At 48.1% G+C, this 57,671-nt stretch carries 48 protein-coding genes and 2 pseudogenes; 20 read left to right on the top strand and 30 right to left on the bottom strand.

The features are described from left to right. Positions 1-363: 363 nt before the first annotated feature. The gene (locus QUB63_RS25960) at positions 364-1,230 is read right to left on the bottom strand and encodes a DUF928 domain-containing protein (RefSeq protein ID WP_332948240.1); all 867 of its coding nucleotides are present in this window, start codon (positions 1,228-1,230) and stop codon (positions 364-366) included. A 425-nt stretch (positions 1,231-1,655) separates the two neighbouring features. Between QUB63_RS25960 and QUB63_RS25955 the strand changes: the two genes are divergently transcribed. After that, positions 1,656-3,341: a transglutaminase domain-containing protein gene (locus tag QUB63_RS25955; RefSeq protein ID WP_332948239.1), complete on the top strand. Its 1,686-nt coding sequence runs from the start codon at positions 1,656-1,658 to the stop codon at positions 3,339-3,341. 127 nt (positions 3,342-3,468) lie between these two features. After that, the gene (locus QUB63_RS25950) at positions 3,469-3,609 is read left to right on the top strand and encodes a hypothetical protein (protein ID WP_332948238.1); all 141 of its coding nucleotides are present in this window, start codon (positions 3,469-3,471) and stop codon (positions 3,607-3,609) included. A 246-nt stretch (positions 3,610-3,855) separates the two neighbouring features. Here the strand turns inward: QUB63_RS25950 and QUB63_RS25945 are convergent, their stop codons facing one another. The 3 genes from QUB63_RS25945 to QUB63_RS25935 all read right to left on the bottom strand — a co-directional run bounded on the left by QUB63_RS25945 (position 3,856) and on the right by QUB63_RS25935 (position 6,421). Next, the gene (locus QUB63_RS25945) at positions 3,856-4,899 is read right to left on the bottom strand and encodes an aldo/keto reductase (RefSeq protein WP_442921836.1); all 1,044 of its coding nucleotides are present in this window, start codon (positions 4,897-4,899) and stop codon (positions 3,856-3,858) included. A gap of 293 nt (positions 4,900-5,192) precedes the next feature. Then, the gene (locus QUB63_RS25940) at positions 5,193-6,086 is read right to left on the bottom strand and encodes an alpha/beta fold hydrolase (protein WP_332948237.1); all 894 of its coding nucleotides are present in this window, start codon (positions 6,084-6,086) and stop codon (positions 5,193-5,195) included. A 98-nt stretch (positions 6,087-6,184) separates the two neighbouring features. Beyond that, positions 6,185-6,421: a hypothetical protein gene (locus QUB63_RS25935; protein ID WP_332948236.1), complete on the bottom strand. Its 237-nt coding sequence runs from the start codon at positions 6,419-6,421 to the stop codon at positions 6,185-6,187. 361 nt (positions 6,422-6,782) lie between these two features. On the opposite strand from QUB63_RS25935, the gene QUB63_RS25930 reads away from it, so the two are divergent. After that, complete coding sequence (locus QUB63_RS25930; RefSeq protein WP_332948234.1) at positions 6,783-7,262, top strand: ATP-binding protein; 480 nt, start codon at positions 6,783-6,785, stop codon at positions 7,260-7,262. A 532-nt stretch (positions 7,263-7,794) separates the two neighbouring features. On the opposite strand, the gene QUB63_RS25925 is transcribed toward QUB63_RS25930, so the two are convergent. Further along, positions 7,795-8,070 carry a DUF6439 family protein gene (locus QUB63_RS25925; RefSeq protein ID WP_332948232.1) on the bottom strand — a complete coding sequence of 92 codons (276 nt, stop codon included), beginning with the start codon at positions 8,068-8,070 and terminating at the stop codon, positions 7,795-7,797. Between the two features lie 114 nt (positions 8,071-8,184). On the opposite strand from QUB63_RS25925, the gene QUB63_RS25920 reads away from it, so the two are divergent. The 3 genes from QUB63_RS25920 (at position 8,185) to QUB63_RS25910 (ending at position 11,170) form a co-directional block, all read left to right on the top strand. Then, a complete protein-coding gene (locus QUB63_RS25920; protein ID WP_332948231.1) occupies positions 8,185-8,550 on the top strand; it encodes a DUF2203 domain-containing protein in 366 nt (121 codons plus the stop codon). Positions 8,551-8,794: 244 nt separating this feature from the next. Continuing rightward, positions 8,795-10,186, top strand: coding sequence for an asparagine--tRNA ligase (gene asnS / locus QUB63_RS25915; RefSeq protein ID WP_332948230.1), 1,392 nt, complete (start codon positions 8,795-8,797; stop codon positions 10,184-10,186). 216 nt (positions 10,187-10,402) lie between these two features. Further along, a complete protein-coding gene (locus QUB63_RS25910) occupies positions 10,403-11,170 on the top strand; it encodes a Uma2 family endonuclease (protein ID WP_332948229.1) in 768 nt (255 codons plus the stop codon). Between the two features lie 59 nt (positions 11,171-11,229). Here the strand turns inward: QUB63_RS25910 and QUB63_RS25905 are convergent, their stop codons facing one another. The 3 genes from QUB63_RS25905 to QUB63_RS25895 form a co-directional block, all read right to left on the bottom strand. Then, positions 11,230-12,519 (bottom strand): S41 family peptidase, encoded by a 1,290-nt coding sequence (locus QUB63_RS25905; RefSeq protein ID WP_332948228.1) that lies wholly within the window; start codon positions 12,517-12,519, stop codon positions 11,230-11,232. A 254-nt stretch (positions 12,520-12,773) separates the two neighbouring features. Continuing rightward, complete coding sequence (locus QUB63_RS25900; protein ID WP_332948227.1) at positions 12,774-14,255, bottom strand: M16 family metallopeptidase; 1,482 nt, start codon at positions 14,253-14,255, stop codon at positions 12,774-12,776. 353 nt (positions 14,256-14,608) lie between these two features. After that, positions 14,609-16,204, bottom strand: coding sequence for a M16 family metallopeptidase (locus tag QUB63_RS25895; RefSeq protein ID WP_332948225.1), 1,596 nt, complete (start codon positions 16,202-16,204; stop codon positions 14,609-14,611). A gap of 289 nt (positions 16,205-16,493) precedes the next feature. Here QUB63_RS25895 and QUB63_RS25890 point away from each other — a divergent pair, with 289 nt between their 5' ends. Further along, a complete protein-coding gene (locus tag QUB63_RS25890; RefSeq protein ID WP_332948224.1) occupies positions 16,494-17,111 on the top strand; it encodes a TetR/AcrR family transcriptional regulator in 618 nt (205 codons plus the stop codon). 132 nt (positions 17,112-17,243) lie between these two features. Here QUB63_RS25890 and QUB63_RS25885 read toward each other — a convergent pair whose 3' ends face one another. Then, positions 17,244-17,606 carry a hypothetical protein gene (locus tag QUB63_RS25885; RefSeq protein ID WP_332948223.1) on the bottom strand — a complete coding sequence of 121 codons (363 nt, stop codon included), beginning with the start codon at positions 17,604-17,606 and terminating at the stop codon, positions 17,244-17,246. Between the two features lie 75 nt (positions 17,607-17,681). Between QUB63_RS25885 and QUB63_RS25880 the strand changes: the two are divergent. Continuing rightward, positions 17,682-17,906 (top strand): annotated as a pseudogene (locus tag QUB63_RS25880) (TetR/AcrR family transcriptional regulator); the annotation flags it as partial. 24 nt (positions 17,907-17,930) lie between these two features. Next, positions 17,931-18,452, top strand: coding sequence for a GNAT family N-acetyltransferase (locus QUB63_RS25875; protein ID WP_332948221.1), 522 nt, complete (start codon positions 17,931-17,933; stop codon positions 18,450-18,452). A gap of 8 nt (positions 18,453-18,460) precedes the next feature. On the opposite strand, the gene QUB63_RS25870 is transcribed toward QUB63_RS25875, so the two are convergent. Then, positions 18,461-18,823, bottom strand: a complete 363-nt coding sequence (locus QUB63_RS25870) for a hypothetical protein (RefSeq protein WP_332948220.1) — start codon at positions 18,821-18,823, stop codon at positions 18,461-18,463. A gap of 120 nt (positions 18,824-18,943) precedes the next feature. Here QUB63_RS25870 and QUB63_RS25865 point away from each other — a divergent pair, with 120 nt between their 5' ends. After that, positions 18,944-19,732, top strand: coding sequence for a cobalamin biosynthesis protein (locus tag QUB63_RS25865; RefSeq protein WP_332948219.1), 789 nt, complete (start codon positions 18,944-18,946; stop codon positions 19,730-19,732). A gap of 4 nt (positions 19,733-19,736) precedes the next feature. Here the strand turns inward: QUB63_RS25865 and QUB63_RS25860 are convergent, their stop codons facing one another. Next, positions 19,737-20,108: a phage holin family protein gene (locus QUB63_RS25860; protein WP_332948218.1), complete on the bottom strand. Its 372-nt coding sequence runs from the start codon at positions 20,106-20,108 to the stop codon at positions 19,737-19,739. A 109-nt stretch (positions 20,109-20,217) separates the two neighbouring features. On the opposite strand from QUB63_RS25860, the gene QUB63_RS25855 reads away from it, so the two are divergent. Next, positions 20,218-20,715, top strand: a complete 498-nt coding sequence (locus QUB63_RS25855; RefSeq protein ID WP_332948217.1) for a pentapeptide repeat-containing protein — start codon at positions 20,218-20,220, stop codon at positions 20,713-20,715. A 188-nt stretch (positions 20,716-20,903) separates the two neighbouring features. Here QUB63_RS25855 and QUB63_RS25850 read toward each other — a convergent pair whose 3' ends face one another. Further along, a complete protein-coding gene (locus tag QUB63_RS25850) occupies positions 20,904-23,102 on the bottom strand; it encodes a lytic transglycosylase domain-containing protein (protein WP_332948216.1) in 2,199 nt (732 codons plus the stop codon). A 191-nt stretch (positions 23,103-23,293) separates the two neighbouring features. On the opposite strand from QUB63_RS25850, the gene QUB63_RS25845 reads away from it, so the two are divergent. Both QUB63_RS25845 and QUB63_RS25840 read left to right on the top strand, forming a co-directional pair. Beyond that, the gene (locus QUB63_RS25845; RefSeq protein ID WP_332948215.1) at positions 23,294-24,772 is read left to right on the top strand and encodes a leucyl aminopeptidase; all 1,479 of its coding nucleotides are present in this window, start codon (positions 23,294-23,296) and stop codon (positions 24,770-24,772) included. Positions 24,773-25,321: 549 nt separating this feature from the next. After that, positions 25,322-27,559 carry a PAS domain-containing sensor histidine kinase gene (locus tag QUB63_RS25840; protein WP_332948214.1) on the top strand — a complete coding sequence of 746 codons (2,238 nt, stop codon included), beginning with the start codon at positions 25,322-25,324 and terminating at the stop codon, positions 27,557-27,559. Positions 27,560-27,812: 253 nt separating this feature from the next. Here QUB63_RS25840 and QUB63_RS25835 read toward each other — a convergent pair whose 3' ends face one another. The 11 genes from QUB63_RS25835 to QUB63_RS25785 form a co-directional block, all read right to left on the bottom strand. Then, positions 27,813-28,604 carry a DUF4058 family protein gene (locus tag QUB63_RS25835; RefSeq protein WP_332948213.1) on the bottom strand — a complete coding sequence of 264 codons (792 nt, stop codon included), beginning with the start codon at positions 28,602-28,604 and terminating at the stop codon, positions 27,813-27,815. A 199-nt stretch (positions 28,605-28,803) separates the two neighbouring features. After that, entirely contained in the window at positions 28,804-29,643 is an 840-nt protein-coding gene (locus tag QUB63_RS25830) for a M56 family metallopeptidase (protein WP_332948212.1), read from the bottom strand. Further along, entirely contained in the window at positions 29,643-30,065 is a 423-nt protein-coding gene (locus QUB63_RS25825; protein ID WP_332948211.1) for a BlaI/MecI/CopY family transcriptional regulator, read from the bottom strand. The genes QUB63_RS25830 and QUB63_RS25825 overlap by 1 nt, the downstream gene beginning before the upstream one ends. A gap of 361 nt (positions 30,066-30,426) precedes the next feature. Next, positions 30,427-31,440 carry a cytochrome d ubiquinol oxidase subunit II gene (gene cydB / locus QUB63_RS25820; protein ID WP_332948210.1) on the bottom strand — a complete coding sequence of 338 codons (1,014 nt, stop codon included), beginning with the start codon at positions 31,438-31,440 and terminating at the stop codon, positions 30,427-30,429. Between the two features lie 8 nt (positions 31,441-31,448). After that, on the bottom strand, positions 31,449-32,891 hold the full coding sequence (locus tag QUB63_RS25815; RefSeq protein WP_332948209.1) for a cytochrome ubiquinol oxidase subunit I: 1,443 nt from the start codon (positions 32,889-32,891) through the stop codon (positions 31,449-31,451). 277 nt (positions 32,892-33,168) lie between these two features. After that, positions 33,169-33,642, bottom strand: coding sequence for a hypothetical protein (locus QUB63_RS25810; protein WP_332948208.1), 474 nt, complete (start codon positions 33,640-33,642; stop codon positions 33,169-33,171). Continuing rightward, a complete protein-coding gene (locus tag QUB63_RS25805) occupies positions 33,617-34,822 on the bottom strand; it encodes an urease accessory protein UreH domain-containing protein (protein WP_332948207.1) in 1,206 nt (401 codons plus the stop codon). The genes QUB63_RS25810 and QUB63_RS25805 overlap by 26 nt, the downstream gene beginning before the upstream one ends. 178 nt (positions 34,823-35,000) lie before the next feature. Further along, positions 35,001-35,600, bottom strand: coding sequence for a hypothetical protein (locus tag QUB63_RS25800; protein WP_332948206.1), 600 nt, complete (start codon positions 35,598-35,600; stop codon positions 35,001-35,003). Between the two features lie 175 nt (positions 35,601-35,775). Continuing rightward, positions 35,776-36,837, bottom strand: a complete 1,062-nt coding sequence (locus tag QUB63_RS25795; protein WP_332948205.1) for an LOG family protein — start codon at positions 36,835-36,837, stop codon at positions 35,776-35,778. Positions 36,838-37,027: 190 nt separating this feature from the next. After that, positions 37,028-37,351, bottom strand: coding sequence for a thioredoxin (gene trxA / locus QUB63_RS25790; RefSeq protein WP_006631199.1), 324 nt, complete (start codon positions 37,349-37,351; stop codon positions 37,028-37,030). A 746-nt stretch (positions 37,352-38,097) separates the two neighbouring features. Further along, a complete protein-coding gene (locus tag QUB63_RS25785) occupies positions 38,098-39,261 on the bottom strand; it encodes a GuaB3 family IMP dehydrogenase-related protein (protein WP_332948204.1) in 1,164 nt (387 codons plus the stop codon). A 112-nt stretch (positions 39,262-39,373) separates the two neighbouring features. Between QUB63_RS25785 and QUB63_RS25780 the strand changes: the two genes are divergently transcribed. Next, a complete protein-coding gene (locus QUB63_RS25780) occupies positions 39,374-40,579 on the top strand; it encodes a lipid-A-disaccharide synthase-related protein (RefSeq protein WP_332948203.1) in 1,206 nt (401 codons plus the stop codon). A gap of 267 nt (positions 40,580-40,846) precedes the next feature. On the opposite strand, the gene QUB63_RS25775 is transcribed toward QUB63_RS25780, so the two are convergent. The 6 genes from QUB63_RS25775 to QUB63_RS25750 all read right to left on the bottom strand — a co-directional run bounded on the left by QUB63_RS25775 (position 40,847) and on the right by QUB63_RS25750 (position 43,844). Next, positions 40,847-41,626: a polysaccharide deacetylase family protein gene (locus tag QUB63_RS25775; protein ID WP_332948202.1), complete on the bottom strand. Its 780-nt coding sequence runs from the start codon at positions 41,624-41,626 to the stop codon at positions 40,847-40,849. Between the two features lie 299 nt (positions 41,627-41,925). Beyond that, a complete protein-coding gene (locus QUB63_RS25770; protein WP_332948201.1) occupies positions 41,926-42,114 on the bottom strand; it encodes an NfeD family protein in 189 nt (62 codons plus the stop codon). A gap of 317 nt (positions 42,115-42,431) precedes the next feature. Further along, positions 42,432-42,830, bottom strand: coding sequence for an NfeD family protein (locus tag QUB63_RS25765; protein WP_332948200.1), 399 nt, complete (start codon positions 42,828-42,830; stop codon positions 42,432-42,434). Between the two features lie 328 nt (positions 42,831-43,158). Beyond that, complete coding sequence (locus tag QUB63_RS25760; protein WP_332948199.1) at positions 43,159-43,341, bottom strand: NfeD family protein; 183 nt, start codon at positions 43,339-43,341, stop codon at positions 43,159-43,161. An 84-nt stretch (positions 43,342-43,425) separates the two neighbouring features. Further along, the gene (locus QUB63_RS25755) at positions 43,426-43,608 is read right to left on the bottom strand and encodes an NfeD family protein (protein WP_332948198.1); all 183 of its coding nucleotides are present in this window, start codon (positions 43,606-43,608) and stop codon (positions 43,426-43,428) included. A 29-nt stretch (positions 43,609-43,637) separates the two neighbouring features. Further along, a complete protein-coding gene (locus tag QUB63_RS25750; RefSeq protein WP_332948197.1) occupies positions 43,638-43,844 on the bottom strand; it encodes an NfeD family protein in 207 nt (68 codons plus the stop codon). 214 nt (positions 43,845-44,058) lie between these two features. On the opposite strand from QUB63_RS25750, the gene QUB63_RS25745 reads away from it, so the two are divergent. The 3 genes from QUB63_RS25745 (at position 44,059) to rodA (ending at position 48,628) form a co-directional block, all read left to right on the top strand. Further along, entirely contained in the window at positions 44,059-46,479 is a 2,421-nt protein-coding gene (locus QUB63_RS25745; protein WP_332948196.1) for a tetratricopeptide repeat protein, read from the top strand. 54 nt (positions 46,480-46,533) lie between these two features. Beyond that, positions 46,534-46,881, top strand: a complete 348-nt coding sequence (locus QUB63_RS25740) for a VOC family protein (RefSeq protein ID WP_332948195.1) — start codon at positions 46,534-46,536, stop codon at positions 46,879-46,881. A gap of 487 nt (positions 46,882-47,368) precedes the next feature. Beyond that, the gene (gene rodA / locus QUB63_RS25735; protein ID WP_332948194.1) at positions 47,369-48,628 is read left to right on the top strand and encodes a rod shape-determining protein RodA; all 1,260 of its coding nucleotides are present in this window, start codon (positions 47,369-47,371) and stop codon (positions 48,626-48,628) included. A 276-nt stretch (positions 48,629-48,904) separates the two neighbouring features. Here rodA and QUB63_RS25730 read toward each other — a convergent pair whose 3' ends face one another. Continuing rightward, positions 48,905-50,263 (bottom strand): proton extrusion protein PcxA, encoded by a 1,359-nt coding sequence (locus tag QUB63_RS25730; RefSeq protein WP_332948193.1) that lies wholly within the window; start codon positions 50,261-50,263, stop codon positions 48,905-48,907. Between the two features lie 53 nt (positions 50,264-50,316). Here QUB63_RS25730 and QUB63_RS25725 point away from each other — a divergent pair, with 53 nt between their 5' ends. The 3 genes and pseudogenes from QUB63_RS25725 to QUB63_RS25715 all read left to right on the top strand — a co-directional run. Beyond that, positions 50,317-52,521 carry a recombinase family protein gene (locus QUB63_RS25725; protein ID WP_332948191.1) on the top strand — a complete coding sequence of 735 codons (2,205 nt, stop codon included), beginning with the start codon at positions 50,317-50,319 and terminating at the stop codon, positions 52,519-52,521. A 356-nt stretch (positions 52,522-52,877) separates the two neighbouring features. Then, positions 52,878-56,147 (top strand): Ig-like domain-containing protein, encoded by a 3,270-nt coding sequence (locus QUB63_RS25720; protein ID WP_332948190.1) that lies wholly within the window; start codon positions 52,878-52,880, stop codon positions 56,145-56,147. A 34-nt stretch (positions 56,148-56,181) separates the two neighbouring features. Beyond that, positions 56,182-57,671: pseudogene (locus tag QUB63_RS25715) on the top strand (calcium-binding protein); the annotation flags it as partial.

Genomic DNA, 57,671 nt, shown 5'->3' with positions numbered 1-57,671 from the left:
CACAAAAATTTTAATGTATTTATGACGATCGACCAAAAAAACCGGAACAGCCAAAAACCCGGTGGCGATAGCAAATACCGCGCCACCGGGTTTGTAGTATGCCGTGCAAAAGTCATACCATTTGAGATTTGAGATTTGGCAATGACTCGCCCAAAAACGGGTACCGTGCCCCGAACGCTCATCAGTGTAGATCCTAAAATTTTAGACTTCTGTTCGGGCTCCGGTGATTCACGGCGCTGCAAGTAAATCTAAAATCTAAAATCTAAAATCTAAAATCTAAAATCTAAAATCGACTGACTTATGACTACCAGGGTTGAGATCGCGGGCCTACCGCTGCATTCTTTTTTTGAAACTGGTATCGAATTATTTTTTTGTGATTGGTGTTAAATCACTGGGGACTAATGGTTGTTGGGCGATTTTGCCGAGTTCGACTGAGCTCAACACTTCTGACCACTTGAGCGCTAAACTGGCATCGCTGGGAGACTCCACGCGCAATTGAGCTAGAGTTGCCAGGTACTCGTACCAGAGACCTTGTTGGGCGAAGATGCTGAGCCTCGCGCGAGGATCGGGCGATCGGTCCAACTCTGTTTTCACGGTTGGGGCGACTGCGGTGCGGTTGATCCACCCGGAAACGAGAACCTCATCTCTATAGTTTTTTGGGTTGCATTTGATAGTAAAGTACCATTGATAGTTTTTGCCAACTTCCAGGGCTGGCGAGTTGCCGTCGGAGCCGAGGCTGACACTAACGATACCAGCACGGCTCGTTACCATCCGAAAACTTTTTTTGTATACTGTTTTGTCCCTTTCGTCTGCTAGCTCAAACTGAACTGTTTTGTCGATCGCTACGGGAACGTAGTAAAAAAATGTCGGCTTTGCTGATATGGTTTGCCCCATAGTTGATTGGGGAATCAAGGCAGTTAAAGGATTTGTGGCAGTGCATTCTAAGCCGCGGGTTCCTCCCCCTTCCCGCCTTCCGGGTACTCCCTGCTCCGGCGGTTGAAAGCTATTCCACGCGACTCCCAATTGCTGGCTGTTCGGTCTGCTTCCCCTTGGTTCAGGGGGTTGAACTGTTTGCCAGTTGAGGGGTAGCTGCGGTTGTGAGCGGCGGTGGACGCTGTTTGCGGGGCTGTTGAGAGCAAGAGCTGGTAGGAAGAAACTACCAACGGCAACTGCCTCTAAAGACAGAATTAAAGAAAGGGCACCGATGTTTAGAGCCGACTTCCAAGCCATGACGAACCTGCCTTCTGATGAACCTAGGAACTCGATCGCACAATTTTATTCTACCCAAGGTTTTGATGGATATAGTAATCTGTTGTACTTAATTTATATCTTCAGGCAGATACGATTAGTTTGGCTGCTCTGACCAATATGGAATTCTGTGTCGCGTTTTTCAGTGGTAGCTTAGTAGTTATACTTACTTGCATTCACGGCAGCAGGTTGGGCATGGAGCTTGTTAAACCCAACTCAGACAAAGACTAATATTCGGGGTTTTTTAGCTCTGGCAAGAGGCTACAACGCCTCTTTTCGTAAAAAAACCCGGTTGATGCGTCAGTCCTGGATATCAGGAACCTCGGCAATTTTGCCGGTGAACCTCAAGCGATCGGCTACAAGTGACAAATCAGGTTTTCTGTACAATACCGGCAAAAAAATTTAGCATGAATCTCGATTCACCTGTTCTCTCGGACAAACAGCCTTCGGGGCTGCGGATGGTAAGACCGATCGGGGTCTTGGCACTGCACGGCATTGCTTTTTTAGGAAATAGGTTGTTCGCTGTCGATCGCGCCGAAGGGCTGCTATTGGAGATCGATCGAGAAACGGACAACACTACTGTTTTGAATCCCAATCAAACGGCTAAGTTTGCGGGTGCAACCGGGCTGGCGATTTGGGAAGATACTCTCTGGTTTGCGCGGGATGAGGATATTTGTTGCTGTCCGGGCGCAATTCGGGACGGGGCGATGGGTGAACTAAAACCGGAACATTTTGTTTCGCTTTCTTATCCTGCTGACGGAATTGCAGTTTGGAAATCTACGCTTTACGTGACTTGCCAGAGATTGGGCTCTATTCTAGTTTTTGACGTGAAAACGGGTCGGAAAATTACTCAGTTTTGCGCTCCCGGTATTGGGGTAGAAAATATCACTGTCCGGGATGAAGAACTTTGGGTTTGCGACAAGACTGAGCAAACTGTTTACTGTTTGGAGCGGGCAACTGGGGAAATTAAATTTAGCGTTTTGACTCCCTTTGAGGATCCTTCGGGTTTGGCTTTTCACAAGGATTCCCAGACGGGGGAAGAGGTTTTGTATGCGGCTTATGCCGGGGATGAACTTTACATCCGGGATGACCCGAATTCGGAAGATCCTTTTCAGTTGACGAAGCGCGATCGCACTTTTATTCACCCTTTGTATTTTCACTACAATGAAGCCGAGCGCTACGCTCTGTCAAACGGTTTTTTGATGGAAATGTCTTATGTGGAGGAACTGTCTCCTCTCGATGAGGTAGAAATCGAAAATTTGGAGTGGCGGATTGCTTTGCCTTCGGAAACTCACCGGCAAAAGGTCAGGAAAATTACGCCGATCGGAATGCCTTTTACTGAGGAAATTCTAGACGGGGAACGGGTGGCGGTGTTTAAGTTCGATCGCCTGCGGGCGGGGGAACGCCGAATTTTTGGCTGGAAGGCTTTGCTAGAAGTTCGATCGATTAAGTATCAGTTGTCGCCTCGGGATGTCGAAAAGATTCCGAAGCTGTCGCCGGAGTTTGCAGCTAAGTATTTGGTGGATAATGACAATTTGGCGATGGATACGGAGATCGTGCGATCGGCTGCGGTGGCCTCCATTGGCACGGAAACTAATATTCTGAGGCAGTTACTGAGCATTCGCAATTTTGTTTACGACCAACTTTCTTACGGCATCAGGCCTCACATTGACACTCCCGATATTGTACTGCGCCGCGGCATCGGTTCTTGCGGCGAGTACGTGGGGCTGTTGTTGGCTTTGGCAAGGTTGAACCGGATTGCTTGCCGCACCATCGGGCGGTACAAGTGTCCGGCTTTTGCAGACAGAAAAGGTTTGCCCCTGGAACCGGATTTCAATCACGTTTGGCTGGAGTTTTACATTCCGGGTTTTGGCTGGGTGCCGATGGAATCTAATCCCGATGATATTCAAGACAAAGGCCCTTATCCTTTGCGGTTTTTTATGGGTTTGGCTTGGTACCACGTGGAAATTGGCAAGGGAATTCGGTTTCAAAGTCTCACCAGCGGGGGTCTTCCTTTGAATAAGGAGGATGTTTCCGTGGGGAGTCTGGCAATTAATCATGTGAGGTTTACAATTTTGGAAGAGTTGCTGTAAGGTTTGATCGTTCGGAATGCAAGTCCGAGCGAGTTTTATGAGGACTTGCATTCCGAACGATCGAACTAATTTTATTGCGGTTGTACGATCGCAAATAATCTCAAGTCTAAGGCAAGCAGGAGGGGTTGTGGAATTTTCGATTGCTAATTTGCTGGTTTTGGTAGCCTTTGTGCTGTTGCTGACCGTGACTGGCGGGGTCGCTTATTTGACAGCGGTTGAATGGCGCGATCGCAGGCGGTTAGATAAGGCTAAACGGAAAAAAAAGTAGCTGTTTGCTGTTGACAAAGTGCATTTTTTATGATATGAAACACGGCGACCTGGTTGGGTCGCCTTGTTTTTTGATTTGAGGTATTTTCACCGCAGATGATATCCAGTTCCGTAACATAACCGTTATAGGTTTGTAGTGAGGACTTGAGTCCTCATACAAAACTATGATTCACGGGCGGGACGCCCGCGCCACAATAAAAACACTACAATAAACACAGATGAAAAAGGGAATTTTGGAGTAGATATCTTAAGTCCACTGTCGGAAAAAGGTATTTTCTTGCCAAGCAGCGGCGGTACGTTGTTCAAGTGCTGCCATTTCTGTTTTGTTCAGAGGTTTGAATGCTTGGGCGACTTTCAAGTTTTCTTCCAATTGTTTTACTGAGTCGGCGGCGATGACGCAGCAGTGCACGCCGGGAAGTGAAAGCGTGTAGCCCATTGCTTGGTGCATTCCATCTAAAACACCGTTCTGAAATAATTTGCCGTAAGCTGGTATTTTCATGGCTATGACGCCGGTGTTTTTGGCTTTGGCAACTGGTAAAGCGGTGGTAACAAACGATCGCGGGTGGTGTTTTTCGGCGGCGTTGAGGGAGATTAATGTTGTGTCGAAAGGATAGCGCTGCAAGCCTGCGGCAATGATGGCGGGTTCGTGGTGTCCGGTGATGCCGGAAAAACGAATTATTTTTTGCTGTTTGGCTTCTTCGATCGCCTTTATTGCTCCTTTGGCACTGAAAATCTGGTCTAATTCGCTTTGGAATGAGACGTGGTGGAGTTGCCACAAGTCGAGGCGATCGGTTTTCAATCTTTTGAGCGATCGCTCTAAGTCTCTCCACGCGCCGTCTCTGTCTCTGGCGGCGGTTTTTGTGGCTAGGAATAGGCGCGATCGATATGGTGGCAAAACTTTGCCTAAGTTTTCTTCGCTCGGCCCGTACTCGGCGGCCGTGTCAAAATAGCGAATGCCGAGTTCGATCGCGCGTTCAATTTGCGCCGCCGCTTCTGCTTCTCTTCCCTGCTGCGACAGCGGTGTTTGTCCGGCCCCCCCCAAACCGAAAATCGGCACTTTCACGCCGGTGTTGCCTAACAGTCGTTCTGGCATTTTTACTGTGGCGGCCGCCTTGTTATTGGGTGCGACTGCGATTTCCCGATCCTGCTGTTCGATCGCCTTAGCGCCTGCAATGCCGCTGGCTACAGCTATACTGGTCAATATAAAATTGCGGCGAGTTTTTTTGCCGGTCATGGTTTCCGTCTCCTCAGAATATTTGAGTAGAAAATAACCGCTTTTTTGTTCGGACAATACATAGATTTTTAGCGCAAATCTGAGAAATTTTCCCCTATCCGAGGGAGGAGAAGGACGGGGGAAAATCATCTAGAGCAGTTTGAGGGAAAGATTGGCGGACGCTTGGGGTTTTGGGTAATCGGTAATCGGTAGTCGGTAATAGTTAATCAGAAAAAAGCTTGCGGTTTAAAAGCCCAGAAGCCCATCAGCAATTACCCATCACCAATTACCAATTACCAATTACCAATTACCCATTACCCATTACCATCGAGTGCCTCATCTATCTGAGAAAGGCTATATGTGCCGATCGACTATTGGTCAATTATCCAGGCGCGAATCAGTTCGTTTACCTGTTCTGGTACTTCGTCGTGGGGACAGTGACCGGCTTTGATAAAGTGTTCTGTTAACTGCGGATAGTGTGTGCGAAATTTGGCGCTTCTTTCTGTGGAATTCATCCACGGATCGCCTTCTCCCCACAGCATTAGCAACCGGCATTTTAATTGACTCAGCAATACGTCAATTTTTTCGCCTTGGGGTGTTCGGAATACGGAGGCGAATACTTTGGGGGCACCGGGATCGCAGGAGGGTTGGTAAATTTCCTCTACTAATTGGTCTGTGACGGCGCTTTGGTCGAGATAAACTTTTTCTAGAGTTTTCCGAATTGTCGATCGCTGGCGCACGTACTGGAACAGCAGAAAACTTGCCCAATCTTGCTGAAATAAGGTTTTAGCTACCGCAGATACGGCTTTTTGCAAGGGCGGGGCTTCAGGTGCCGGCTGCGGTTCGCTGAAGGGGCCGGCGCTGTTGATTAAGATGAGTCCGGCTGCTGATTCGGGACGCTGGGCTGCTACGCACAAGGCGGCGTAGCCTCCGAGGGAGTTGCCCGCTAGTACGGCGGGCCGGCCGATGATGGTGGTGATGAAGTCGTGGAGTTGGTCGCGCCAGAGGTCGCCGCTGTACTGGATGTCGGGTTTTGCCGATCGCCCGAATCCGATCAGGTCGATCGCCCACACTTCAAAGTCTTTGCTCAGGCCGCTGATATTTTTGCGCCAGTGGTCTGTGGACGCTCCAAAACCGTGAATTAACAGCAGGGGAGGGCGTTCGGGATGTCGATCGCTAGATCGAACATAGTACACTGAATGGCCCCGCCATTGCCAGTAGGTGCCGGCGATAGGGGCTGCGGTGATGGCTGGGGTTGCTTGCATGATGTAAAGAAATAAGTATTTACTTTAACTATTGTATCGCGAGGTTCAGATTTATGAAGTTGTGCTAAGGCGCCGGGGTTTAGCCAGCAAGGGATTTGTCAATTTGGGCGAGTTGGGCGAGTGCGGGCGATCGCGCTCAGAATCAATAACTTTTGTAACAAATATTGATTTGGTAAAGGCCGCAGCAGTGGGAACTCAGTGCCCGCCGATCGCGTTTGGGAAATATATGGGGTCTCGGGTGCAACACACTTAGGTATGATAATTTGGCTCGTTGGTGGCAAGTAGGAGTTAGGGGCGATCGGGGCCCTCGCAGGGTGGCGGCTGGCCTCTCCCATTGGCGAGGCTGAAGGGATCGACTTTTTAATAGATATTTCCGATATTTTCAAGGTGGGGATCGTTTGCTAGGGAGCTGTTGACGGCTTCAGGAGGCAGGGGTACTGCTTCGCTGCGGTAGCAAAAGCTGGCATCAAAAATCTGGCGGCAGGTGAAACTTATAAGTAAAATTACTGGTGGTGGCCGGCATTCGTTTCTGAGAATCGCAGAATATTTTGTGATGTGGTTTGCTTTTCTTAACGGCTTTGATACTCTAAGATAGAAATAGAGCTGCGCCGCTCAATTAATTAGCATTTTGAATACTAGGGAGCCAACTATGCAGGGTGTGAAGTTTATCCACCTGAAAGTTAGGGAGTTTTCTGAGTGATTGCTATTTCACCCCGTCCGGTCGTCGGACGCAATTGGATTACGATTAGCTTCGCTTCTACCCTATACCTTTGTCCTATTTTGGATCTGCTCCTAGCAGAGGTTCCGGCTCACTGGCAAGCGGAATTGCGGTTGGGGCTTCAAGAAGCTTTGGTAAATGCTGCTAAGCATGGAAACAAGTTAGACCCCGGTAAAACTGTTGGAGTCCGTTTTTCGATCGTCCAAAACGAATATTGGTGGGTAATATCGGATGAAGGTTCTGGCTTTAACGCCCCTTGCGGTTGCGACCTTTATACCGATAATTGCGATAGTGATGTTGCAGATAATTCTGCACTCCCCCATGTTGAACAAGAATGTGGTAGGGGGCTGTTTATCCTTTACCAAATATTCGATCGGGTTGACTGGAATTCTCAAGGTACAGAGTTACGGCTGTGCAAAGAACTTCCCAGTCGCTACCGGCTGCCTCGCTTGCGCTAAAACTGATATTTGGCAGAATTTTGCACGTCAGTTAAACCTGCCAGTTTTTCTGTTGCCGGGGTCAACCTGGGATTGAAAAGTTGGATACTCAGGCTACTGATAGTTGATAGTAATGCAAAATGTGAGTTTTGAGTGAGAAAAGTATAAATCTTTTTTAGCTCGCAATCGCGCCGCTCGATCGAGCGGCGCGATTGTGTTAGTTTTGAGCGACCCATCAAATATTTATAGCAGTTGACAGTTGACAATTGACAGTTGACAGTTGACATAGGGGAATCAAACCGTTTAGGGTACAGGGGTTTCGGGTTCTATTCATGAGGTTGTATAGGTCTTAAAAGCCAAGAAGGTTGCTATAACTCATGCAAGGCTTTCGCGCTGGGAGGCACGTTAGCTTTCGCGAGCTTTGATGAAAGACATCTCAAAACTCCACATTAAGCTGTTGCCCATTTAAATTGCATATTTAAATGCCGTATTTCCCGCCCTTCTTCCCCTCTCCCCCTCTCCCCTTCTCCCCCCCTCGAAGCTGCACAGCAGCTTATTTGCCGTGAGTCGGACAGGGAGGAGCAGAGATCGATCGATCTAGCCATCCAGCCGCTTGATTTAAGCGCGGGAGAGCTTCTTCGGGCTGATTTTTGAGCAAAAAGACCAAAGCTGCTGCAGCTTGCTCTGCGGCGCGCGCGGAACGGTTGGCTTTGAGGCGGTGCCAATCTTTTTCAGAAATGGCGAGGCGCGCTGCTAGGGCTTGAGCCAGTTCTACTGTGCTAAGCTCGTTGAGGTTGACAGTTTTGGTTGTTTGTGTAGTTTCAAGCATAGATGGCATTGATAGCGATTTGGCTGCGGTTTCTGAATTGAAAAAATATACTGCATATAATAACAACTTAATTGGGAATCGGTTTTTTAAGTATTGTCAGGTTTGCAGATCGAAATGCCTCAACAGCCGTCAGAGTTAAATCACCAAGAGCAAGAAAATGAGTTTGTGCAGGCGCTAGAAGCAGTGGAGCGATCGCTCGCGGCAGTCAAAGAGCGTTACACTCAGATTCAGGTCGATCGACAGCGCCAAGCCGAACTCGGCCACCGGCGCGAAGATGTGCGACAGTCTCTGCGCCAAAATCCATTGCCGCAACTTAAGAAAGAATTGCGGGAAATTGAGCAAGAACTGGAAACGATCGAGTTAAATTTAGAAAGCAGCCTGTTTTCTTGGGGAAGCATAAAACAACCTTTTTGGCAAGCAGTTCGCTTTGGGGGACTCGGCATTTTGATCGGTTGGATGTTGAAATCCTATGCAGGTTGAACAAAGTTGGGATTTTTGATTTTTTTATTTACCGCAGAGGGCGCAGAGGGCGCAGAGGAAGAGAAAAGAGAGAAATATGGCAATAAGGTTCAGCTAGCGCTTGTCATTGCGAGCTCTATAGCGAAGCAATCGCCGAGACTTTTTCGGTTTTCAATTAACAAAGGGTGCGCGGGCCAGCAATTACCTTTTTAACCCAAGCTGATTGAGAAATATGGTGCAAAATATTAAATAAACAGGAGTGGATATGAAAAATCAACGAATTGCAGCAATTTTGCGCGCCGGGGAACCTGACGAAACTGTAACCGTTCAAGGTTGGGTTCGTACCAAACGCGAATTAAAAGAATTTGCCTTTGTCGAAGTCAACGACGGTTCGGCGATGGCTAATTTGCAAGTAGTCATCAATGCCGATTTGCCTGACTTTGAAAATGTAATCAAACAACTGAATACAGGTGCATCTGTAGAAGTGTCGGGTGTACTGGTAGCGTCTCCGGCGAAAGGACAGCGAATTGAGTTGAAAGCCTCACAAGTACAAGTTTATGGCGATGCAGACCCGCAAACTTACCCGCTGCAAAAAAAGCGCCATTCCTTTGAATTCTTGCGGACAATCGCCCATTTGCGGCCGCGCACAAACACCCACGGTGCTGTCTTTCGAGTCCGCAATGCTTGTTCGGCGGCCGTACACCAGTTTTTTCAAGAACGCGGTTTTTTATGGGTTCACACTCCGATTATTGCTGCTAGCGACTGCGAAGGTGCGGGGGAAATGTTCGCTGTTACCAACTTTGATTTAAAGAATGTGCCGCGCACTGATTCGCAAGAGGTTGATTATGCTAAAGACTTTTTTGGAAAGCGCGCCTATTTAACAGTTAGCGGCCAGTTGGAAGCGGAAGTGATGGCGATGGCTTTCGGCAATGTTTACACTTTTGGCCCGACTTTCCGAGCGGAAAATTCTAATACTTCGCGACATTTGGCGGAGTTTTGGATGATTGAACCGGAAATGGCTTTCTGCGATTTGCAGGGAAATATGGATTTGGCTGAGGCGTTTTTAAAGTACATTTTTAACTTTGTTTTGGAGCATTGCCGCGAAGATATGGAGTTTTTCAACGAGCGGATTGATAAGACTGTTTTGGCTACTGCTGAAAATATTATTAACAATCAGTTCGAGCGGATTACTTACACGGAGGCGATCGCACTTTTGGAAAAAGCCGACAAAAAGTTTGATTTTCCGGTAAGTTGGGGCTTGGATTTGCAGTCGGAACACGAGCGTTATTTGGCGGAAGACTTGTTTAAAAAACCGACAATTGTCAGCGATTATCCCGTCGGGATTAAAGCATTTTATATGCGTTTAAATGATGACGAGAAAACGGTGCGAGCAATGGATGTTTTGGCTCCTAATATTGGGGAAATTATCGGCGGTTCGCAGCGGGAAGAAAGGCTGGATGTGTTGGAGCGGCGCATGGAAGCCCAGGGTATGAATAAGGAGGAATTGTGGTGGTATTTGGATTTGCGCCGCTACGGTACTGTGCCTCACGCTGGGTTTGGTTTGGGATTTGAGCGGTTAGTGCAGTTTATGACGGGAATGGGGAATATTCGGGATGTAATTCCGTTTCCGAGAGCGCCTTTGACTATTGATTTTTAGTTGAGGTTCGTAGTGAGGACTTTAGTCCGCATTCATGAAGGACTAAAGTCCCCACTACAAACATCTTAACTGGTTCCAAGGCTCCAGCCTGGGAAACTATATCCAGAGGCTCTGCCTCGCTTGGTAAAATGGAGGCAGAGCCTCCCGATCGGCGTTACCAGGCTCCAGCCTGGTAACGAGTAATCTAAAATATAAAATCTCAAATGGTATGAGCTAATGGTACTTCAAATCCCATCGAGTTCCAAAGCACCAACTGTCACCTGGGAAGCCTTACCAGCCGACTTTGTATTACCGGACGAGCCCGTGGAAAATATTCAACAACCACCCCTTGCGGCCGCTCTCACCGATGCTCTGGGAGCCGCTGGACTTATTGGGCCGATCGCCCTAATCGGTTCCAATTTTGGACTGGTAGCGACTGTAAACAAGCAGACTGTAGTCAAAGCACCGGATTGGTTTTACGTGCCGCAAGTGCATGGAGTTGCAGAGGGCACGATTCGCCGCAGTTACACGCCGAATCTGGAGGGTGCGCCGGTATCGGTGGTGATGGAGTTTTTGTCTAATGAAGATTACGGCGAACTGTCGGTGCGATCGACTCCTCCCTACGGCAAGCTCTACTTCTACGAACAGATTCTGCAAGTGCCCACCTACGTCACCTACGACCCCTACGAGCCCAAGCTGGAAGTGCGGTATCTGCAAAATGGAGCCTATGAAACGCAGGCTGCTGATGCTGAGGGACGGGTGCGGATTCCAGAGTTGGATTTGTGGCTGGGGATTTGGCCGGGGGAACGGCTGGGCCAAACTATTAACTGGCTGCGCTGGTGGGATTGGCAGGGAAATTTGCTGCTGTGGAGTTCGGAACAGGCCCAACAGGAACGGCTGCAGGCCCAACAGGAACGCCAGCGGGCAGAACAGGAACGTCAGCGGGCGGATTTATTGGCTGCAAAGTTGCGCGAGTTGGGTGTCGATCCCGATCGGCTGGCGTGAAATAGAAATCAGCAAAGCCTTGGCGGTTCTCACTTAAAGTAAAAGAAAGGAATAATCGATTACCTGGAAGTTTGCAACTTCTGATTCAACATTTCTAACGCCTTCGCGAATTGAGGATCGGCAATAGTCCCAATTTTACGATCGCGAAACAGGTCTTGCTGTTGCCTATCAGTCAGTTCTACGACTACATCAGGATTGAGTCCAGTTCGGTTAATATCTCGTCCTGTGGGCGTTAACCATTTTGCGATCGTGACTGCTAAACCTGAGCCATTCTGGAGTCCGCGTACAGACTGAATAGAATTATAACCTTCGGTTCTTGTTCCGACCAAGCTTGCTCGTTTATTTTCCTGCAAGGCTGCCGCAACGATTTCGCTGGCACTAGCAGAATTATCATTGATTAGGATAACTAAAGGTTTCTGGGTGAGTGCGCTATGATTGGCCTTCATCTGGTCTTGTATTCCATCGCGTTGAATCATACTAACAATGATGCCTCGATCGAGCCACATCCGAGTGATGTCAATGCTTGCTCTTAACAGGCCACCTGGATTAGAACGAAGATCGAACACATAGCCTTTTACATTCTGTTTCTCCAAAGCTTCGATCGCCGCCTTCATATCCTTAGCAACCTGAGCACTGAACTGATTTAGCCGAATATAACCAACCCGACCAAACGCAGTTTCCTCAACACGATACCGTACAGGAATATTTTCTGTATTGGCACGTTGAATTCTAAAAGTGAGGGGCTGACCATTACGAAGAATACCCAGAGTAACATAGGTTCCCAGGTTTCCTTGTAGCAGTGTCAGGACTTCATAAAAAGCCTTCCTTTCGACTGGTTTACCATCAATTGTAGTGATGATATCATTTGGCAAGATTCCGGCTTTCTGTGCCGGGGAATTTTCCGTAGGCTGAATAATCGTAACGCCTTGAGTATCCCGGTCATTTATAATTTCAAGTCCGGTTTGGGTAATATTAGCACTGGTACTCTGCAAACTTTCGTATGCGACTGGATCGTAGAAAGCGGTAAATGGATCGCCCAGCAGCTTCAACATCTCTCGAATTGCTTGATATGCCTCTTCATAGGAACCATAGGACCGATTCAAATAGCGTTGACGAATCGCATTCCAGTCCTGCTGATTGAATCTCGCATCAATGTATTGACGCGAGATTATCTGCCAAACTTCGTCCACTAAGGCCTTTGGGCTGTCCTGAGCCGTGGTACTGGTGGGAGAATTAACTGGTTCGGGGGTCGATGGATTTGCGATCGCACCTGGCTGCATGAATTGATTTGTCAGAAGTGCGATCGCGAGCAGTTTCAAAAACCGGGAATAAATAGGACTTAAACGCATACGGAACACCTGATTAAGAAAGAATAATGACGGCTTTACCGCTATTTTTTGCTACGAACTTATACCAAATCCGGGTTAAATACTTCCTTGATATCTTAGTCAGCTTGGAGTGGACTTCGTTTGTGGAGTTTGACCTCAAATTCGCATTCCCGGGCCGGTTCGCCACATACGAATTTGAGGTCAAAAGCGATTTCAATCACCTCCTTCATAACAGAGATAACGAACCAGGATTGGGTATGATGTCCGATTACCGATTAAGTCGCTGAGGGAATTGTGATATCAACAGATTGCACTTTTACCGAACTTCCCAAACTCGATAACGGCGGTTCAATTGCCGCCGTATTTCCCACTACTAATGTTACCAGATTCTCCGGTTTCAAGTAAATCTTAGCTACGCGCTGCACGTCGGCAATTGTTGCTGCTTCGATGCTGCGGCGGTACCGAAAAATGAAATCTTCGGGATAACCGTAGTATTCGTAGCGCATTAGTCGAGACAAAGTTTGACTGGGATTTTCAAATTTGAAGATGAAAGAATTGAGGGTGGAATCTTTAGCAAAAGCTAATTCTTCGGCGGTAATTGGTTCGGTGCGGATACGATCGATCTCAGCGCGAATTGCCTTGATAAACGGTACTGTCGCGTCCGATCGCGTTTGGCCTCCAGCCACAAACGTCCCCGGATAGTCAAATCTCGGACTCCAAGCCGCGTATACTGTGTAAGCTAAACCTTGGCGCGATCGCACGTTATTGAACAAACGGCCACCAAAGCCGTTCAAAACCCCGTTCATTACGTCCAAAGCACCGTAATCTGGACTGCTGAGCATCCCGCCCAAATGTCCCATTTGCACGTAACTTTGACTTAATTGCGGCTGATTTACCAAAAATATGCCGCCGCCCTTTACTGGTGATACCGTTGGTAGCGCAGGCGCTTCTGCACTTTGACTCGGTTCCCAGTTGCCGAATTTTTGCTCGACGAGCGATCGCATTTTAGCTGTATCAAAGTCGCCAGAAATACCCAAAATCATATTCTTGGGGTGGAAATATTTCTGGTAGAAACTCACCACATCGTCGCGGGAAATATTCGCGAGAGTTTTGTATTCTACCGTGCGCGCGTAAGGACTGCGAGATCCATAAATTAACTTTTGAAACTCGCGGCCGGTAATATCGTTAGGATCGTCATTGCGGCGGGCGATCGCACCTTGAGTTTGGTTCTTCGCTAAATCCAACTTTTCCTTAGCAAATATTGGCTCCCGAATCACTTCCGCAAATAAGTCAAACACGGGTTCCAAATCTTCAGCTAAAGCACTAAAATTAGCGCTGCCCGAACTAACATCAATCCCCGTTTCTACCGAAGCTGCTCGCTGTTCTAGCAACTGATTTAGTTCATCAGCCGTATGCCGGCTCGTGCCGCCAGTTCGCATCACTTCTCCCGTCAAACCTCCCAGTCCGAGTTTATCGGCAGGTTCAAAGCGCTCGCCCGTGCGAAATAGCGCCGTTCCCCCGACTAACGGGAGTTCCCGGTCTTCCATAAGATACACCCGGATGCCATTTTTCAGCTCGAAGCGAGTGTATTTAGGCAGTTTAATTTCTGGCACCGCCGGGAATGTTAATTCGTCGTAGTGTTTCGGTGCAGCCGCTAAGGAAGGTAACAAATTAAACGTGCCAAGTGAAACAGTAAAAAAGCAAAGCGACAGCAGAAATAACTTTACTTTTTTCAGTCTCAATTTAGTCCTTTTCATTCTTTCTCCAATGTTTCCTAATTTGACAATTCGAGGCAGAGCCTCGCCGATATGCGTTCCCAGGTAGAGCCGGGAAACGAGTGTTTCTTGCCTCTTTCTTCTTCCCTCTTTTTACCCTGAGCGAAGCAGAAGGGCCTTCTTCCTTTTTCCTTCTTCCTTTATTTCATAAGTTGACAATTCGAGGCAGAGCCTCGCGGATATGCGTTCCCAGGCAGAGCCTGGAAACGAGTGTTCCTTCTTCCTTCTTCCTTCTTCCTTCTTCCTTCTTCCGACTTCCATCGGACTTCCATCGGACTGACATCCGTTACATCCGTTACATCCGTTACAGAATCCGTTGCCGAACTTCCTTCTTCTTACAGTGGCAAAAGCTTACCAATCGTGCGATTTTCCGGGCGGAAAGTTGCCTGAGCGACACGCTGAATGTCAGCGGGAGCAACAGCCGCGATCGCATCCAATTCCTTGAACAAATTTCGCCACGAACCAGTTTTCACTTGATAGTCCAGCAGCGAAAAGGCCATGCCCATATTAGAATTGAGCGATCGCAACAAACCCGCTCTCGCCTGAGTTTTCACCCGTTCCAACTCTGCATCAGACACCGGATCAGTTTTCAGGCGATCGATTTCCTTGCTCAAAGCTACTGCTACCTCATCAACCGTGCGGCCCGGAGCAGTTTGAGCGTAAAATAACATCAAATTCGGATACTTATCCCCCGGATAACCGCTGAAACCTTGAGCAGCCAGCGCCAATTGCTGCTGTTCTACCAAAGATTTGTAAAGCCGAGAAGTGCGGCCATCGCTGAGCAAAGAACCAATCATTTCATAAATCGCATTGTCGGGATGATTCATCGCCGGCCGGTGGTATCCTTCCAAATACCAAGGTTGAGTTTTTAATTTCAGCGTCACTTCCTTAGTTTGCGTTTGGGGAGGTTCCACAATCTGCAATTCTGGAGGCGCTGGTTTCGCCTTGTAACGGCCGAAATAAATTTGAGCGAGTCGCTTCACCTCCGAAGCTTTCACGTCTCCTACCACCGCAACAGTCAGCTTGCTGGGGACGTAGTGAGTCTCGAAAAACTTCTGCACGTCGCTGCGGCTGAGGTTTTGAATGTCTTCAGTGGAGCCAATTACGGGGCGGCGGTAGGGATGAGCAGAGAAAGCTTTGTTGGCAAAAACTTCAACCATTTGTCCGATCGGAGAATTCTCGGTTCGCAGCCTGCGCTCTTCTAAAATTACCTGTTTTTCTTTGTAAAATTCCCGAAATACTGGTTCTAGAAATCGCTCGGATTCCAGCGACATCCACAGTTCTAACTTGTTAGCTGGCAGGCTGTAAAAATACATTGTGGCGTCGGTGGAAGTAGCGGCATTTAGTCCCACTCCGCCGGCTTGTTCGACTATTTTGCCGAGTTCGTTGCGCTTGACAAATTGCGAAGCTTCGGCTTCAACTTTGTCAAATTCTGCTTTTAATTTGGCGACTTCTTCAGTTTTGCCGCTGGCAAGAGCTGCTTGCATTTGCTCGAAGAGCTGGTCTTGTTTTTCTAGCAGCGGCTTTTCGGCTTGGTAGTCGGTAGTGCCGATTTTTGGCGTGCCTTTAAAGGCTAAATGTTCGAGATAGTGAGCGACACCTGTTTGACCGTCGGGTTCGTTTGCGCCGCCGACATCGGCGTGAATCAGAAACGATGCTACGGGCGCTCGGGGCCTTTCGAGCACGATGAATGTCATGCCGTTGTCGAGCTTAAATTCGGTGACTTGGCTGATTACTCGATCGAGCGACGGTTGAACAGAGACTGCTTGGGAGCCGCTAGCGGGGTTGGAGCGGGCGAGGGCGATTTCGGGGGAAATTCCCCACCACAGCAGTACAGTGGCCAGCACCGAGGCGATGAATCGAGTTTTGGGGTTGGGCGATTCCCTACGGGATAGCTTCGCCTCACGGGGTTTTTGGAACTGCGGGATCATTCGATTTTAGATTTGAGATTTGAGATTTTAGATTTTGGGTTGTCAAACAAAAAAATGTTTGTGCTCGGCGGCCAGAGATTCTTTTCTAAGGATAAAGATTTTTTGAGGCATAAGCGATCTGTTGCGCCGCAGATGTTACGCTGATACAGCCAATCTCAAAAAGGGTCTGGGGTCTGGCGAGGAGTTTTAAGTGTGGGATTAAAGCCTCGCACAACTTAAAACTTAACATTATTTAGCCCTTCAGTCCCCAACCCGCATTTCCAAGCCGCCAATTATCCATTGCAAAGCCATGCGAATTTTTAATCAGTCTCCTCCTTCAGAAACAGAAACCAAGAAGCGGATTTTACAAGCTGCTCAGCGATTGTTTGCCCGCAGCGGATACGACGGCACGACAACTCGCGATTTAGCAGCGGCGGCGGGCGTGGCCGAGGGTACGCTATTTCGGCATTTTGATAATAAAAAAGCGATTTTGATTGAGGTGGCGACAGAAGGATGGGTGGAGTTGCTGACGGATTTGCTGACAGAATTGAGCGAGATGGGCAGTTATAAAGCAGTGGCTCAGGTGATGCGGCGGCGGATGCTTAATATTCGCGAGAATAGCGACATGATGCGGGTGTGTTTTTTGGAGGCGCAATTTCACCCGGATTTGCGCGACAGAATTCAGTTGGAAGTCATCGGAAAAATGAGCGATGTGGCTGAGGCTTTTTTTGAAACCGCGATGGAAAAAGGAGTTTATCGGAAGATGAATCCGAAGATTGTCGCTCAGGTATTTTTGGGAATGTTTGCAGTCGCGGGCTTCAGTCAAAATACGATTATGGAGCCGAATGCTTCTGTGCAGCAAATGCAGGAAATGGCTGAAGGACTCGCCGATATTTTTTTGAATGGGGTTTTAGTCAAGGATGAATAATTAGTCATTAGTCATGAGTCATTGGTCATTAGTCCTTAGTCATTTGTAGGTGGTTATTTTTTCGTTCTTGGTTAGTGGTTATAATAACCAATAACCACTAACCAATCACAATCCCCTATCACCAATCACCAATTACTCTATAAACTCGTACATTTGTTGCACCCACTTCTCCCGATTTTGCTGCCATTCATCCGTCATTACTTCCCAAGTTGTATTGCTTTCAAGTTCCAGCAATAGATTTGATACTTCTTCAAGCGTCGATGCTATGTGACATTCTTCCACCCAACCTTGCCGGATCATTTTCCAGTAAGTTTGTACCGCTTGCTGCTGAAAATTTGCTTCTAATTCAACTAGCAATTTTGCTAGATGTTTTTCGTCAATTGCTGCTGACACCTCGCTCATCCAACTGTTGCGAGGTTCTTTCCATTCTTCCGTCACTGCGTCCCCGTTTAGGTGGGCTTCAAACTCTAGCAGTAATTGGTTTAGTTCTACCATATTAAATTTTGTCTTGTTTGCAGTTGGTGCTATGATTATACAATTTTTATTCATTAAGATTGTTGGTTCTTTATAATGAGCGATGTGGCTGAGGCTTTTTTTGAAACGGCGCTGGAAACAGGAGTTTATCGAAACATTAATCCGAAGATTGTCGCTCAGGTATTTTTGGGAATGTTTGCAGTCGCAGGTTTCTGTCAAAATACGATTATGGAGCCGAATGCCTCTGTGCAGCAAATGCAGGAAATGGCTGAAGGACTCGCGGATATTTTTCTGAATGGGGTTTGGCAAAAAGATGAATAATTAGGGCAACATGGAAAAGTTATTATGGGCAAAATTTTGGACTATTCTATTGGGCTGCTAACGCAGGAAGACGAGCCTTTTCTGTGGCAAATGTTGTATGAAGCGGCGCACATGGCAGCAGAAGGTGAATCAACGGTGCAAACTGTTGTGAATCATCCTTTAATTGCGAAATATGTCCAGAATTGGGGACGTGCAAACGATCTGGGCTTCGCAGCAATCGAATTGAACGGCAGCCAGCCACTAGGAGCCGCCTGGCTGCGTTTGTTTACAGAGGATGACAAGGGGTTTGGCTGGGTTGACGATACTACCCCGGAATTGGCGATCGCCGTTCTTCCAGAATATACAAACCAGGGTGTAGGAACGCAGTTGCTTGCTCGTTTGTTGTCAGCAGCAAAAGTCTCTTATCGCTCAGTATCCCTGAGTGTCAGAAGCTCAAATCGGGCCCTGAGTTTGTACGAGCGATCGGGCTTTAAAGTAATTGAGGGAAGCGAGACAATCAACCGTACTGGAGGGACATCATTCACCATGAAAGTTGATTTTGATTGAGTAAATTATTACTCTTGGTACTCGTGCATTTGCTGTACCCACTTCTCGCGATTCTGCTGCCATTCATCAGCCATAGCTTCCGAATTTGTATTGGTTTCGAGTTCCCGCAATAAACTTGATACTTCTTGAACAATCGAGGCTCCCAGACATTCTTCTACCCAACTTTCCCGGCGCCCTGTCCACTGAATATCCACCGATTCCCCCTGCAAGTTTGATTCCAATTCAACTAGCAATTCGGCTAAATATGTCAGGTTAACGGATGCTGCCACATCGCTAACCCAACTTTCCCGGCGCTCTTTCCATTCTTTTTTCACTCCTTCCGATTTGAGGTTTCTTTCAAAATCTAACAGTAATTGATTTAGTTCTACCATCTTAAATGTTTGATTGTTTGTAGTTTATGCTACAATTTTACCAAAAATTTAACAAAAAAAAGTGTTAAATTTTTTAAAGATTGCGGTTGCAGTGAAAGTACAGAATAGATAACTGAAATAATGAGCGAGGAATTTACTTTAGATATGCTAGACATTCCCAGCAGTTGGAGGCGCGGTGAAGGGGACTGGACTGGAGTAGCGGCGGCTCTTGCTAAAGGGGAAACTGTAGAAGTAATTCAAGAAGTTGGTTCTACTTTGTGGCGAAACAGTCTGCCAGAAAAACATTCTTTGTATTGGGAGGGGGAAAATCTATCAACTATCAAAGCCCGAATTTGGATTAGTTTCACGCAGAGAAGATTTTCGCCAGAATCTGCTTTGCCAAAGGTTCAGTGGCATCCGAGAGTGTTGTGGGTAGGGATAGGCTGCGAACGCTACACAGCGCGAGAATTAATCGAAACTGCGATTCAAAATGTATGTCGCGCTAATCATTTAGCGGAAAGTGCGATCGCAGGTATTGCTACAATAGACACTAAAGCAGGTGAAGTCGGCTTGCTGGAACTTTGTCAAGAGCGAAACTGGCCGTTAAAAACCTTTGCTGCTGACATTTTAAGTTCCGTAGAAGTCCCCAATCCTTCAAATATTGCAGCAAAAGCAGTCGGGACGCCCAGCGTAGCAGAAGCTGCGGCACTTTGTGCGATCGCACAAATTGTAACCGCCCACAAACACAAAAATACGCAGATACCCATCAATCATCTGAGTTTATCTGCGTTGAGGGGCGGTTCGCATCCCCTCTTAGTTCCTAAAAAAATATTTCGCAGTCAAAATCCCCCCCCTTTACAAGGGGGGGTTAGGGGGGGTTCTGCTGTTACAGTAGCCGTTGCAGTTTGCCCGATCGACTATCTAGGATAATATCTTATTCAGTCAAAGTGCGATCGAAATTCACAAATCGACCAATCAACCCAGAAACAAACGACAGCACAATCGAACCGAACAAAGCAGGCCAAAAACCGTTAATCGCAAAACCGATACTAAAGGCACCCGCCAACCACGAAGCCAGGGAAAGCGAAATCGCATTCACCACAAACAAAAACAAACCTAAAGTAAGAATGCTCAAAGGCAGCGTCAGCAATGTAATAATCGGCCTGACAACCGCATTGACAAATCCGATAACCACAGCAGCCACCATCGCCGCCGAAAAGCTCGTCACCACAATACCTGGTACAATCTTAGCTGTAATCACCAGCGAAACCGCTGCTACTACCCAAGTTAAGAAAAAACTTAGCATATCGTTTTTTTCATCTCCATCACTATTAATTGAGATTGTAACTGTTTAGTCGATCGACCAAAGTTCGGGATACACTACGAAATACCCACCTTGCGAGAATATCAGACTTATGAAACTCCGGCAACTAGCAGCATTCCTCTTGGCGCTAACTATCTTCATCCTCCCGCGCCCAGCCCAGGCTCAATCTAAATATTACGCCCCGCCGCTGTCCTTTAGCAACGCCGAACTGACAAGACGCGATTTTTCCGGTCAAATGCTGCGCGCCGCTGAGTTTTCTAACGCTAATATGGACTTAACTAATTTTTCTAATGCCGATTTGCGGGGGGCAATTATGAGCGCTTCGGTGATGACTCAGGCGAATTTGCACGGAGCCAATTTAACTAATGCCATGATAGATCAAGTTAAATTTACTAATGCTGATTTAAGCGATGCAATTTTAGCAGAAACAATTTTGCTGCGTTCTACTTTTGACGGAGTTGATATCACTGGTGCTGATTTTAGTGACGCAATTATGGACGGCGCACAAGTTAAAGAATTGTGTACAAAGGCCAGCGGGATTAATTCTAAAACAGGGGTTTATACTCGCGATTCTTTGGGATGCCGCTGAGATCATCTCCGGTCAATTACTGATGATTGTTTGTTGGGTGGGGGCGGGTTTTTGAGATTGTTTGTTTCGGGGGATTATTGTTGGTGGAACCCGCCCCTACGAAACCATATTTTGTAGGGGCGGGTTCACCAACAATATATAACAATTACCAACCATCTATATAAACCCGCCCCCACACCACGAATAATTCACTTGGCTTTGTTTTGAGAAGCGGCATAATGCTCGCTCATTAACTGATTGACTTCTGGATTGTAAATCCGCAGATAATTCCAGTAATTCTCAAACACCGATTTCACGTATCCTTTCGTTTCAGGAAACGGAATCTTTTCCGCAAAAGCATCCGGGTCACTAAAACTAAACCTCTTCAACCAATCTGCTACTGCATTCGGCCCGGCATTGTAACTCGCCACAGCTAACATCGAGTTATTCTTGTACTCGTCGTGAGTGTGATCCAAATACCACGTACCGAGTTTAATATTGTCGTCCACATTCTCCAAGGAATACTTTTTGAGGCTGATTTTCTCAGCAACCCAAGCTCCTGTCTCCGGCATTACTTGCATTAAACCGGTGGCGCCAACTGCTGATTTGATTGCGGGCATAAACCGCGATTCTTGCCGAATTAATGCTGTCACTAATACTGGATTTATTTTGCGTTCTTGCGACCATTTTGTAATGTTTTCTAAGTAAGGAAAAGGATAAAGTGCTTGCCAATAAGCCGGCTGCTGTCTGAGTTCGAGGTATTGGGTTCTATCGTCTGGTTTGTCCCGCTGCCGCAAACTCCCAACCATCCACAAACCGTCTAAATTGTCTCCGACTCCTATTCGCATTAAACCGTCGGTAAACTGTTCGGCAATACTCGGTTCTACGCGGTTGATAAATTCTATTTGCCACAGATTCCAAGCATCTCTATCTTGACCTAATTGATAGAGTTCTTTTAATGCAGGAGATCCGGCCGTTGGTTCGGGGCGCTGAGGGGGCCGCACTACGTTGGGAGACAAATCTCGGACTGTGGTAAAGTCGCCTACTGGCCAGCCGAGAAGTACGGCCGATCGCCACGCGAAATATGATTCTGGATAGCGTAAAATAGTGTACTCAAATGCAGTCTGGGCATCCTGTTCGCGGCTGAGCTGCTGTGCCCATTTTCCGACCCAAAATGCTGCTTCTGGTGCTTGTTCGCTGTCGGGATTGTGGGTGGTTAATTCCCTCGCCCACTGCCAAGCTGATTTTAAATCTCCGCCTTTGGCATATTGTTGGGCGATCGCCCAACGCAGTTCGCCTGCCTTATCAGAATTGTTGTATTTTGTCAATAGCAACTTGCGAGTTTCTGAAGCGGATTGACCGCTGCCTGCTTTGTCGAGCAGTTGGGATTTATCTAGCAAAGCTTCGGGGGCATAATTGGGGAATTTGCTAATTACCCGATCGAGATAAACGATCGCATCCTTGGGATCGCTCACCCGCGACAGCCGAATTAATCCCAAACCTGCGTCTTCGGAATCTGGAAACTCCCGCACTAATTCTTGATAGGCAATTCTCGATTCCGGGATTTTACCGTCGAGCCACAAACCGCGAGCTTTGCGGTAAAGATTTTGACCCGTGCGGGGAGCTTTTCCGTAAGCAATCGCTCCTTTGCCGTAATCCTGTTTTTCCCAATAGCCAAAGGCAATTTCTTCCCAATCTTCGGGTTTCAAAGCGGCGCTGTTTTGCTGTACCAGTTGTTCTAATACGGTGCCGTAATCTTTGACATAATGACCGTATTTAGCTACTATCCGCATCAATTCCGGCTGATTGGGATTTTCTTTTAACTTGCCCAGGGCAATTTCTACGCTGCGCGGATGAGCGGGAAATTCAGTAACTGCCTGTTTCCAATATTCCGGTTTTGACTTGCCTAAAACATATAAAGCTTCGGCAGATACTGGGTCGTTGGGATAGTTTTTTAGCAGTTCTTCCCAAGCTTTTTTAGCTTTGCCTTTGTCGCCGCTTAATTGGTAAGCTTGGGCGCGTTTTAGGGCAATGTGAGAGGCTAAAACCGGATATTCTTGCTCTAATTTGTCCAGTAACTTTAATGCTTTGGCGGCATTTCCTTGCTGGATTAAATCGCTGGCCAGCAGGTAGCGGGCGCGGCTTTGAGGGGAGACTTGCTGCAAGTCATTTGAATTCTCAGATCGATCGCCCGCGAGTTCAACCAATTTCGCCGCTCGATCGCTCGGTGACAGCGATACCAGCATCTTAACGGACGATGCGGAATTCGCTGCATCCACGGATTGCTGAGCCTTCCCGAAGGGGCCGACACCCATCCATTTCGCCGCAGCAACCAAAGAGCCGATCGCCATTACGCAAACTGAAACGCCCATTAAAACATAAACTCGGGTTTTGCGTCGCTTTAGCATGGGAAAATTTAAGAGAATTAAGAATAGAAAACCGATCGCCAGCGGACTTGGCTGATATAGTACCAGAATTTATTTTGATGTGTAGCAGAGAATTTGTGCGACAGATATATTTACCCGCACCAAGGAAAAACCACAAACTACCAACGACCAAGTACAATCAAAAATCTAAAATCTAAACTGTAAATCAAAACATGGAATTTCTAGTCACCGATACGCCCCGCTCTGCTTGGACGGGAGATGCCCTGGCAATTGGTCTATTTGAGGACGCTCTGGAGCTCGGCGGCGATCTGGCACAATTAGATGAACAACTGGCTGGCACTTTGAAAGAGCTGATTCAGGAAGCAGATTTTAAGGGCAAAGCGGGCACCAGCGCGATCGCCCGCGTCGGCGGCAACAATCCCATCCGCAAAATTGCGATCGTCGGTTTGGGCAAAACAGACGACTTAAAATTAGACAACGTGCGGCAAGCTGCGGGTGTTTGCGCCAAGTTAGCCAAAAAGGAGAAATGCAAAACCCTGGGAATTAGCCTTCCAGTGTGGAAAAACGCGCCGGATGCTACAGCAAGCGCGATCGCCGAAGGTGTAGAACTCTCCCTGAATCAAGACAACCGTTTCAAATCGGAACCCGACGATAAAAGCCCGCAAGTAGAACAAATTCATTTGCTCGGTTTGGCCGGTACCGAAAGCGCGATCGCCCGCGCCCGCCAAATCACTGCCGGAGTCATTTTAGCACGGGAATTAGTCGCAGCACCGGCAAATTATGTCACCCCGATTACCATGGCCGAAACCGCTCAAAGTCTGGCGGCAGAATGCGGTTTAGAATTAGAAATATTAGAGCAAGAAGACTGCGAAAAACTCGGCATGGGAGCATTTCTCGGCGTTGCCAAAGCATCCGACTTGCCGCCTAAATTCATCCACCTGACTTACAAACCCGCAGGCACACCGCGCCGCAAAATTGCGATCGTCGGCAAAGGATTGACCTTTGATTCCGGCGGTTTGAACATCAAAGGTGCGGGCAGCGGCATCGAAATGATGAAAGTAGATATGGGCGGCGCTGCGGCTACTTTGGGAGCGGCAAAGGCGATCGGACACATCAAACCAGATGTCGAAGTTCACTTTATCAGCGCCGTCACCGAAAACATGATCAGCGGTCGCGCCATGCGCCCTGGAGACATCCTCACAGCTTCCAACGGCAAAACAATTGAAGTCAACAATACCGACGCAGAAGGCCGTTTAACCCTCGCTGACGCTTTGGTATTTGCTGATAAATTGGGAGTTGACGCAATTGTCGATTTAGCAACTCTGACTGGCGCCTGCGTAATTGCTTTGGGCGAAGATATTGCGGGTTTGTGGAGTCCTGAAGATAGCGTCGCCGCCGAAATAGTCGCCGCGTCAGAATTGGCAGGCGAAAAGTTTTGGCGGATGCCGATGGAAGAAAAGTATTTTGAAGGCTTGAAAGCTTTGCACGCCGACATGAAAAATACTGGGCCGCGTCCCGGCGGTTCGATTACGGCGGCGCTATTTTTGAAGCAGTTTGTCAAGGATACTGCGTGGGCGCATTTAGATATTGCCGGCCCAGTTTGGAGCGACAAAGAAAACGGCTACAACGGCGCAGGAGCAACGGGTTTTGGAGTTCGGACTCTCGTGCATTGGGCGCTGGGCGGCGCTTAATTAATTGTGGATTTTTCAGCTCAAAAATTGTTTCCCTGCCTTGCCTTAAAAGTCCGCTAGTTCATCGGTGAGCCAGGGGTTTAAAACCCCTGGCTCGCAGCTTAATATTATGTCCTCCGAGAACTCCCACAATTAAATTGGTTGGTAGTGAGGAGTGAGCGTCCTCATAATTTCATGAGGACGCTCAGTCCTCACTACCAACCCGATCGCGGTTATTGGACCGGACATGATATAAGTCCTGTAAAATAAAAGTCATTAATCATAATTAAAAATTTAAATATTTCATAAATAATAAGTAGCCGCACCTATGTATTCCGTCACCGCGAGGAACGCAAGCGTTGCGAACCCAGACGATCGCAATCGCTCGTACTTGGGGAAAGCTTCGCTCCCCGGGGCCGAACCTACACAGTTTTGACATTTCCTGAAAAAATAGCTGTTTCATAAAAAATGAAAAAAGTATATAATTATGTAAATATTTCCACAAGCGAGATCAAATAATCATATTTGATGGGATTTGCATTGGTACAGATAACTTTTTTATTGAACTTTATGCAACAACTATTAACAATTTTTTTTCCCAGACTTGCTGTATCTTCCCCACTCGGCTGCGACGCGCTGCGGGAGTTGCGGCTGTACGCTGTTTTTGACTCGCTGACGGCACTGGCTTATTGCTCTGTGGCGCTATCTTTAGTTTATTTTACCCGCCAAAGTTCTCACAGCAAGATTGGAGTGCTGTTTGCCGTTGGTTTTTTTGCCTGCGGCGCTGCTCAATTGATGGAAGTTTGGACGGTTTGGCATTCTATTTATTGGCTGTCGGTAACTCTCAAAGCTGCAAGTGCTGTGATTTCTTTGCTTTTAGCCGCAGTCGCGATCGCCCTGATGCCGAAAGCACTTGCCAATTCTAATTTAAATCCAACAGAAAATCTTCAACAACTGCCGTTAAAACAGGAAGCAGAAAATCAGGATCTGCCTGATATCCACACAGGAGAATTGGCACAACAACCGATCGCGCGATTCGGTGCAGACGCTATTGTCGATCGCGCTTTAGCTCTCAATTCGCTTAACGAACTGTTACAAAAAGAAATTGCCGATCGCCAGCGGATTGAGGAAAAGTTGCAACTGGCTCAATTGGCGATCGACCGATCGGCAGATGCGGTATTCTGGATCGGATCGGACGGTAAATTTTTGTACGTCAACGACGCCGCTTGCTGTTCGTTGGGATATTCGGCCGCAGAATTGCTCGATCTGACTGTGCACGACATCAATCCAGATTTTCCCGAAACGGCTTGGAATTTGCACTGGAAAGTCTTAAAACGGTGCGGTTCCGTTAATATTGAAGTTCACCACATCACTAAGTACGGTCGAATTTTTCCGGTGGAAATTACGATCGACCATTTGCAATTTAACGGCAAAGAATATCAGTGCGCGTTTGCTCGCGACATTAGCGAGCGCAAGCGGATTGAGGCAGCTTTGCGGGAAAGGGAACAAGAATTTAGGTCATTAGTTTCTAATATTCCCGGCGCGGTTTACCGTTGCAGTGATGCAGGGCGATCGAGCTTAACTTTTATCAGCAGCGGCATAGAAGCTATTTCCGGCTATCGGGCAGATAACTTTATGCAAAAACCGGTGCAGGCTTTTCCTAGTATAGTTCATCCCGATGACGCGCAGCAGATCGAGAATATTATCGCTCTGGCTATCAGGACAAAACAACCTTACGCGATCGAATACCGCCTGATTCACAGCAACGGAAATGTGCGGTGGGTTGCAGAGAAAGGTCAAGCTATTTTCAACGCAGCCGGTCAAGTTTTATCCCTCAACGGCGCCATTTTTGACATGACAGAGCGCAAAGCAGCGGAGGATGCTTTGCGGCTCTCCGAGGCGATCGCCAACAACAGAGCCGAGCAGCTAGAAATCGCTCTCAAAGAACTCCGAGAAACTCAAGCTCACCTAATTCATACCGAAAAAATGTCAAGTCTCGGTCAAATGGTAGCAGGAGTCGCTCACGAAATCAACAACCCTGTCAGTTTTATCTACGGCAATATTTCCTACGCCAGCCAATATATGACAGACTTGTTGCAGCTTGTGGAACTTTACCAAACACACTATCCTCAGCCACCGGTAGAAGTTCAAGAATATATTGAAAACATCGATTTAGAATTTCTGAGAGAAGATTTAGGAAAAATATTATCTTCTATGAAAATGGGAGCCGATCGCATTCGCGAAATTGTTCTGAGCTTGCGAAACTTCTCGCGTTTAGACGACTCGGCAAAGCAGCCTGCCAACATTCACGAAGGCATAGACAACACGCTGCTAATTTTGCACAACAAACTGCGAGCGAGAGCCGAATATCCCGAAATAAAAATTATTAAAGATTACGGTAAACTGCCCTTAATAGAATGTTATGCAGGTCAGCTAAATCAGGTATTTATGAATCTGGTTAGCAACAGTATTGACGCCCTGGAAGACGCTTGGAAGCAAAAAAGGCGATCCTCTCCGAGGGCAACGCTTACGGGCGGCGGCGACTGGAAACCAACTATTAGCATTCGCACCGAAGCCCTTAACGAAAATAGTATTTGCATCCGCATTGCCGACAACGCCCTCGGCATGACAGAAAACGTGCGGAGCCAATTATTTGACCCGTTTTTCACCACAAAACCGATGGGGAAAGGCACCGGTTTGGGGTTAGCCATCAGTTACCGAATTGTCGCGGAAAAACACGGCGGAACCTTGATATGCCGTTCGGTTTTGGGTGAGGGGACGGAATTTGCGATCGAGCTTCCCTTATAAAAAAAGTGTTTGATCGTTCGGACTTTAGTCCTCATAAAAACTGAGGACTAAAGTCCGAACGATCAAACCAATTTTGCGGACATAATATTATTCCTGCTTTTTCCTTCCGCTTCCCCTTCCCCATTAATTACCAGAAAGAATTGGTTTAAAGCCCCAAGCTTTTTCGCCCTTGAGAAATTAAAAGAAGACTATTCATTACTCCAATCCTCTTCCTTTCAGGTAGAGGTCGCTATCCCAGGTCAACTGTCAACTGTCAACTGTCAACTGAAGATCGCACTCCCTGCTGTCGCAGCAAATTATCTGCCCACTCCCTATCTGCTGCTTTCAAAGGCGGGCGAGGTTCTTGACAGTAATCAATAGCTAAATCAAATCTAGCTTGATTGTAAACACCCATTAATACAGCCTGTAAATCAAGTTCCGGTTCTGCATCTAGCGGTTGCAAAGGTACTCGCAAAGCAGGAATCGGATCTCGCACGCTAAAAGCATACAATTCAGCTTGGGGGAGTTGAGAGCCGCGACTGACTAAAATCCGATAATCGGTGCGCTGCGTGACTCCTAAAATCGGCATCGGTTTGCCGCTTCTGAGCAAATCAATTTCGACTAAGTTGGTACGGCTTCCCAACAATTGCTGTCGTTTAGTTTCATAAGCATTCCGTCCTTCTCCCGCGCTTTTATTCTTGGGAGACAGCAGTTCGATAACGGTAATAACTTTACCGCTAGGCCTTTCTCTAATTTCTAAATAGCTTTCTTCCACAGTTTCCGGTAGCGGCAGCAAAACAGGGATGGGTTCGGTGCGGGTGAAAGTAGCAGTCGCAGAAATCAGTGAATTTGCATTTGACTGTTTGGAGACGAGGGAAATGTCGGGAATTCCTACTAATTCAGAGGATGCGCTGAGATATATCCGCTTTTCCACCGCAACTCGGTAGTTCGGATTTAATTCAGGTTCGATCGCAATTGCGGCAGCTACAATCGCACGGCTGTGAACTTCCGACCACAATTCTGGTTGTTCTAAATAGGGATTCATCCCCGGAAATGGAGAGGGCATTCGATCGCCTCACTGCTTAACTTTGCTTGACGCAATACTTATTGTATAACTTATGCAGATATTAAATATAGCCCTGGAGGTAGAAACCGGGTTTTTTACGAAAATACTGGTTGATAGCCTTTAATCCCGGTACAAAACCCGGTTTCTTTGGTCGAAGTGTATAATTACTCAAGAGTTTCTGCGATCGTCCCAACTTCAATCAACTGTGAAATGGAACACTTAACAAAGGCAAAAGCGTTAAAATCAGCCAAGCCAAAAACCACTTATTCACCTTGCAAACTGGTTCAGGATCTGCCAACAGCGCCTCTATTCTCTCTCCTAATCTATTTTGGGAACCGACAGCACCAATCACGCAAGCTACATCAAAATTTCGGTGCGGATAACTCGCCACCAAGAGCAAAGCTTCTGCTAACAATAAAGCATCCACTCCCGCCGCCGCTTTAGCATCAGCCCGCAATTCCCGCAGCGTTAATAACTCTTCCCACAAAGCTTGCGTATTTGGCAGCCAAACAGTAATTTTCCGCAGCCATCCCAGCCAGAAAAACCAGAAGGTATCGCGATAATAGTAGTGGGCTTGTTCGTGAGCAATTACTGCTTGCAGGTGAGCTGAGTCTAGGGTTTTTAACAATCCCGTACTGACTGCAAATTCTGAAGACCAGAAACCAATTATAGCCGAAAATAGAGCGGGCGTGTCAAGAATTCTGACATTTTTTCCAGCTATTTGTTTCAGAGGACAGGTGCGAATTTGCTTTAAAAAAATATAGCCATCTGTCGCTAGCTTAATACACAAAATTGCTGCTGCGAGCAGAAAAGTTACAGCTAGCAAATAGCTAAACCATCCGTCCCACAATCTTACCATTTGTCCCTGAGTTCCCATAAAAATCACTGCGATAGCTGTCGCGAGTAACAGCAGCGGGGGAAACAAGAAAAATAAGAGCGATCGCTCCCAGCGGCGGGCCCAATTCCCTGAAGGAACAGACCATTTCAGTCTCACGCAGCAAGCCGCAGCCAACGCGGTAACAATCAGAATTAAGTGCATTATTTTTGCTCCTCCCGGGCTTGGCGGACAGCTTGAATGCGAAGGGAAATTTCTTCTAATTGTTCGACGGTTGCTTGGTCGAGACTGTCAGCAAATGCTGCTACAATATCGGGATTGCCAACTGCTAGGAACTTCTGCAAGCGATCGTAAGCAAACAATGCTTGGGCTTCTCGGCAAGAAACTAAAGGTTGCCAAGTGAATGTCCGTTCGCTTTTGTCGCAGGCCAGCCAACCCTTATCTGTCAAGCGGCGCAGCACCGTTGTTACTGAAGTATAGGCCAATTCGCGATCGGGATCGGATAAAATGCGATCGTGCACCTCTTTCACTGTAGCAACTTCTAGTTCCCAAACTATATTTAAAATCTCAGCCTCCAAAGGGCCGAGGGAAAGTTGCTTAGGGCGGTAATTTGGGAGAGGGTTCATGTAATTTTAGATTTGAGATTTGAGATTTGAGATTCAGGGTGAGAAACCCGGTTTCTTTAGACAAGATTGCATAAGTCTTTGATTGATACACAAACCGCAGATGTCAGGCAGATAAACACAGATAAACGCAGATTATTTTAGAAGAGTTTGTGAATGAGTGCAAGAGGTCTTTTGTAGATTCCTCTTTGCCAAACCTCATACAGCACTTTTCAGGTAAGTGAACTACAAAGAAACGATCGGGAGTAGGGGCGGTGCCTGTGAGAACCCGCCCTGATTCGCGGGTTTTTAAGGTGTAATCTATCAACCTGCAATCTACTGTGTTTATAGTAGAAACCGGGTTTTTTTAGCCTTATTCCTATCCTTATTCCCCGTAGTTACCGCCAGCAACCTTACCCCGAAACACCACATAATTGTAGATGTTGTAGAAAATCATAATCGGGATCAGAAAGCCGATGAACACAATCATAAACACCAGCGCGCTGGGCGAAGCTGCCGCTTGGTAAATCGTGATTTGCGTCGGAATAATGTAGGGAAAAACAATCAATCCCAAGCCGATAAAACTGAGCAAAAAAATCAAAATTGTCCACACAAAAGGCGTCCGTTCTTCTTTGCTGGCGAGACTTTTTAGCAGCATTCCCACAAACAGCACTCCCAGCAAAGGAATCGCCACAAACACATAAACCAGCGGTTTATCGAACAACCTCGCCCTCGTACTTTCGTAAAAAACCGGAGTCGCGATCGTAATTAAAACCGCTCCGATTAACGTCGTCACCGCCGCAATTTTAGCCGTGCGGTAGTGAGTTGTTTGCAGTTCCCCGTCGGTTTTCATAATTAGATAGGTGGAACCGATCAAAACATAGCCTTGAACCAGCGTCAAAGCCACCAATATCGATCGCCAATCCAGCCAATCCCAAGTAGTGCCCACAAAGTGACCGGCTTCGTCAACCGCAATGCCTTCGAGCACCGCACCGAGGGCGAATCCTTGAGCTAAAGACGCCAAAAAACTGCCAGCACCAAAAGCATAATTCCAGAATTTTTTCCGGTTAGAATGCTCCCGAAACTCAAACGCCACAGCCCGAAAGATTAACCCAAAAAGCATCATGCAAATCGGGATGTACAAAGCAGTTAAAATCGTGCCGTAAGCCAGCGGAAAAGCACCAAACAGAGCGCCTCCCATCAACACCAGCCACGTTTCGTTAGCATCCCAAACGTTGCCCAGACTGGTCATTAAAATGCCCCGGCGTTCCTCATCGTCAGCAGTCAGAGACAAGATTCCGACTCCCAAGTCAAAACCGTCTAACATGACATACAGCAAGAGAAATATACCTAAAATTACAAACCAAACCTGCGGGAGAAAATGCTCCAAAGCTTGCATAAAATCTCCTATTGTTGTGCTTCTACTGGACGTTGATCGGGAATGTGTTCTGCGGGTTGAGTTTCGATTGCCGGTTCATTGTCCAATCCCGGTACAGGCAGATTTAAATTCGGTCCTTTGCGGATAATTCTGCTGCCGAAATACATCGCACAAACAAACAAAAAGCTGTAGACAACAGCAAAGAAGCTGAGGGAAACTAAAACATTGCTAGCGGGGATTGTCGATACAGCATCAGCAGTGCGAAGTTGACCGTACAAAGCCCACGGTTGTCTGCCGACACAGCGCACAATCCAACCCGATTCTACAGCAATATATCCCAGGGGAGCAGCTAAAATCCAAGCGCGCATCAGCCAACTTTGTCGGGCAATATTTTCAGCCGAAAGTTTGCCCCGCAGCCACTGAATTGTACTGAAAACCATCAGCGCTGCTAAGTAAAATCCGATCGCAATCATGGTGCGGAACGAGTAGTAGATTAAACCCACCATCCGGGGTCTATCTTCGGGTTTCCATTCCTTTAAACCGAGTACCGGTGCGGAAAGTTTTTCTTTGAATTCCAGAATGTATCCCAAAGCATTGGGAACTACAATTTCCCAGCTATTTTTCTGTGCTTTTTCGTCGGGAATTGCTACCAAACTCCAATTAGCAGCTTGTCCCGCCGCAGTTGTTTCCCACTGAGCCTCCATTGCTGCTAATTTTGCCGGCTGATAGTGATAAACTTGTTCGGCGCTCAAATGTCCGATGTATATCTGCAAAGGTGCGACGGCGATGGCTGTGGCGATCGCAATTTTTAACGACTTGGAAAAAAAGGCTTGGTTGCGCTTGTTGAGAATATACCAAGCGCTAATACCGCCAATCACAAACAGCGAAGTTTCTAGCGTCGCAAAAAACATATGAAGAATGCTGTTTAATGCGAAGGGGTTGAGAATTGCTTGAAAGTAATCGCTGACAATAAACTTGCCATTAACCATTTCTCCGCCCGCAGGAGTTTGCAGCCAAGAGTTAGCGACTAAAATCCAAACTGTGGATAGGTTAGCGCCGAAGGCTACCATGACTGTAGCGAACAAATGAACTAACGGGTGAACGCGCTCCCAACCAAACAGCATAATGCCTAAAAATCCGGCTTCTAGCATAAATGCCATGGAAGCTTCAAAGCCCAAAATACTCCCAAAAAAGTCACCTGTAACTTCGGCAAACGGTGCCCAGTTTGTGCCGAATTGAAATTCCATCGGAATGCCTGTTGCCACTCCGATTCCGAAGTTTAAGACATAAAGTTTAGACCAAAAACGAGCGTGGTGGTAGTAGTCGGGATTGCGGGTTTTTAGCCACATTCCTTCAACAATTACCAGATAAATTCCCATTCCAGTAGTTAGAACTGGCCACAGCATATGGAATATTGCCGTTAGCGCAAATTGCATCCGCGATAGCGCCACGGTGTTAGATAAGATATCCATGTTTTTATCCTTTGGTCAGTTCCAGATAGGTTTGTTTCCACGAGTTCAAGAATGGACACTGGTTATACTGTAGTGTAAAAAATTGTGACCTTTTGTAGAGTTGGCAATTTTTAAGGTTTTATACAGATTAGAGTTGTATTTTATAATACATTTACTTGAAAGAGGTACATTTGAATTTACTGTTGGGTGGGGGCGGGTTTGGGAGATTGTGGGTTTTAGGCAGTTATGGTTGATGAACCCGCCCCTACAAGATTGATGTTTGTTGATGGAGATGATTTTACCGAACGGTGACTGCATAAGTCAGTTCAAAGGGTTTAAAATTAGCTGCGTTTTTCGCTGTTCCGCTTAGTTCTAATTCATAAATCCCAGCTTTTGGAAATACGATATCTGCTCCGGGAATGCCTTGATATTTCTCGGCAGATATGGCTTTGAGAGGCGGCTGCATCAGCGGTTTATCCCCCTTTTTGTGATTTTTGGGGTAAACCGCTAATTGGCAATTGCACTGCTCTAACGGGATAATTTGACCGCCCCTGCGAGTCAGGGCAAACCACACTTTTGCAGGTTCTCCGGCGCGGGGGTTGTGGTTGGGTTCTAGGTGAAAGGTGGCCGCTACATCCCCCGATACTTCGACTTCGTGGGCGAAAACTGCGATTGAGTTAAATTGCGGCGCTGTCGGAATTGCGGCTTCGACTAGCAATCCGCAAAAAACTAATAATCCTAAAATTTTACTTTTGTTTGACAGGCGAAACATAGAACTTCTCTAGTGATAAGATTGACCAAAATAAGCGCGATCGCACAAACATAACTAACACCGCAATTAGCGCTAAAACGGCTGTCAACAGTTGATTTGGCAATTTCCATTCAAAACCGCCGAGATAGTGGGAACCGATGAGGGCTGCGTGAAGGGCGCACAGCAAGAAAGCTGGAACGCTTAACAGGTGAATTTGCCGCCACAGTTTGCCTAAATGATGTTGAATTCGATCGCAACTTGTAACTGCTGCGGGTATCATCAACAGCAGCGCCACTATCCCAGCCGCCATTCCCAACTGATGCTGCGGCAACATAAAAAATAGCGCGTCAAAATTCCATTGCAGCGTATGATCTAGCATATGAAATGTGTGGGCGACTGCGATCGCAAATCCTCCGACACCCAAAGCGCGGCGGTAGCGCAGCAGTTGCGGGAAAAACTGACTAATTGGACGGGCAATCAGTGCTAGGATTAAGCACAGTAGGGATGCGTGACCAGTCACATCAACCATTGCATCGGTTCGCAGCAGAGTAATTATGCCGATCGCCACTGTCACCCAACCGCCCGCACGAAAAAGTTGACTGCGTTTGTGGGCGCTGAATCTACCAGCAAAAAACCCCACTCCCAGCATAGTTGGCAGCGTGCCCATTCCAAATGCAAACATCGTTGCCGCACCGAAAATTGGGTTTCCGGTTTCCGCTGCTTTGATTTGCGCGGAGTATAGGAAACCGCAGGGAATTAAACCCCAAAGCAAACCCAAAGCTAATGGTATCCACCAGCTTTTTTGAGTTGAAATCTCGGTCATTGCATTGCTGATGCGATCGTGGGAAATTGGGTGCAATAATGGCAAACGCGGCAGCAAATTTGGTTTGATTTGTACCAATCCAAACCAAATTAGCATTGTACCTGTCAGAATTGCGATCGCCCGCCGCAATCCGCTACCCGTACCAGCCATTTGTCCGCCCGCAATTAATACCGAACCCAATCCGCCAATTGCAGCACCAATTAAGGCATAAGCCACCATTCTTCCCACATTTAATAGCAGATGAAAGCGCAGGGAAGCTAATTTATCTTTGCCCGCATTCGATAGAGAAAACCCCACTGTCAGCGGGCCGCACATTCCGGCGCAGTGGCCGAAACTGCCGAGAAATCCGACAGTGCTAATTAGCAGCAGGTCTAGCATTTTTAGTCAGTAGTTAGCAGTCGTCAGTGATTAGTTTTTTTACTGCCGATCGATGGATGACTGCTGACTATCATAAATGTAGCCGATCGATTTTGTCAAAAGACAGGCTGTCAAACTCCTTCCCAATCTCACCCATATCAAAATTCGTTGTTCGTCAACAACTGTCAACTGTCAACTGTCAACTGTTAATACTGTTCGCTAAAATCCCCAATATTTGATTAACTTGATTCAAAAAATACTCCAATAAATCTATTTGAATCGCCTGTCCGTCTAGCCTTAAAAACTTCCAAATCTCTCCGGTGGTCACAACTCCATAAATCCCCGATATCTGATTCCCTTCCCGTTCATTAAACAGTTGCGCTGCATACATTTCTGCAGCGCACTGACCCAAGCCTGCATTAATATTTTCCTTTTTGGCTTCCACAATCAAAATTATTGGCGCACTAATAATCAACAGTTCGGGCGATCGACTAATCAGAAAATCGCAACTGCCATTTAACCCCAAATCGCTGTCAACCGTAAAATCGACGCCAGAAAACAAACTGATGCGATCGGCAAAATGTCTAGTAAGTTCCAGCAAAATCGGCGCAATAATCATCTCCGATCGCGATTTCTCCGTATTGCTTGCCAGAGCAAAAGGAACATTGTACAGTAAAGTTTCTGTTAAATAATTGCTGGATTCCAAAGCAGGTACAGCAGAGAACAAATCTTGCCTCGGCGAAATCGTTAAATTCAAAGCTTTTTTGACGCTGGCTAAACTGAAGTCGCTGTAAGCCATACCTTATTACCCTGAATTTTTTACTTTCTGCCTTCTGCTTTCTGCATAATACCAAATCCTAGCAGAGGAAGGGGCGGGTTTAGGAGATTGTGGGTTTTAGGCAATTATTGTTGGTGAAACCCGCCCCTACAGACCAATAACAAATAACCAATAACAAATAACCAACAACCAATAACTACTTCTGTTCTGGATGCGCCGCCGCTGGAGAAGCTGCACCCATTTCATTAATAGCAGCAATTAGCTGATAAAGCCGCCCCGCATCCCGCTGGTTGAAATGCAAAACTAGGCGCGGCAAAGCGAAGGTTTCATCTCCGGCTTCGGCGGGCAGAGCTTTACTTTTTTCAATTTTTCCCGTAACCACAATATCGCTAAAATCAGTATTTAACCGATCGACATTATCGTCAGAAAGTTCAGTTTTCAAGCGAAGTACCAGTTTTCCATCCACGTAGCGGCAGGAGTGATAAACCAGATAAAAACTCCCGATCGCCTCACAAGCGACATTTATATCGTCTGTAATCGTATACAGGCTGCGATCGTCAGCAGAAATCAAACCCCTGCCCCGCAATTGTTTTTGCACAAAATAATTCCAATCAAGCCAATAATCTCCTCCGGGTCGATCGATCAAAACCAAAGGAGCAGGCCCAAACTTGCCCGTTTGAGTCAAAGTCAGACACTCAAAAGCCTCATCCAGAGTGCCGAAACCGCCGGGAAACAAAGCCAAAGCATCGCTTTCCCGCAGAAAGAATAACTTGCGGGTGAAAAAATATTTAAAATTGAGCAATTTGGAGTCGCCCGCAATGAAAGGATTAGAACTCTGCTCGAAAGGTAACTGAATGTTCAGCCCAAAAGAACGTTCAGCAGTCGCCCCCTCGTTCCCCGCCTGCATGATCCCCCCGCCGCCCCCAGTAATCACCATAAACCCCTGCTGAGCCATCGCCCGCGCAAAATCTCTGGCCATCAAATATTCCGGTGATTTGGGCGACACCCTCGCGGAACCAAAAATCACAATTTTGCGAACGTGGCGGTAAGGATAAAACATGGAAAAAGCTCTCTCCATATCTCGCAACGACGCCGCCATAATCTTCCAATCTAGGCGATCGAGATCCTCTCCAGCCATTTGCACTATAGTCGAGAGCGATCGTTCGATCCACTCAGAGTTCTTTAACTTTGGCAGGCGATCTATTAAATCGAGCACATCAGCTTGGAGGGACTCAAAACCTTGACCAAAACGAATCATGAATTTTTCCGAAACGGTAACAATTTGTCGCTACTAAAAATTAAGGGGCAAAAGCCAGATTTAGAAGCCAATAGCCACCAGCAAATTGCGCTGCTAGCAACTAATAACTTTTCCAGTAGCTTTGCCCCGGTTGTGAAGATAGTTAGCTTTCGCGGCCCAAAAAAACAGCCCGAAACCTCTGGCAGTTCGGTTAAATGTACTTTTCCAGAGTGTTGGCCAGAGTAGTTTTCGGAACTGCCCCAACCACCATATCAACCCGCTGACCGCCCTTAAATATCATCAGCGTCGGAATGCTGCGGATACCGTATTGGCTGGCGACGTTAGGATTCTCGTCGGTATTAACTTTTACTACCTTCACCTGCCCTTCATATTGCTGGGCAATTTCGTCTACGACGGGCGCCACCATCCGACAGGGCCCGCACCAGGGAGCCCAAAAATCCACTAGAACTGGAACTTCGCTATCGAGCACTTCCTGCTTAAAGGTAGAGTCGGTTACTTGCGCGGCTGCTGACATCCCTAGCCATCCTTGTAAATACTATTTCTCGGATAACAAGTTTAGCAAAAAGTGTCACCACTTGCGTCAGTCAATTTTACGATTTGAGATTTTAGATTTGAGATTTATAGCATTTCTCAGAAAGATGAGGTACTATCCGGCATAGGGCATAGGCCTCCGCGGGCATAGGGCATAGGCCCGCGCCGGGCATAGGCCTCCGCGGGCATAGGGGATAGGGGATAGGCCCGCGCCGGGCATAGGGGATAGGGCATAGGGGATAGGCCCGCGCCGGGCATAGGGCATACCTCATTTTTTTGAGAACGGCTATAGTTGCAGCGTTGAATCTGCCAGTTCAAACAAAAGTCTAAAATTCTGAGTTGTCGGGGGCTGCTATCGCTTTTTGGGTAGGAGCGACGATTTTAAGAGAAGGCTTCTGAAGGAATTCGAGAAATGGAAGTTAGAATTTGGCAAACGGCCGCCCAAAAATTCTCCCCCTCTCCCCCTCTCCCTCTCCCCCTCTCCCCCTCCCCCTCTCCGGATCGAACAGCCTTAACCCCGTACCTAGTCAGTAAAGGGGAGCGCTTGGGGTCAAAAAGGAACCGCCCGAACAGTAGTCCGGGCGGAGTGTGGTGTGAGGAGTGAACGGAAACATGCGTCTCCGCTTCTTATATTGTGACACCTACTTCTCGATAATTCCACAACATTCTGTAAATTTCGAGACGATCGCACAAATTTTGTCAAGGAGCGCTGGTATTCGATCGGTAAATCTACTTACCCATGCCCAACTGCTGAGCTTTTTGATAAACTTTACCCTCAGTCAGCAGAGAAGGAGCAATCACCACTTCCACTTGCTGCATCTCCTTAATATCCTTAGCGCCCAGAGTGCCCATGCTAGTTTTCAGAGCTCCGAGCAAGTTGTGCGTACCGTCATCGAGCAGCGCCGGGCCCCGCAAAATTTGCTCCACAGTACCCGTAGTCCCCACCCGAATCCGAGTGCCCCGCGGCAAAACCGGGCTCGGAGTCGCCATCCCCCAGTGAAAGCCGCGGCCCGGAGCTTCGGCAGCCCTGGCAAAGGGCGAACCAATCATCACTCCATCGGCGCCGCAGGCAATGCACTTGCAGATATCGCCGCCGGTAATTAAACCGCCGTCAGCAATCACCGACACGTATTTGCCAGTTTCGCGATAGTAGTCGTCCCGCGCGGCGGCGCAGTCTGCTACCGCTGTAGCTTGGGGAACGCCGACACCCAATACGCCCCTAGACGTGCAAGCAGCGCCCGGCCCGATGCCCACGAGAATGCCTGCGGCACCAGTTTTCATTAAATTCATGGCGACTTCGTAGGTGACGCAGTTGCCCAAAATTACGGGTATTGGCATCTCTTGACAGAATTGGCTCAAGTCTAAAGATGCGATCGACTCTGGGGAAAGAAAAGCTGTCGAGACTACAGTGGCCTGCACAAAAAATATATCGGCTCCAGATTCAGCAACTTTTAAGCCGTATTTGCTCGCACCGGCCGGGGTACCGCTGACGGCGGCAATCCCTCCTCCAGCTTTAATTTCTTTAATTCTGAGTTCGATTAATTCTGGCTTGATGGGTTCGGCATAGAGTTGCTGCATCAGGGAAACAAATTCGTCGTTCCCAACAGAAGCGATGCGCTCTAATATTGGCTGGGGGTCGGCATAGCGGGTTTGAATTCCTTCTAGGTTGAGCACGCCCATTGCTCCCAATTCCGACAGCAAAATGGCCATCCGCACATCGACTACTCCGTCCATGGCGCTGGCGATAATCGGGATTTCTCGATCGATCCCGCCAATTTGCCACTTGGTATCTGCCAAACTCGGATCGAGGGTACGCTGTCCCGGTACGAGGGCGATTTCATCTATGCCGTAAGCTCTGCGAGCGCTTTTGCCCCGCCCAATTTCAATATTCACGCTGTTTCACTTCCACAATGTATTTAAATTAGATTAACAAAAAGTTTAGTCGGACGGAGGGTAGCGATCGCGCGGCTGTGTTTAAAAAAAGTTCAACACTGAGTCTGATTATATGAAATCCAAGGAAATACTTTTCCTCAGCAACGGCCACGGGGAAGACGCGATTAACTGTCAAATTGTCCAAGCTTTGAGAACATCTGCCCCAGATGTTGAGGTTGCGGCGATGCCGGTGGTAGGTGACGGGGCTGCTTACGCGCGATCGAGCGTACCGACGATCGGGCCCACCAGTCCCATGCCATCTGGGGGAGTTTTTTACATGAATCCCCTGTTTTTCCTCAAAGATGTGAGGGCGGGGCTAGTTCGTTTGACTTTGCAGCAATTGCAGGCTACCCGTGCGCATTCGCAGCGCTGCGATTTGGTGGTGACGACTGGAGATATTGTCGCGGCGGGGTTCGCCCATGCCACAGGCCGCCCCTATATAATTTTTCTGTCAGCTCATTCAAGTTATTACGAAGGGGAAGTTTATTTAGGTTTCATCTTAAATTATTTGCTTTCCTCCGAGCAATGTCTGGCTATTTTCACTAGGGACGCTTTAACTGCTGCGGACTTAAACCAACAGGGTTTCAAGAAAGCCATATTTGTCGGCAATCCTGTCATGGACAACCTCATTCCTACTGGCAAGGATTTGCAGTTAAAGCCCGGAGTTAGGACGATCGCCCTTCTGCCCGGTTCGCGCCTCCCCGAAGCCACGGAAAACCTGATTTTGCTGCTAAATTTGGTCAAACAAATTGCTACTACTTCTACTGTACCAGTGCAGTTTCGGGCCGCCTTAGTTCCAAGTTTGATGCTGGAATTAGATGATATTGTGGCCAGATCCGGATGGATGCACCGAGAAGGAAAGTTAGTTTTTCAAGAAATCCAACCGCTGGTTAGCGAGCAAGAATCAACCGTGGAAGTAATTTGCTACTCTGATGCTTTCCCCGACATTTTGCAGCAATCTAATTTAGTAATTGGGATGACTGGAACCGCGATCGAACAAGCAGTCGGTTTGGGAAAACCTGTAATTACCATCCCCGGTAACGGCCCGTCATTTACCTATCGGTTTGCGGAGGCTCAAAATCGGCTTTTAGGTGATTCCGTGCAAGTTATTGGCACAGAACCAGCAAATCCTGAGATTCTTAAAGAAGCTGCTTTGGCAGTCGATCGCACTTTGCAAGACAAAAAATATTTAGAGACTTGCATTAAAAATGGCTTAGAAAGAATGGGTCAAGCTGGCGGCAGCTTAAAAATTGCTAATTACGTAACAAACTCTCTATAAAAAACCAGTTTTTTACAAAAAAAGGTTCGATCGTTCGGACTTGAGTCCTTCTTAAAGGTTCGATCGTTCGGACTTGAGTCCTTCTTAAAGGTTCGATCGTTCGGACTTCAGTCCTCAAAAAAAAGGTTCGATCGTTCGGACTTCAGTCCTCAAAAAAAAGGTTCGATCGTTCGGACTTCAGTCCTCATAAAACTAGAAAGGACTTGCATTCCTCACTACAAACCTATAGGGCGTATTTTACAGAACAGGATATGAGTCGCAATGACTTTATTGATTTTTCAACAACTCAGAAACAGTTTTAAATTCGTAACCTTTTGACTGCAAAGCCTTGACAATTATCTCAGTTGCTGCTACGGTTTTCGATCGCTCGCCCCCGCCGTCGTGCATCACCACAATCGAACCCGATCGCACATTATCAATCACCCGATTTGCGATATCCTCTACCGTGTGAGTTTTCTCATAATCTTGAGAATCCACATCCCACATAATCAATTTTTTGTGCATTTGGGAAACCAAATAAGACAAACCTACAAATCGCCGACCCCAAGGCGGCCGAAAACTGATCGTGTCCTGCTTCACCCCAAATTCCAGCAAAAGTTTGTCCGTTTTTTCAATCTCAGACAGCAAATATTCCCGGGGTTTAAACATCATATCTTTGTGAGAATAGGAATGGTTTGCCAACTCATCACCCCTCGCCACAATCATTTTCACAATTTCGGGATGTTTCTCAATATTGCGGCCGATTTCAAAAAAAGTTGCTTTAACTCGATAGCGGTCTAAGATATCTAAAAGCTGATTTGTATAGGGAGGATAGGGGCCGTCGTCGTAGGTGAGGGCAATAACTTTTGTTTCGGTATCGGCGCGGTTGATGCCGAAATAATTGTGAAATTTAGTAACGTTAATCAGCAGCGATGCTGCAAAAAATAATGCTATTGTGAACAGCAGAAACTTTTGTAAATTTTTACCTATTCGCATAGCTGGATGGAAGCTCGATCGAGCCTGAAAGTGGATTGCTGTCAGATTACCACAATTTGCGGCTGATGGCATAAGATCATTTTAGATTTTAGATTTTGGATTAAAGAATTAAAGAATTGAAGAATGACTTATTCTGTATGGGTTTGGATCGCGGGCCGAAAGTTGCATTTTTTGGGGAAACTGGCATTAAGCACGGGTAGCCCTTGTCAACTCTGCAAAAAAACGCCGGCAATAGTGCCGGCGCATACCTGTTGTTGAGGTTCAACGCTAAAAGATGGGAGAGAATACAGGTGAAAAGGACGATCGCGCCTGAAGAGATTTGAAGAGAGATCCGCCTAGATGGCGGCAGCGCGATCGCAAATTCCCGCATTTCAAGCTATACCCTCCACCAACAAAGTAATCTTGTCAATTCCCACCACATAAACCAGTTCCCCCGGTTTCAAAGTTATGCGTTTATTGCACTTAGCGGGCCACCAACTGCATTGAAAGCGGACGCTGCCGCATTCGCCCGGTCGAATTTCTTCTGCAACGATTGCTTCTTCAAAATAGTCAAAAAACATGATTGCTACTCCTAAAAATGGGTTGGGCTTCAGTTTTAAATGCGAACAGTTGATGCTGATATCGAAATATTTAAATTCGGCCTTCTACATAACTGCCGTTAAATCACACCAGCTTCAAACAAGCAAGAATGCAACTATATGTAAACTCCCAACCCCATTGTCATCAGTCATTCCCACTCAAAAACTCTAAAATCTAGAAGCGAAACTGGTATAGCAGTTCTCAATCGTTCGAGCTCTTCACCCATCAATTAACAATTTGTCAATCCTCCAATCTAAAATCTAAAATCCCAAATCTAAAATCGCAAGATGCTTGGCAATTACCCTTCAACAATCAGAGTCACATTGTTAATGGCGATGACTCGAACCGCGTCTCCAGGTTTAAAAGTAATTTCTTGGTCAGATGTTGCAGGCCACCAAGTGCTTTGGAAACGGACGCGACCTGATTCGCCCGGACGAATTTCTTCTGGGGCGATCGCTTTTTCGTCAGGGGCGATCGCCTTTGGTGCTAGATGAGTATGGGCTGTTTCTACATCACCTACAGTCACTTTTTCCTCACCAGCCGCCGTCTCTTCTCCTACAGGGATGCTGGAATTGTCCGCACCGCAGACGGCTGATTTTGCTTGATTAACACCGCCGACTTGTTCCTCATCAGCGAAGGCTAAGATTCCTTCTTCTTCTTCAACAAATCTGGCTTCTGCGACATAGTTAGTAGACATGGCGGATTGCTCCTGAAGATAGGTTTTGCTTAACTTTTGGAGGCAAAAAAGTCGCGCTTTTGCAGTCTGATAAAAGGGTCTGATTTTTCATTCCCATAATTGCGATCTGAGATTGAAATTCTGCATTTTACCAACCGATACAAACCCTCGACTTAACTTTTGAACATTCCCAAATTTTAGACTCTATTTCAAGCTATCAGATTCACGGCGGTGCAAGTAAATCTAAAATCGTTAGACGCTCGCCAAGCCCTCCGTCTCAAATCGAAAAATGGAAAATCTCAAATCTCAAATCGATGCTCTGACTCCCCACCAACAGAGTTTTTCCCAACTACGCTTCAACAATCAGAGTAATGTTGTCAAGTCCCACGACGCGAACCACATCACCGGGTTTAAAGGTTATTTGTCTATCGCACTTCGCAGGCCACCAAGTGCTCTGGAATCGGACGCGACCGAATTCGCCTGGACGGATTTCTTCTTCTACCACCGCTTTTTTCAAATGGCTGAGACTCATAACTTTAGGACTCCTGAGTGCAGATTAGTGGGATTCTTGAGAGGCAAAAACTTGCAGGGCTCGATTCGCTGGCTCGATCGGCAGCTAGGCTGCAACAATCAGAGTAATGTTGTCAATTCCGATGACGCGAACCACGTCACCCGGTTGAAAAGTCATCTCTTGCTCGGACTTGGCCGGCCACCAACTGTTTTGAAAGCGCACGCGGCCGGGCTCTTGAGGGCGGATTTCTTCATCGACGATCGCTTTTTCGGAATTGTCAAAATTCATGATTGCTTACTCCCGATTGTAGATTTGCCTTAACTTTCAGAATTGATCGCAAACGACGCTGCAACGATCAAAGTAATATTTTCAATTCCCACAACGCGAACCACCTCACCGGGTTCAAAAGTCATGTCTCGCTCGCACTTCGCCGGCCACCAACTGTTTTGGAAACGAACGCGGCCGCATTCTTGAGGGCGAATTTGTTCATCCACGATCGCTGTTTCCACATCGTTAATAGACATCGCTGCTTGCTCCTAAATATAAACTCGACTCGATCGGTGTGTAAGTTAGAAGCTTGTCTGTCAACTTCCCCTCCACACTCAACAGTATCCCCGGCCAACCTCGGCCGTGTCAGTCGGTAAAAGTCTATACAAGTCCACTGTTTGAGCGTGTAAGCGAGTCGGAAAAAGTCTGTTAGAGTTGTTTGATATAGGTAACGCTAAACCTGGTGACTAAATGGAAGCCGATCGTGCACTGGATTTTACCAACTCGTTACTTGTGGCTCGAAACCTGAAAACTCTCGACAACCTTGACAGCGCTATCTTTCGCGAAGCATGGATCGGAGTGCAAGGCAGGACGTACCAACAGGTTGCAGATAGTGAAGGATATGGAGTAGGGACTGTTAAGGATGCTGCCTCTAATTTGTGGAAGCGGCTTTCAGCTTTGTTTGGAGAAGGCGAAAAAGTTAAAAGAGACAACCTGCAAGCTGTAGTAGACAGATATTGGCGCAGCTACTCGAAACTAGAACCGCAGTCGGGGCAAATTGTTCCAGCCCAAGTTTCTCTCGGGCTAGATGCGGAGTTGGAAAGCGAAAATCCCAACTTTTTGGGCCGGTTCGGGGCGATCGAGGATCTCAATACTCTGGTAGCCCAAGGCGCTAAAGTGATTGTGATCCAAAGTGCCGGCGGTATGGGCAAAACGACTTTAGCCAGAGAGTACCTCAAATCTCAAGGGTTCGATCGAGTAATTGAACTGCTAATGGCAAAAGAGACAGAAAACCTCACAGCCCTGGAAAGTGCGATCGAAGAATGGCTAAAGCAAGACTTCCAAGAAGAACCAGGGCCAGACTTTGGTGTCACCCTCGGGCGGCTGAAGCGGCAGCTTCAGACTCTCAAAGTCGGCGTATTGATTGACAACTTGGAAGCCGCACTCGACGGACAAGGTAAGTTTATTGAGCCGCACCGGCTTTACGTGGAACTGTTGCGAGTTTTGGCTGACGCGGCGGTGCAGTCGGTAACGCTGATTACGAGTCGCGATCGACTTTGCGATTCTGACGTAACCGTCGAACACTACCTGCTTCCGGGATTGGATGTGGAAACTTGGCAGCAGTATTTTAGCGATCGCAACATCAAAATAGATCCTGTCGCCCTCGTGGAAATGCACAAAGTTTACGGCGGTAATGCCAAAGCCATGGGCATTCTTTGGGGGACAATCAGAGAAGATTTTGACGGAGATATGGCAGCCTACTGGCGTGAAAACAGCGACGATCCGCTGGTGGAAACCGACTTAAAAAATTTAGTTACCAGTCAGTTCAACCGCCTGCAAGAACTCGATGCCGAAGCCTATCAACTCCTCTGCCGCTTGGGCTGTTACCGCTATCAAGACGTGCCGACAGTACCTAGTGACGGACTTTTGTGTTTGCTTTGGGATGTACCCGAAGCCGGACGCCGACAAATCATTAAATCGCTGTTGCACCGATCGCTAGTCGAGTCTCAGAAAGGCGAATACTGGCTGCATCCAGCAATTCGCGAAGAAGCAGTCGATCGGCTCTCGCCCGCAGACTGGGAGAGTGCCAACCGCAAAGCAGCCGAGTTTTGGACAGAGAGCGTAGAGACTATCGAGACAGTAGAAGATGCCCTGAAAGCTTTTGAAGCTTACTATCACTACGTGGCAATTAGCTCTTTCGAGCAGGCCGCTAGCGTCATCCTCAAAAAAATCAATATCCAGTTTGCCAAAGATTACAAGCTCGGACGAGCGCTGTACAAACTAGGTTTCTTGCAGCCAATAATTTCAGCAACTACTCGCATCGTCAACAATGTGAGTTCTGACTATTATTTGAGCGGTCTTTACAGTATTTTAGGCGTTTCTTACCGGATATTGGGCGATATTAATCAAGCCATAGAATGTCACCAAATATCCGAAATAAAAGCAACTAAATGTTTGCAAAGTATAGCGAAAAGCAGCGAACCGGAAAACGGCCAACAAGCTAATCTAGAATTTTGGAAACTTAACGCTGCGATTAATATAGGTTTTTGTCAAATAGAAATGCGGGAATTAGAAGCAGCTATGGAGATATTTGTCAAGCTGAAAAAATCGCGGGAGGAAATCGGGATTATCGGGATTAACAGTTATTCGATCGAGGTCGGGTTAGCTTTTCTCAACTCCTGTGTCGGAGTCAAAAAAGCGGCCGAGGAACTCGCCGAGAAACTTTACGCCGATCGCGAAGAAAGTCAGTTGGTGGGTACGGGATACAAGTTAGTGTTTCTAGCAGCCACCTACAAAAACCTGGGAGACACAGAAAAAGCTTTGAGTTTGTACCGCCAAGCGATCGCCCAAGCCGACGAAAACCAGTACAGCACCGTCAAAGCCAAAGCTCTCAGCGGTATTGCCGCGCTGTACCGAGAACGGGGAGAATTAGACCGAGCCATGCAGCACCATGCAGAAGCAATAGAAATACTCGCTCTAGCCAGCGCTAAATTAGACCGAGCCGAAGCTTGCTATCAACTAGCCCTGACAGAACAAAAACTTGGTAACATCGAGCCAGCCCAAGAAAATTTTGACCGCGCAATTCAACTGTTCAGCGAAATGGACGCCAGCAAACAAGTAGAAAAAGTACAGTTAGCGGCGACCAAAAATCCCGAAAAAATACCTAATTAATCTAGAAACAAATGAAAAAAGATACAATAAAGCACAACAATAAAATTTCTAGACATGAAACTAAAACGATTGGGACACGTAGCCGTCTGCGTGCAAGACATAGAAAAGTCTGCTGAGTTCTACCTCAATTTGGGCATGGAGTTAGTCTGGAAAGATGCAGACTGGGCTTATTTGAAAGCAGGAGACGACGGACTGGCGCTGTTGAGTCCGAGTTACGACCAAGCAGGGCCGCATTTTGGGTTCGTATTTGACGATCGTACTGAAATGGAATCCGCCTACCAACAGCTCAAAGCCCAAGGTGTTTCCGTCACCCAAATTCACGAACACCGCGACGGTACAGCGTCTTTTTACGGCAGAGACCCCGACGGTAACGGTTTTGAGTATCTTTACGAGCCGGCGTGACGGTGATTGGGGCGATCGGGTGGGGCGATCGGGTTAAATCCCGGTAGGGTGCTTGTGGGCCTAGAAATCTCGTAGTTTGTAGGGTGCCGGGCCCGCACCGGTGGAGTTTTTATGGCTCCACGCACACCGCACCGATTGACGAGCGCGAGCTACTTTTGTTGCTAACGAGAGGCCGTTTTGATTCTCAACCCTCAATAACGGTTAAAAACCCGGTTTCTTTGTGGGCGAGTGCGTAAGCCCTAGATTGGTGAAGAGCGGCGCACCCTACAAATTGGTGAAGAGCGGCGCACCCTACAGCGGGACTGCGCCCCGACACTCAAGGCCAGTTGCGGACGGCCCGGAACCTCCGTACAACTGGTCGAATAAAGTGACGTATTGACACCGATGCTCCTACACTACGGTGCAGGCCCAGAATCCGAAATATATCCAGAACTTCCGAAAATCGGCTCGATAATCTAAAATCTAAAATCTAAAATCTAAAATCCTCATGTTGCAGAGAATACAAGTCAGAAACCGCTGGAAATCCATCTTCAAACCCTGGGAAGAAGCAGACCCTTGGCTGTTTGCCGCTTGCATCGGCCTCACCATCTTCGGCGGAATCATGATCCGCAGCGTCGAAATCAACCAGGGACTCATCGACTGGTGGCGGCACTGGGTAACTGGCGGAGTCGGTTTGTTGCTCGCCATCATCATTTCCCGCTGCCGCTACCAAATACTGATTCAGTGGAAATGGCCGATTTACATAATAATCAATTTGTCGCTGATCGCAGTCCGGTTTATCGGTACTACAGGGCTCGGTGCCCAGCGGTGGATCAATATCGGCGGCTTTTACCTGCAACCGTCAGAATTTGCCAAAGTAGGGATGATTATCACTTTAGCAGCTCTGCTGCACGACAAGACTGTCCCCACAGTGGGCGATATGTTGAAGATGCTGGCGATTATGGCCGTACCCTGGGGATTGATCTTTGCCGAACCAAATTTAGGTACTTCGCTGGTGTTTGGCGCGATCGCCATGGGGATGTTTTACTGGGGTAATGTCAATCCCGGCTGGCTGATTTTGCTGTTCTCTCCTCTATTCTCAGTTCTGCTCAACAACGTGTCTACACCGATTTGGATAGCTTGGGTAGTCGTTGCGGGTATTATTGCTTGGCGAAGCCTACCTTGGCCCTGGTTGGGGACTTTCGCTGCGGTGCTGGTGAACGTGGTTTCTGGACACGTCGGACATATTTTTTGGAATGTCCTCAAGGATTATCAAAAAATGCGCCTGACGGGCTTTTTAAACCCCGAGAAAGACCCTTTAGGCAGCGGATATCACTTGATTCAATCTCGGATTGCGATCGGGGCCGGGGAACTCAAAGGCAGGGGTTTGTTTCACGGAACGCAAACTCAGCTTAACTTTATTCCCGAACAGCATACGGACTTTATCTTTTCAGCGATCGGCGAAGAATTGGGCTTTATTGGCTGCGTTTGCGTGCTGTTGGTGTTCTGGATCATTTGTTTCCGGTTGGTGACGATCGCACAAACAGCTAACGACAATTTTGGTTCCTTGCTGGCGATCGGCGTACTGTCAATGTTAATTTTTCAGGTATTCGTAAATATTGGGATGAACATTGGCTTAGCTCCGGTGACGGGGATTCCGCTGCCTTTCCTGAGTTACGGGAATGCGTCGCTGCTGAGTAATTTTCTCGGACTGGGACTGGTGGAGTCGGTGGCGAACCAGCGACAGCGCAAGAAGCGTTGGAATTAGGTGATTGGTAATTGCTAATGGGTAATTGTTAATTGCCAATAGGTTTGATCGTTCGGAATGCGAGTCCTAATATTTTTTAAGGACTGAAGTCCTGACGGCGAACATCATAGGTTTTATCGTTCCGAATGCGAGTCCTAATATTTTTTAAGGACTGAAGTCCTGACTGCGAACATCATAGGTTTGTAGTCAGGACTTTAGTCCTAATATTTTTTAAGGACTGAAGTCCGAACGATCAAACGTAATAATGGTTATTTTACAGGACTAGATATGAGCCGATTACTCGTTCATATTCTTGTAAGTAGCAACAGCAGAAGGCGAACTCCGGTTTAAATAGCGGAATATCCAATACTTAAATACCGTATCCAAGATAACTGGAAACGTCGCAATGAACAGAAATATAAACTGCCTATTTTCTGGCAGTCCCAAATGCCTCGATAAACCTTCGAGAATTATTTCCCAACCGTGAGGCGAGTGGAATCCGACAAACACATCCGTAAACAAAATAATTACGAAAGCCTTAGCACTGTCGCTGAGCCCGTAAACCACATCGTCCATGAAAGACTTTAAAATCTCAATCTCTTTCTTGTTAGTGATGAGAATTGCGGCAAAGGCCATCAAGGAAATTAAATCGGCAAAAATATTTTTAATAGCTCCACCGCTTTCTGTGCGGTATTCCTCCGCTAGCTCAACTGCTTTCTCGGCAATCTTCTTTTCCGTTTCCTCTGAAGAAAGGGACGGAGCCGTGCCAATTAAGGTTTCAAATTTGAGGTGCTGCTCAAATCTCTCAAGTTCTTTGAAGGCTTCCTCTTCCAGGTCAACATTTATGAATAGTGGAGCATTTTGCTTGACTCTAAAATGGTCAACTACCGGCCCGACTATAAAGTTTTTGGAAATTTGATTCGTCAACAGCGGAACTAAAATCAAAAGCAAAATAAATCTCAGAGAAATGACTGTTTTTACTTTAGAGTTGCGGAAATTCTTAACTACGTCTTTTTCCGCTTCGGGATCTAACTCTTTAGTAATTCGATTCAAAGTTCCCAAAAGCGAGCGGGGTAATAAATTTACTTCTTCAGAGTTAGTATCAACTTCGCCAGCCTGAGTTTGATGAACCTTAGCTGCACCGTTATTTGCTTGAGGTTGAGAACTGCTTGTAGATTTCACCTGCAGTTTGACCGAACTGACAACCGGAACAATCGCAGTCGATCTACTATTATTAATATACTTGTCGATGACTCCATCAATAAACTCTAGCTTCTCAAATACAAGGGATGCTCGATCTTTATTCTCTAAACCCAATCGTTGCTGGTGGCGATCCGCGCTGGGTCCCGCCTGCGGTTTGGCCCCCACGCGATCGGGCAATTCCAAAAAAGAACGGCTAGCATTAAACTCAACCATTCTGGTTTGGATGACCTTGAGGTATTTTTGGAGTTCGGATTTAAAGTAAGACAGGGTGCTGTGTCCGTATTCTCCCGATCGATCGGAGATTGCTTTGCCGCCAAAATGCTCGTCTTCGATCGCCTTAATTGCCAGCGCAGCATCGTAAGCCTGTTCTAAGGCCCTGTCAGGCGTTTCTCTATACCACTGGTTAGCACTGTAGAGATATTTTACAAACCTGTTCCACGGAGAAGTGTTCATAACTCAAAGCTGGTTAGTTGGCTGTAGACATTAGTGATTAAAGTATTCATGGTATGGTAACAAATTTACATAAATTAGGAACCGCAGCCTCGGATTCAATTTGGATTGTTGGGGCTGCCAAAGCCGGCAAAACCGCTCGTCTAGTAGAGCAGTTCTGCATTTGGAGCCAAACCGTCAAGCCTTTGCCCGCAACAGTTTCAGGCCGCGGGCGTTCCGGGTGGCGGCGGGCGGGACAAACCGCCCCAGCAATTTTAGTCTTAGCAGCTAACGGGGACAACCGACTGGAATTTGCCGATCGCATTGCCGTCGCTACCCAAGGAAAATATGCCTTTCACTCCACCACACCCTTCGGCTTTTTTGAGCAGGAAGTATTGCTATTTTGGCCGCTGCTGGTTCAGTCGCTGGAAACACGGGCTCAATTTCCCCTGAGGCTGCAACCTGAAACAGAATTGGAACTTGCAGCGAGACTCTGGCGTCGCGAATTAGATGAAGGGATTTTGCAACAAACAGGGGTAAGTCCAAACCGAATGGTGCGTCGAACTCTAGACTTATTACAACTGGCTGCTGTCAGCGGTACGCCGAGAGAAGAAATTAAGAGCATTCTCGAACAGGGATTTGCCCGCGTGGGCGGCTCGAATAGCCTGTGGACTAGCATGGGAGAGTTGCTCGAAAGGTGGCGGGAATGGTGCTTGACGCGGGGGCTGCTGACTTACGGGATTGTTTGCGAACTCTACTGGCGCTATTTGTTGCCAAATGCCACTTACCAGCAGCAGTTGGCCTCTCGATACCAAGCTGTCATCGCCGATGATGTTGACGATTATCCGGCTATCAGCGGCTATTTGTTCGATCGAATGCTCGACAATGGTGCGGCGGGGGCCTTCTCGTACAATCGGGATGGAGGAGTGCGTTTGGGTTTGGGGGCTGATATGGAATACCTAGCCAGACTCGAAAGCCGCTGCAAAAGCGTGGAAAATTTGGACGCAAAAGCCGGTTTATCCTCAGAGATTGGGGAGTTGGCGGTAAGTTTGGCAGTGAATTCTGAGGGTTTTTATCCTTTAGGCTTGAGTTTGCCCGGATCGGTTCGATCGCTCGAAACCACGAACCGGGCTCAATTACTGCGAGAAACCGCCGAAATCATCGTGGATGCGGTGAAGTCAAAAGCCGTGGAACCGCAGGAAATCGCCGTAATTGCCCCTGGGATGGATGCGATCGCCCGTTACAGTTTAACGGAAATTCTCGCCCGAGATGGTATCGCCGCCGAATCCCTCAACGATCAGCGTCCTCTATCGACTACGCCAGAGATTCGAGCTTTGCTGACTTTGCTGGCGTTAGTTTATCCTGGACTAGGCCGTTTAGTCGATCGAGACGGCGCAGCCGAAATGCTGGTAGTCTTGGGAAGCCAGAAACAGCGCGAACCAGAAGACTCTAACCCCACTTTCCATCAAAAATCTCAAATCCAAAATCAAAAATCGATCGACCCGGTGAGAGCAGGTTTAATCGCCGATCACTGTTTTTGTCCAGATCTCGATCGACCTCAATTGCTGGCAATTACAGCCTTTCCCCGGTGGGACAGAGTGGGACACCGAGCCGCTGCGGGCTACGAGCAAATTGTCGAGTGGATCGAACAGCAGCGGTCGCAACAGCAAGAGCGGCTGTTGCCGAGTCCAATTGCGCTGCTCGATCGAGCGATCCAGAAATTTCTCATCAACGACAGATACCTGGCTTACGATCGGCTAGCGGCCCTGCGCGAGTTAATGGAAACCGCCGCCCACTACTGGGAAATACACGGGCGAATGCAGCGAGTAGAACCCACAAACGGCGGCGACTCAGAAACGATCGCCCGGTTCATCCAGTTGTTGCGCCAAGGAACCGTCACCGCCAACCCGTTTCCAGTCCGTTCCCAAGGCCCCGAAGCCCAAGCCGTCACCCTCGCCAACATCTTCCAGTACCGCAGCAGCCGCCGCGCCCACAAATGGCACTTTTGGCTGGATGCCGGCTCGCCCCTGTGGCTGAGCGGCGGTGCGGCGACATTGTTTGGCGCACCCTTATTTGTGCGATCGCAACTGGGGCGTCCCTGGGAAACCGAAGACGAAACGGCGGCCGACCAACAGCGGCTGCGGCGAATTCTGGTAGATTTGTTAAGTCGCTGTCGGGTACTTTACCTTTGTCACAGCGAACTAGCCGTCAACGGACAAGAGCAAACCGGGCCGCTTCTGCCTCTAATTAACAGCTCTGTTTCTTGTCAGCAGTCAGCATAAGGCATAAAATCTTATGCCTTCGGCATAAGGAAAGAAAAAATTATGACTGCAAAAACTTTCATTTTTTCCCTTGCTGGATAAATACATAGGGCAAACTCGAAGCCAAACTTCTAGCTGCGATCGGAATGCGGCGATATTAAAGTATACCCAAAACCGGCATCAAAACGTGCAATCATTAATATTTTTAGCTCAAAAGATGGCTGAGTTAAAAAATATCTATAGCCCTTGCAAATTAGATTGAGTATGCTAGAAATGAGCGAGATTATTAATCAATTTTAAGCCATAGTTGTGGCAACAAACTGATATTAATCAGTTCTTAAAGTTAATCGGGATCGTCGTTTAAAGGAGCCAAAATAATGCCCAGTGCAGTACCAGTTATTATAGTTGAGCCAACGCCAACTCCCGTGACAGAGCCAACTCCGTCGCCAGAACCAACTCCGACGCCAACCCCGACGCCAACCCCAACTCCGACGCCGACTCCGACGCCAACTCCCTCCGACGACACATTTGGCGGCATAGACGACACATTGGGAGGAGGCAGTACCGGACCGGCAATCATCGGCGGCATCGTCCGGGGCACGGACACCAACGACTCCTTAGTTGGCAGTCCCGGGCCCGACGTGATTTCCGGGCTGCAAGGCAACGACAACCTGCAAGGAGCAGGCGGCGACGATTTATTATTTGGCAACGATGAGGACGACGTGCTGTTCGGCGGGCCCGGCAACGACGTACTCGACGGTGGCTCAGGACTAGATACTCTGTACGGAGGCAAAGGCAGCGACTCCCTAGATGGGGGAAATAACCCCGACTTGCTGTACGGCAATGATGCCAACGACACGGTAATCGGAGGCGAAGGCAAAGACACGGCTTACGGCGGCAAAGGCCCCGACAGCTTGCGCGGCGGAGCGGGCGACGATAGTATTTTGGGCGATCGCGGCGATGACGTGCTGTGGGGCGATCAAGGTAATGACTCGCTCTTCGGCGGCGAGGGCGAAGACTTGCTATTTGGCAACGAAGGAGGCGACTGGCTCTACGGCAATGCCGGCGCGGACACAATTTTTACCGGCGACGGCGACGACATCGTGTTCGGCGGTGTCGGGGACGACATCGTGGACGGCGGTGCTGGCAACGACGTGCTTTGGGGCGAAGCAGGCAAAGACATAGTGGCAGGAGGCGAAGGTAAAGATGTCTTCGTCATCGGTGTCTTCAGTTCCCCCAGCGGCAGCAGCAACGGCACTAACCCGGCATTTCTCACCACAGGCGGCCCCGATATCGCCGATGCCGACATTTTCACAGACTTTCGCCAAGGCGAAGATGCGATCGGGCTGAGCGGCGACCTCAAGTTTGAAGATTTGGTAATCTTCCAAAGCACCGACAGCAAAGCCGGCAGCACGATTATTCGCAACGGCGTCAGCGGCGACTTTTTAGCAGTATTGCCCGGAGTGGACAGCAGAACCCTGGGACGCAGCTCATTTGTAATTGCCCCCACAGTTCCCGGCAGCGCGACGCCTCTCCCCCTGCCGACGCCGAGTCCAACGCCGACATCAAGTCCGACGCCGACAGCAAGTCCGACACCTACTCCGACAGACAGTCCGACACCGACACCGACATCAAGTCCGACACCTACTCCGACATCAAGTCCGACGCCGACATCAAGTCCGACGCCGATGTTCCCGACGCCGACATCAAGTCCAACGCCGATATTCCCGACGCCGACACCGACACCGACGGCGCCTTCTCCGATACCGGTCAATCAGCTTCCAGTCGCAGTTAACGACAACTTCACCACGGTTTCAGGTCAAGGTCTCACTTTCAACGTTCTGTTGAACGACACCGATGCGGACAAGAACGCTCTGACTGTTACGACTTTTACTCCAACAGCCAAAGGGACTCTGACTCCCTTGGGCGGTGGCGACTTCAAATACACCCCGAATGCTGGCTTCTCTGGTACTGACAGCTTCAGCTACTCGATCTCAGACGGCAACCGCGGCACTGCTCAAGCGGTAGTAACTATCAACGTCAGCAACCCGCCGCAGCTAGTAATTAACGACGGTGTGGTGGTTGCCAAAAGTTCTCCTACTCAGACAATCACCGCCGCCGATTTGTTGGTAACAGATCCCGACAACACGCCGTCGGAAATCGTTTACACGATTACCAAAGCCCCCGACGCTACCAGAGGTTTTGTGCAAAGGGGCAGTACCTTTCTCAACGTCGGCGGCAAATTCACCCAAGACGATATCAACAACAACATCGTCAAATACAACTTGCTGGCGGCTGGCGGCAGCGACAGTTTCACGTTTACAGCCTCCGACGGATCTTCCAAGATCGGGCCGGCATCCTTCAGCATCACGGTGGTAGATAATATTGTCGATCGCACCGCACTTCCTGCCAGCAGCTTTACAGGCAGCAACATCAGCGACTACATCATCGGCGGGGCAGGCAACGATACCATAAGCGGCGGTGCGGGGGACGACATCCTCGACGGCAGGGGCGGCGACGACCTCCTATCGGGTGATGCAGGCAACGATTCGCTGCTGGGTTCGATCGGCAACGACAACCTCGACGGCGGACTGGGCAACGACACCATCAATGGCGAAGACGGCATAGATTCGCTAACCGGCGGGCTGGGCAACGATTTGATGTTCGGCGGCAATGACAATGACATCATCTCGGGCGGTGACAACGGCGACACCATTGACGGCGGAACAGGCAATGACTCGATATTGGGAGAAGCCGGCGAGGACTCGATACTTGGAGGCACCGGCACCGACACATTATTGGGTGGAATTGGTGACGACACTCTCGACGGCGGTGCAGGCGACGACATCCTCGACGGCAGCATCGGCAGAGACTTGCTCGACGGCGGTATCAATAACGATTCCCTCGTCGGAGGCGACAGCGAAGACACGATTTTGGGTGGAGAAGGCAGCGACACCGGACTCGGAGGTGCGGGCAACGACTATATGTTGGGCGAGGGCGGCAGCGACTCCCTGTTGGGCGAAGCGGGCGACGACACCGTAGACGGCGGCGCCGGCAGCGACTGTCTCAGCGGCGCCTTCGGCAACGACTTGGTATTGGGTGGCGATGACAATGACTCGCTTTCCGGCGGTGCGGGCAATGATATTTTGGGCGGCGGTGCCGGTTCTGACTTGCTCACCGGCGATGCTGGCAATGATTTCTTCTACTACGAAACTCCGAGTGAAGGTGTGGATATCATTGCTGACTTTAACGCCAATGGTACCGGGACTGACAGATTCTTGTTCAGGTCATCAAATTTTGCAGGTTTAACCAACTCGGGAACTACTAACGATTTCACCAGTTTTATCGTCAGGAATATCGGCAGCGGTGGCGACAGCATCAGCAAGCAAGAAGTGATTTTGTTTGAATCTAAATTTGACAACGCTCAAGCAATCAATGCAGTGTTGAAGAATCAAAACGGTTCGAGCAAAACAGGAGCTTTCTTCGTGTACCTGAACAATACTTTTAACCAGTATGTTCTCGGCTTTGACCCGAATGTGGCAGACGACAGTCTCCCAGCTTTCGATTTGGCAGTGTTGAATTCTATTCCTACAGTGCCGGGAGCTCTGAGCACCGTCATTACTGCCTCTGACTTTAAGTTTATTTAGTAGTTTTTGAGTAGCGTCGCAAGGAGTCGGAACAATGCCCAGTGCAGTACCAGCAATTATTGTCGAAACGATGACTGAGCCTACGCCGTCGCCGGGGACTTCTCCGTCGATGGGGACAACTCCGTCGATGGGGACAACTCCGTCGATGGGAACAACTCCGTCGATGGGGACAACTCCATCGATGGGGACAACTCCGTCGATGGGAACAACTCCGTCGATGGGGACAACTCCATCGATGGGGACTGGCCCGGGGATTTCGATCGTACCCGTGGTTAGACCAACTCCGACTGTACCCACCCCTCCCCCAGAGCCTGTTTTTGTCGATGGCGTAGTTGTCGCCAATGACGGGAATAACTATTTAATCGGCAGCTTGTTCAACGACACGATTTCCGCGCGCGACGGGGACGACACGATTCTGGGTCGGGACGGGGACGATATCATCAGGGGTGAAGACGGCAACGATTATCTCAACGGTGGCGCTGGTAAAGATATCGTTGAAGGCGGGCGCGGTAATGACACTGCGCGGGGCGGCAAAGGCGATGACTTGGTTTCTGGCGACCAGGGCAACGATGTAGCTTTTGGCGACCAGGGCAATGATATTGTCTTGGGCTCGGAAGGCAACGATACGCTGTACGGCGGTAAAGGCAATGACTGTCTGCGCGGAGGTGCGGAAGATGACCTGATTTTTGGCGACAAGGGTAGTGACACTGTTTTTGGCGACACGGGCAATGACTGCCTGATCGGCGCTGCGGGCAATGATATTCTTTTGGGCGCAGACGGCGGGGATGTCATCAGCGGCGGTGTTGGTAACGATACTGGTGAGGGTGGCGAGGGTGATGACCTGCTATTTGGAGGAGATGGCAATGATTCTCTGTCTGGAGATGCTGGGGATGATATTCTTACGGGCGATCGCGGGTCTGATACTCTGACAGGAGGCGACGGTTCGGATATCTTTGTTCTCGGTAGGGTTGGTACGTCGGTTTCTAGTAACGGGTTTCTGACTACTGGCGGCCGCGACATCGGTGATGCTGATTTAATCAGAGATTTTAAGGCGGGAGATTCGATCGGTCTGGCTGGAGGTCTTAACTTTACACAGTTAGAGATATTCCAGGGTCAAGGCTCGAATTCGAGCAACACGATTATTCGGGACAGGCAAACTGGCGAATTTTTGGCGGTGTTGATTGATGTTCGATCGAACTCGCTAGATGAATCTAGGTTCACTACAGCTCAAATACCGCGCGTAGACGACAATCCCTTCACAATTCAGGGGACAACTGCTTCTGGTGCTGCATCGCCCGGGACAACTGCTTCTGGTGCTGCATCGCCCGGGACAACTGCTTCTGGTGCTGCATCGCCCGGGACAACTGCTTCTGGTGCTGCATCGCCCGGGACAACTGCTTCTGGTGCTGCATCGCCCGGGACAACTGCTTCTGGTGCTGCATCGCCCGGGACAACTGCTTCTGGTGCTGCATCGCCCGGGACAACTGCTTCTGGTGCTGCATCGCCCGGGACAACTGCTTCTGG

Origin of the sequence: Microcoleus sp. ARI1-B5, assembly GCF_036705795.1 — a bacterium.
Lineage (GTDB): Bacteria > Cyanobacteriota > Cyanobacteriia > Cyanobacteriales > Microcoleaceae > Microcoleus.
This window is presented reverse-complemented; position numbering and strand designations above follow the sequence as displayed.

Bases quoted from the DNA above. Each gene is read 5' to 3' on its own strand.
- QUB63_RS25960 (WP_332948240.1), bottom strand. From the start codon at position 1,230: ATGGCTTGGAAGTCGGCTCTAAACATCGGTGCCCTTTCTTTAATTCTG.
- QUB63_RS25955 (WP_332948239.1), top strand. From the start codon at position 1,656: ATGAATCTCGATTCACCTGTTCTCTCGGACAAACAGCCTTCGGGGCTG.
- QUB63_RS25940 (WP_332948237.1), bottom strand. From the start codon at position 6,086: ATGCAAGCAACCCCAGCCATCACCGCAGCCCCTATCGCCGGCACCTAC.
- QUB63_RS25935 (WP_332948236.1), bottom strand. From the start codon at position 6,421: ATGGGAGAGGCCAGCCGCCACCCTGCGAGGGCCCCGATCGCCCCTAAC.
- QUB63_RS25925 (WP_332948232.1), bottom strand. From the start codon at position 8,070: ATGCTTGAAACTACACAAACAACCAAAACTGTCAACCTCAACGAGCTT.
- QUB63_RS25920 (WP_332948231.1), top strand. From the start codon at position 8,185: ATGCCTCAACAGCCGTCAGAGTTAAATCACCAAGAGCAAGAAAATGAG.
- asnS (WP_332948230.1), top strand. From the start codon at position 8,795: ATGAAAAATCAACGAATTGCAGCAATTTTGCGCGCCGGGGAACCTGAC.
- QUB63_RS25910 (WP_332948229.1), top strand. From the start codon at position 10,403: ATGGTACTTCAAATCCCATCGAGTTCCAAAGCACCAACTGTCACCTGG.
- QUB63_RS25905 (WP_332948228.1), bottom strand. From the start codon at position 12,519: ATGCGTTTAAGTCCTATTTATTCCCGGTTTTTGAAACTGCTCGCGATC.
- QUB63_RS25900 (WP_332948227.1), bottom strand. From the start codon at position 14,255: ATGAAAAGGACTAAATTGAGACTGAAAAAAGTAAAGTTATTTCTGCTG.
- QUB63_RS25895 (WP_332948225.1), bottom strand. From the start codon at position 16,204: ATGATCCCGCAGTTCCAAAAACCCCGTGAGGCGAAGCTATCCCGTAGG.
- QUB63_RS25890 (WP_332948224.1), top strand. From the start codon at position 16,494: ATGCGAATTTTTAATCAGTCTCCTCCTTCAGAAACAGAAACCAAGAAG.
- QUB63_RS25885 (WP_332948223.1), bottom strand. From the start codon at position 17,606: ATGGTAGAACTAAACCAATTACTGCTAGAGTTTGAAGCCCACCTAAAC.
- QUB63_RS25875 (WP_332948221.1), top strand. From the start codon at position 17,931: ATGGGCAAAATTTTGGACTATTCTATTGGGCTGCTAACGCAGGAAGAC.
- QUB63_RS25870 (WP_332948220.1), bottom strand. From the start codon at position 18,823: ATGGTAGAACTAAATCAATTACTGTTAGATTTTGAAAGAAACCTCAAA.
- QUB63_RS25865 (WP_332948219.1), top strand. From the start codon at position 18,944: ATGAGCGAGGAATTTACTTTAGATATGCTAGACATTCCCAGCAGTTGG.
- QUB63_RS25860 (WP_332948218.1), bottom strand. From the start codon at position 20,108: ATGCTAAGTTTTTTCTTAACTTGGGTAGTAGCAGCGGTTTCGCTGGTG.
- QUB63_RS25855 (WP_332948217.1), top strand. From the start codon at position 20,218: ATGAAACTCCGGCAACTAGCAGCATTCCTCTTGGCGCTAACTATCTTC.
- QUB63_RS25850 (WP_332948216.1), bottom strand. From the start codon at position 23,102: ATGCTAAAGCGACGCAAAACCCGAGTTTATGTTTTAATGGGCGTTTCA.
- QUB63_RS25845 (WP_332948215.1), top strand. From the start codon at position 23,294: ATGGAATTTCTAGTCACCGATACGCCCCGCTCTGCTTGGACGGGAGAT.
- QUB63_RS25840 (WP_332948214.1), top strand. From the start codon at position 25,322: ATGCAACAACTATTAACAATTTTTTTTCCCAGACTTGCTGTATCTTCC.
- QUB63_RS25835 (WP_332948213.1), bottom strand. From the start codon at position 28,604: ATGCCCTCTCCATTTCCGGGGATGAATCCCTATTTAGAACAACCAGAA.
- QUB63_RS25830 (WP_332948212.1), bottom strand. From the start codon at position 29,643: ATGCACTTAATTCTGATTGTTACCGCGTTGGCTGCGGCTTGCTGCGTG.
- QUB63_RS25825 (WP_332948211.1), bottom strand. From the start codon at position 30,065: ATGAACCCTCTCCCAAATTACCGCCCTAAGCAACTTTCCCTCGGCCCT.
- cydB (WP_332948210.1), bottom strand. From the start codon at position 31,440: ATGCAAGCTTTGGAGCATTTTCTCCCGCAGGTTTGGTTTGTAATTTTA.
- QUB63_RS25815 (WP_332948209.1), bottom strand. From the start codon at position 32,891: ATGGATATCTTATCTAACACCGTGGCGCTATCGCGGATGCAATTTGCG.
- QUB63_RS25810 (WP_332948208.1), bottom strand. From the start codon at position 33,642: ATGTTTCGCCTGTCAAACAAAAGTAAAATTTTAGGATTATTAGTTTTT.
- QUB63_RS25805 (WP_332948207.1), bottom strand. From the start codon at position 34,822: ATGCTAGACCTGCTGCTAATTAGCACTGTCGGATTTCTCGGCAGTTTC.
- QUB63_RS25800 (WP_332948206.1), bottom strand. From the start codon at position 35,600: ATGGCTTACAGCGACTTCAGTTTAGCCAGCGTCAAAAAAGCTTTGAAT.
- QUB63_RS25795 (WP_332948205.1), bottom strand. From the start codon at position 36,837: ATGATTCGTTTTGGTCAAGGTTTTGAGTCCCTCCAAGCTGATGTGCTC.
- trxA (WP_006631199.1), bottom strand. From the start codon at position 37,351: ATGTCAGCAGCCGCGCAAGTAACCGACTCTACCTTTAAGCAGGAAGTG.
- QUB63_RS25780 (WP_332948203.1), top strand. From the start codon at position 39,374: ATGAAATCCAAGGAAATACTTTTCCTCAGCAACGGCCACGGGGAAGAC.
- QUB63_RS25775 (WP_332948202.1), bottom strand. From the start codon at position 41,626: ATGCCATCAGCCGCAAATTGTGGTAATCTGACAGCAATCCACTTTCAG.
- QUB63_RS25770 (WP_332948201.1), bottom strand. From the start codon at position 42,114: ATGTTTTTTGACTATTTTGAAGAAGCAATCGTTGCAGAAGAAATTCGA.
- QUB63_RS25765 (WP_332948200.1), bottom strand. From the start codon at position 42,830: ATGTCTACTAACTATGTCGCAGAAGCCAGATTTGTTGAAGAAGAAGAA.
- QUB63_RS25760 (WP_332948199.1), bottom strand. From the start codon at position 43,341: ATGAGTCTCAGCCATTTGAAAAAAGCGGTGGTAGAAGAAGAAATCCGT.
- QUB63_RS25755 (WP_332948198.1), bottom strand. From the start codon at position 43,608: ATGAATTTTGACAATTCCGAAAAAGCGATCGTCGATGAAGAAATCCGC.
- QUB63_RS25750 (WP_332948197.1), bottom strand. From the start codon at position 43,844: ATGTCTATTAACGATGTGGAAACAGCGATCGTGGATGAACAAATTCGC.
- QUB63_RS25745 (WP_332948196.1), top strand. From the start codon at position 44,059: ATGGAAGCCGATCGTGCACTGGATTTTACCAACTCGTTACTTGTGGCT.
- QUB63_RS25740 (WP_332948195.1), top strand. From the start codon at position 46,534: ATGAAACTAAAACGATTGGGACACGTAGCCGTCTGCGTGCAAGACATA.
- rodA (WP_332948194.1), top strand. From the start codon at position 47,369: ATGTTGCAGAGAATACAAGTCAGAAACCGCTGGAAATCCATCTTCAAA.
- QUB63_RS25730 (WP_332948193.1), bottom strand. From the start codon at position 50,263: ATGAACACTTCTCCGTGGAACAGGTTTGTAAAATATCTCTACAGTGCT.
- QUB63_RS25725 (WP_332948191.1), top strand. From the start codon at position 50,317: ATGGTAACAAATTTACATAAATTAGGAACCGCAGCCTCGGATTCAATT.
- QUB63_RS25720 (WP_332948190.1), top strand. From the start codon at position 52,878: ATGCCCAGTGCAGTACCAGTTATTATAGTTGAGCCAACGCCAACTCCC.